The 56,316-nt window shown below is 72.4% G+C and carries 52 protein-coding genes (2 of these 52 only partly in view); 14 read left to right on the plus strand and 38 right to left on the minus strand.

The features are described from left to right. A protein-coding gene (locus AB0E88_RS04890) for a helix-turn-helix domain-containing protein (RefSeq protein WP_361623843.1) crosses the window boundary here: on the plus strand, nucleotides 1-194 show its 3' end. Its footprint begins 1,246 nt before the window's first position; 194 of the gene's 1,440 nt are visible here — the last part of the coding sequence; its start codon lies beyond the left edge, outside the window; it ends in the stop codon at nucleotides 192-194. 74 nt (nucleotides 195-268) lie between these two features. Here the strand turns inward: AB0E88_RS04890 and AB0E88_RS04895 are convergent, their stop codons facing one another. Beyond that, nucleotides 269-472 (minus strand): cold-shock protein, encoded by a 204-nt coding sequence (locus tag AB0E88_RS04895; RefSeq protein WP_361623846.1) that lies wholly within the window; start codon nucleotides 470-472, stop codon nucleotides 269-271. Between the two features lie 317 nt (nucleotides 473-789). Then, complete coding sequence (locus tag AB0E88_RS04900) at nucleotides 790-1,347, minus strand: GNAT family N-acetyltransferase (protein WP_361623848.1); 558 nt, start codon at nucleotides 1,345-1,347, stop codon at nucleotides 790-792. 74 nt (nucleotides 1,348-1,421) lie between these two features. Here AB0E88_RS04900 and AB0E88_RS04905 point away from each other — a divergent pair, with 74 nt between their 5' ends. Further along, on the plus strand, nucleotides 1,422-2,000 hold the full coding sequence (locus AB0E88_RS04905) for a TetR family transcriptional regulator (protein ID WP_361623850.1): 579 nt from the start codon (nucleotides 1,422-1,424) through the stop codon (nucleotides 1,998-2,000). A 115-nt stretch (nucleotides 2,001-2,115) separates the two neighbouring features. Next, a complete protein-coding gene (locus AB0E88_RS04910) occupies nucleotides 2,116-2,826 on the plus strand; it encodes a hypothetical protein (protein WP_361623853.1) in 711 nt (236 codons plus the stop codon). A gap of 13 nt (nucleotides 2,827-2,839) precedes the next feature. On the opposite strand, the gene AB0E88_RS04915 is transcribed toward AB0E88_RS04910, so the two are convergent. Further along, nucleotides 2,840-3,322 carry an Lrp/AsnC family transcriptional regulator gene (locus AB0E88_RS04915; protein WP_361623856.1) on the minus strand — a complete coding sequence of 161 codons (483 nt, stop codon included), beginning with the start codon at nucleotides 3,320-3,322 and terminating at the stop codon, nucleotides 2,840-2,842. Between the two features lie 116 nt (nucleotides 3,323-3,438). On the opposite strand from AB0E88_RS04915, the gene AB0E88_RS04920 reads away from it, so the two are divergent. After that, nucleotides 3,439-4,641, plus strand: a complete 1,203-nt coding sequence (locus AB0E88_RS04920) for a DMT family transporter (protein ID WP_361623859.1) — start codon at nucleotides 3,439-3,441, stop codon at nucleotides 4,639-4,641. Between the two features lie 185 nt (nucleotides 4,642-4,826). Here the strand turns inward: AB0E88_RS04920 and katG are convergent, their stop codons facing one another. Next, nucleotides 4,827-7,019: a catalase/peroxidase HPI gene (gene katG / locus AB0E88_RS04925; protein WP_361623862.1), complete on the minus strand. Its 2,193-nt coding sequence runs from the start codon at nucleotides 7,017-7,019 to the stop codon at nucleotides 4,827-4,829. A gap of 414 nt (nucleotides 7,020-7,433) precedes the next feature. On the opposite strand from katG, the gene AB0E88_RS04930 reads away from it, so the two are divergent. Further along, on the plus strand, nucleotides 7,434-8,255 hold the full coding sequence (locus AB0E88_RS04930) for an SDR family oxidoreductase (protein WP_361624361.1): 822 nt from the start codon (nucleotides 7,434-7,436) through the stop codon (nucleotides 8,253-8,255). 189 nt (nucleotides 8,256-8,444) lie between these two features. Here the strand turns inward: AB0E88_RS04930 and AB0E88_RS04935 are convergent, their stop codons facing one another. Then, a complete protein-coding gene (locus AB0E88_RS04935; RefSeq protein WP_361623865.1) occupies nucleotides 8,445-9,275 on the minus strand; it encodes a dienelactone hydrolase family protein in 831 nt (276 codons plus the stop codon). A 118-nt stretch (nucleotides 9,276-9,393) separates the two neighbouring features. On the opposite strand from AB0E88_RS04935, the gene AB0E88_RS04940 reads away from it, so the two are divergent. Further along, on the plus strand, nucleotides 9,394-10,461 hold the full coding sequence (locus tag AB0E88_RS04940; RefSeq protein WP_361623868.1) for a helix-turn-helix domain-containing protein: 1,068 nt from the start codon (nucleotides 9,394-9,396) through the stop codon (nucleotides 10,459-10,461). A gap of 37 nt (nucleotides 10,462-10,498) precedes the next feature. Here the strand turns inward: AB0E88_RS04940 and AB0E88_RS04945 are convergent, their stop codons facing one another. The 10 genes from AB0E88_RS04945 to AB0E88_RS04990 all read right to left on the minus strand — a co-directional run bounded on the left by AB0E88_RS04945 (nucleotide 10,499) and on the right by AB0E88_RS04990 (nucleotide 19,712). Beyond that, nucleotides 10,499-11,014 carry a TauD/TfdA family dioxygenase gene (locus tag AB0E88_RS04945; protein ID WP_361623871.1) on the minus strand — a complete coding sequence of 172 codons (516 nt, stop codon included), beginning with the start codon at nucleotides 11,012-11,014 and terminating at the stop codon, nucleotides 10,499-10,501. Continuing rightward, on the minus strand, nucleotides 10,915-11,385 hold the full coding sequence (locus AB0E88_RS04950) for a TauD/TfdA family dioxygenase (RefSeq protein ID WP_361623874.1): 471 nt from the start codon (nucleotides 11,383-11,385) through the stop codon (nucleotides 10,915-10,917). Before AB0E88_RS04950 ends, AB0E88_RS04945 begins: the two co-directional genes overlap by 100 nt. Nucleotides 11,386-11,432: 47 nt before the next feature. Then, nucleotides 11,433-12,269 (minus strand): ABC transporter ATP-binding protein, encoded by an 837-nt coding sequence (locus AB0E88_RS04955; protein ID WP_361623877.1) that lies wholly within the window; start codon nucleotides 12,267-12,269, stop codon nucleotides 11,433-11,435. Beyond that, nucleotides 12,256-13,305, minus strand: a complete 1,050-nt coding sequence (locus AB0E88_RS04960) for an ABC transporter substrate-binding protein (RefSeq protein WP_361623880.1) — start codon at nucleotides 13,303-13,305, stop codon at nucleotides 12,256-12,258. The genes AB0E88_RS04955 and AB0E88_RS04960 overlap by 14 nt, the downstream gene beginning before the upstream one ends. A 79-nt stretch (nucleotides 13,306-13,384) precedes the next feature. Further along, nucleotides 13,385-14,209: an ABC transporter permease gene (locus tag AB0E88_RS04965; protein WP_361624364.1), complete on the minus strand. Its 825-nt coding sequence runs from the start codon at nucleotides 14,207-14,209 to the stop codon at nucleotides 13,385-13,387. Between the two features lie 386 nt (nucleotides 14,210-14,595). Further along, nucleotides 14,596-15,459, minus strand: coding sequence for a DMT family transporter (locus tag AB0E88_RS04970; protein WP_361623883.1), 864 nt, complete (start codon nucleotides 15,457-15,459; stop codon nucleotides 14,596-14,598). Between the two features lie 388 nt (nucleotides 15,460-15,847). Next, the gene (locus AB0E88_RS04975; protein ID WP_361623886.1) at nucleotides 15,848-16,510 is read right to left on the minus strand and encodes a histidine phosphatase family protein; all 663 of its coding nucleotides are present in this window, start codon (nucleotides 16,508-16,510) and stop codon (nucleotides 15,848-15,850) included. 116 nt (nucleotides 16,511-16,626) lie between these two features. After that, entirely contained in the window at nucleotides 16,627-18,591 is a 1,965-nt protein-coding gene (locus AB0E88_RS04980) for an FAD-dependent oxidoreductase (RefSeq protein ID WP_361623889.1), read from the minus strand. Beyond that, entirely contained in the window at nucleotides 18,582-19,190 is a 609-nt protein-coding gene (locus AB0E88_RS04985; RefSeq protein WP_361623892.1) for a TetR/AcrR family transcriptional regulator, read from the minus strand. Before AB0E88_RS04985 ends, AB0E88_RS04980 begins: the two co-directional genes overlap by 10 nt. A gap of 132 nt (nucleotides 19,191-19,322) precedes the next feature. Beyond that, complete coding sequence (locus AB0E88_RS04990; RefSeq protein ID WP_361623895.1) at nucleotides 19,323-19,712, minus strand: VOC family protein; 390 nt, start codon at nucleotides 19,710-19,712, stop codon at nucleotides 19,323-19,325. Nucleotides 19,713-19,916: 204 nt separating this feature from the next. On the opposite strand from AB0E88_RS04990, the gene AB0E88_RS04995 reads away from it, so the two are divergent. The 5 genes from AB0E88_RS04995 to AB0E88_RS05015 all read left to right on the plus strand — a co-directional run bounded on the left by AB0E88_RS04995 (nucleotide 19,917) and on the right by AB0E88_RS05015 (nucleotide 23,607). Further along, a complete protein-coding gene (locus AB0E88_RS04995) occupies nucleotides 19,917-20,564 on the plus strand; it encodes a TetR/AcrR family transcriptional regulator (protein WP_361623898.1) in 648 nt (215 codons plus the stop codon). Between the two features lie 126 nt (nucleotides 20,565-20,690). Next, nucleotides 20,691-21,476, plus strand: a complete 786-nt coding sequence (locus AB0E88_RS05000; protein WP_361623901.1) for an alpha/beta hydrolase — start codon at nucleotides 20,691-20,693, stop codon at nucleotides 21,474-21,476. A 154-nt stretch (nucleotides 21,477-21,630) separates the two neighbouring features. Further along, nucleotides 21,631-22,299, plus strand: a complete 669-nt coding sequence (locus AB0E88_RS05005; RefSeq protein WP_361623904.1) for a HEAT repeat domain-containing protein — start codon at nucleotides 21,631-21,633, stop codon at nucleotides 22,297-22,299. A gap of 3 nt (nucleotides 22,300-22,302) precedes the next feature. Next, nucleotides 22,303-23,325 carry a MerR family transcriptional regulator gene (locus tag AB0E88_RS05010; RefSeq protein ID WP_361623907.1) on the plus strand — a complete coding sequence of 341 codons (1,023 nt, stop codon included), beginning with the start codon at nucleotides 22,303-22,305 and terminating at the stop codon, nucleotides 23,323-23,325. A gap of 57 nt (nucleotides 23,326-23,382) precedes the next feature. Then, complete coding sequence (locus tag AB0E88_RS05015) at nucleotides 23,383-23,607, plus strand: hypothetical protein (RefSeq protein ID WP_361623910.1); 225 nt, start codon at nucleotides 23,383-23,385, stop codon at nucleotides 23,605-23,607. 52 nt (nucleotides 23,608-23,659) lie between these two features. On the opposite strand, the gene AB0E88_RS05020 is transcribed toward AB0E88_RS05015, so the two are convergent. The 10 genes from AB0E88_RS05020 to AB0E88_RS05065 form a co-directional block, all read right to left on the minus strand. After that, nucleotides 23,660-23,959: a hypothetical protein gene (locus AB0E88_RS05020; protein ID WP_361623913.1), complete on the minus strand. Its 300-nt coding sequence runs from the start codon at nucleotides 23,957-23,959 to the stop codon at nucleotides 23,660-23,662. A 196-nt stretch (nucleotides 23,960-24,155) separates the two neighbouring features. Then, nucleotides 24,156-25,079: an RNA polymerase sigma-70 factor gene (locus AB0E88_RS05025; protein ID WP_361623916.1), complete on the minus strand. Its 924-nt coding sequence runs from the start codon at nucleotides 25,077-25,079 to the stop codon at nucleotides 24,156-24,158. A gap of 132 nt (nucleotides 25,080-25,211) precedes the next feature. Further along, entirely contained in the window at nucleotides 25,212-25,685 is a 474-nt protein-coding gene (locus AB0E88_RS05030; RefSeq protein ID WP_361623919.1) for a carboxymuconolactone decarboxylase family protein, read from the minus strand. A gap of 83 nt (nucleotides 25,686-25,768) precedes the next feature. Beyond that, nucleotides 25,769-26,464, minus strand: coding sequence for a hypothetical protein (locus tag AB0E88_RS05035; protein ID WP_361623922.1), 696 nt, complete (start codon nucleotides 26,462-26,464; stop codon nucleotides 25,769-25,771). Between the two features lie 137 nt (nucleotides 26,465-26,601). After that, entirely contained in the window at nucleotides 26,602-28,209 is a 1,608-nt protein-coding gene (locus tag AB0E88_RS05040; RefSeq protein WP_361623925.1) for a carboxylesterase family protein, read from the minus strand. Nucleotides 28,210-28,224: 15 nt separating this feature from the next. Next, complete coding sequence (locus AB0E88_RS05045) at nucleotides 28,225-28,863, minus strand: GPP34 family phosphoprotein (protein WP_361623928.1); 639 nt, start codon at nucleotides 28,861-28,863, stop codon at nucleotides 28,225-28,227. Nucleotides 28,864-28,976: 113 nt separating this feature from the next. After that, nucleotides 28,977-29,636 (minus strand): response regulator transcription factor, encoded by a 660-nt coding sequence (locus AB0E88_RS05050; RefSeq protein ID WP_361623931.1) that lies wholly within the window; start codon nucleotides 29,634-29,636, stop codon nucleotides 28,977-28,979. Next, on the minus strand, nucleotides 29,633-30,847 hold the full coding sequence (locus AB0E88_RS05055) for a sensor histidine kinase (RefSeq protein ID WP_361623934.1): 1,215 nt from the start codon (nucleotides 30,845-30,847) through the stop codon (nucleotides 29,633-29,635). The genes AB0E88_RS05050 and AB0E88_RS05055 overlap by 4 nt, the downstream gene beginning before the upstream one ends. 79 nt (nucleotides 30,848-30,926) lie before the next feature. Next, nucleotides 30,927-31,754 (minus strand): class I SAM-dependent methyltransferase, encoded by an 828-nt coding sequence (locus AB0E88_RS05060; protein ID WP_361623937.1) that lies wholly within the window; start codon nucleotides 31,752-31,754, stop codon nucleotides 30,927-30,929. After that, nucleotides 31,751-32,215 (minus strand): hypothetical protein, encoded by a 465-nt coding sequence (locus AB0E88_RS05065; protein ID WP_361623940.1) that lies wholly within the window; start codon nucleotides 32,213-32,215, stop codon nucleotides 31,751-31,753. Before AB0E88_RS05065 ends, AB0E88_RS05060 begins: the two co-directional genes overlap by 4 nt. Nucleotides 32,216-32,349: 134 nt before the next feature. Here AB0E88_RS05065 and AB0E88_RS05070 point away from each other — a divergent pair, with 134 nt between their 5' ends. Continuing rightward, a complete protein-coding gene (locus AB0E88_RS05070; RefSeq protein WP_361623943.1) occupies nucleotides 32,350-33,357 on the plus strand; it encodes a YihY/virulence factor BrkB family protein in 1,008 nt (335 codons plus the stop codon). A 203-nt stretch (nucleotides 33,358-33,560) separates the two neighbouring features. Next, a complete protein-coding gene (locus AB0E88_RS05075) occupies nucleotides 33,561-33,806 on the plus strand; it encodes a DUF5133 domain-containing protein (RefSeq protein ID WP_361623946.1) in 246 nt (81 codons plus the stop codon). 74 nt (nucleotides 33,807-33,880) lie between these two features. Here the strand turns inward: AB0E88_RS05075 and glgX are convergent, their stop codons facing one another. The 7 genes from glgX to AB0E88_RS05110 all read right to left on the minus strand — a co-directional run bounded on the left by glgX (nucleotide 33,881) and on the right by AB0E88_RS05110 (nucleotide 45,295). After that, complete coding sequence (gene glgX / locus AB0E88_RS05080; protein ID WP_361623949.1) at nucleotides 33,881-35,974, minus strand: glycogen debranching protein GlgX; 2,094 nt, start codon at nucleotides 35,972-35,974, stop codon at nucleotides 33,881-33,883. Nucleotides 35,975-36,153: 179 nt separating this feature from the next. Then, a complete protein-coding gene (locus tag AB0E88_RS05085) occupies nucleotides 36,154-36,729 on the minus strand; it encodes a MarR family transcriptional regulator (protein ID WP_361623952.1) in 576 nt (191 codons plus the stop codon). Nucleotides 36,730-36,773: 44 nt separating this feature from the next. Next, entirely contained in the window at nucleotides 36,774-37,778 is a 1,005-nt protein-coding gene (locus tag AB0E88_RS05090; protein WP_361623955.1) for an SDR family oxidoreductase, read from the minus strand. Between the two features lie 4 nt (nucleotides 37,779-37,782). Beyond that, complete coding sequence (locus tag AB0E88_RS05095; RefSeq protein WP_361623957.1) at nucleotides 37,783-39,549, minus strand: glycoside hydrolase family 15 protein; 1,767 nt, start codon at nucleotides 39,547-39,549, stop codon at nucleotides 37,783-37,785. Between the two features lie 130 nt (nucleotides 39,550-39,679). Further along, nucleotides 39,680-41,503 carry a thiamine pyrophosphate-requiring protein gene (locus AB0E88_RS05100; protein ID WP_361623960.1) on the minus strand — a complete coding sequence of 608 codons (1,824 nt, stop codon included), beginning with the start codon at nucleotides 41,501-41,503 and terminating at the stop codon, nucleotides 39,680-39,682. A 60-nt stretch (nucleotides 41,504-41,563) separates the two neighbouring features. Next, entirely contained in the window at nucleotides 41,564-44,641 is a 3,078-nt protein-coding gene (locus AB0E88_RS05105) for an FAD-binding and (Fe-S)-binding domain-containing protein (RefSeq protein ID WP_361623963.1), read from the minus strand. A gap of 228 nt (nucleotides 44,642-44,869) precedes the next feature. Then, a complete protein-coding gene (locus AB0E88_RS05110; protein WP_361623966.1) occupies nucleotides 44,870-45,295 on the minus strand; it encodes a DUF6003 family protein in 426 nt (141 codons plus the stop codon). A 340-nt stretch (nucleotides 45,296-45,635) separates the two neighbouring features. Between AB0E88_RS05110 and AB0E88_RS05115 the strand changes: the two genes are divergently transcribed. Next, nucleotides 45,636-46,559: an NADP-dependent oxidoreductase gene (locus tag AB0E88_RS05115; RefSeq protein WP_361623969.1), complete on the plus strand. Its 924-nt coding sequence runs from the start codon at nucleotides 45,636-45,638 to the stop codon at nucleotides 46,557-46,559. Between the two features lie 165 nt (nucleotides 46,560-46,724). Here AB0E88_RS05115 and AB0E88_RS05120 read toward each other — a convergent pair whose 3' ends face one another. The 6 genes from AB0E88_RS05120 to AB0E88_RS05145 form a co-directional block, all read right to left on the minus strand. Beyond that, entirely contained in the window at nucleotides 46,725-49,148 is a 2,424-nt protein-coding gene (locus AB0E88_RS05120; RefSeq protein WP_361623972.1) for a prolyl oligopeptidase family serine peptidase, read from the minus strand. Continuing rightward, on the minus strand, nucleotides 49,124-50,905 hold the full coding sequence (locus tag AB0E88_RS05125; RefSeq protein WP_361623975.1) for an N-acetylglutaminylglutamine amidotransferase: 1,782 nt from the start codon (nucleotides 50,903-50,905) through the stop codon (nucleotides 49,124-49,126). The genes AB0E88_RS05120 and AB0E88_RS05125 overlap by 25 nt, the downstream gene beginning before the upstream one ends. Nucleotides 50,906-51,296: 391 nt before the next feature. Further along, complete coding sequence (locus AB0E88_RS05130) at nucleotides 51,297-53,678, minus strand: glycoside hydrolase family 3 N-terminal domain-containing protein (RefSeq protein WP_361623978.1); 2,382 nt, start codon at nucleotides 53,676-53,678, stop codon at nucleotides 51,297-51,299. Continuing rightward, nucleotides 53,675-54,493: a carbohydrate ABC transporter permease gene (locus tag AB0E88_RS05135; protein ID WP_361623981.1), complete on the minus strand. Its 819-nt coding sequence runs from the start codon at nucleotides 54,491-54,493 to the stop codon at nucleotides 53,675-53,677. The genes AB0E88_RS05130 and AB0E88_RS05135 overlap by 4 nt, the downstream gene beginning before the upstream one ends. Next, the gene (locus tag AB0E88_RS05140; RefSeq protein WP_361623984.1) at nucleotides 54,490-55,449 is read right to left on the minus strand and encodes a sugar ABC transporter permease; all 960 of its coding nucleotides are present in this window, start codon (nucleotides 55,447-55,449) and stop codon (nucleotides 54,490-54,492) included. Before AB0E88_RS05140 ends, AB0E88_RS05135 begins: the two co-directional genes overlap by 4 nt. A gap of 8 nt (nucleotides 55,450-55,457) precedes the next feature. After that, nucleotides 55,458-56,316, minus strand: the 3' portion of a protein-coding gene (locus AB0E88_RS05145) for an extracellular solute-binding protein (RefSeq protein ID WP_361624367.1). It continues 428 nt past the right edge of the window; the window shows 859 of its 1,287 coding nt (coding positions 429-1,287); the start codon falls outside the window, past its right edge; the stop codon is at nucleotides 55,458-55,460.

Here is a 56,316-nt window from a genome sequence, read left to right on the forward strand (position 1 = left end):
TCGACGCGACGACACTGAGCCACGACACCCGTTGGTATCTCGAGCTCGACTGGTCGTGCCAGGGCCGCACCGGCACGATCCGTATCGACGACCACGGCCGGCCGTTCCGCACGACCGGTATCAGCCACATGCCCCGCTACTGGTACGGCACGACGGACGCGGGCGGACGTGCGTGGGTCCCCTACAGCGGCTAGGACCGCACCTTCCGCATTCAGATACGCGACTGCCCCGGAGCACATGCTCCGGGGCAGTTCTGTCCGTGCTGCGATCAGACGGCGGTGATGTTCTCCGCCTGCGGGCCCTTCTGGCCCTGCGTGATGTCGAACGTCACGGCCTGACCCTCGACGAGCTCACGGAAACCGGAAGAGTTGATGTTGGAGTAGTGCGCGAAGACGTCCGGGCCGCCGCCGTCCTGGGCGATGAAGCCGAAGCCCTTTTCGGAGTTGAACCACTTCACGGTTCCGCTGGCCATGCCAATACCTCTCAGTCGATGTCGGGCCGCACCGCGCGGCCCGGAGGTGGTCGTCCTGGTCCGGTACTGCACAGCAAAACGCCCACGCCAAAGCGCGGGCAGGAACTGCGAACCACGACAGCTGAGAGTGAAACTACACGGTGAAACTGCTCATCACCATAGAGCAACGACTTCAAGCCGCCACTCGAGCGTACAGGCCACTGCTCCGGTCAGGTGGGCGCGGCCTGTTCGAGGGAGCGACCGGAACGGATCGACGCGGTGATCCCGTCCATCCACGGAAGCCGCTCCCCTGCGGCACGGCCAGGCACACATGCGGATCACGTTCCTCGGCGTCGTTCGCCGATCGTGCCAGGCAGCACGCGTTCGGTTGCGTGCAGGTCGAGGGTCCAGTTCTGGCCGACGAGGTCGTGGCCGAAACTGTGGTGGCGTTCCTCGTCGGCGAGGGTGAAACCGAAGCTCCGGTAGATCTTTCGCGCCGCCACCAGCACGTCGTTGGTCCACAGCGTCACCTGTTCGTAGCCCGCCTCACGGGCGAACGCCAGGCACTCCCCGACCAGGCGCGCTCCGAGCCGCAGCCCCCTGCCTTGTGGCGTGACGAGCAGGATCCGCAGCCTGGCCGTCCTCGGCCGGTCGCCGGCCATGAGGAAGACGCACCCCACGCGCCGGCCGTCGACCTCGGCGATCCAGCCCGCCTCGCGGTCCGGGTCGTGCCGGGCGGCGTACTCGGCGACGATCTTGGCGACCAGGGCCTCGAAGTCGGTGTTCCAGCCGAACTGCTTGGAATAGACCTCGCCGTGGGCCATCACCACCCATCCCAGGTCGCCGGGACGGTCGGCTCGACGCACTACGACGTGTCTCTGATCCTGCTCCGACATGACCTGTTCTCCCGGCTTCCTGATCGCCGTCTCCACGGACTGAAACAGTTGTTTCAGTTGGTTAGGCTAGCCCCGTGCCCCAGGAAACGCCAACCCCCTCCGCCCGGCAGCGCGAGCTGCTGGAGGCGGCGTACCACTACGCCCTCGCCCACGGCCTGGCCGACCTGTCGCTGCGCCCACTGGCCGAGGCCATCGGCTCCAGCCCCCGGGTCCTGCTCTTCCTCTTCGGCAGCAAGGACGGCCTGGTGCGGGCGCTGCTCGCGCGGGCCCGCGACGACGAGCTGGCGCTCCTGGCCCGGGTCAGGCGGCCCGAACACCCCGCCGGCCTGGTCCCGGCCGTCGAACAGGTCTGGGCGTGGCTCGCCGCGAAGGAGCATCGGCCCCTGCTGCGGCTGTGGGCCGAGGCGTACGCGCGCTCCCTCGTCCAGCCCGACGGGGCTTGGGCCGGGTTCGCCCGTGCCACGGTGGAGGACTGGCTCGGCGTCCTGGCCGACTGCCAGCCGCCGTCCGAACGGGACGGCGAGGACGGTGCCGTGCGGCGCACCCTGGCCCTGGCCGTGCTGCGCGGCGCCCTGCTCGATCTCCTGGCGACCAACGACGAGCAGCGGCTCACCGAGGCCGTGGGGCACCAACTCGCCCTGCTGCGGGGCTGAGACGCCGCGCCTGCCGTAACGCCCCTGATCCTGGGAGGGGTTCGCGGGCTGGCTGTCCGACGGCTGAAGGAAATCGTTCGACGGGCCCGGCCGGGACAGACCATGATGCGCACTCGTGAGGACGACGAAGCAGAGTGTGATCCAGGGCGCTGCCCGCAACAACGCGGAGTGGTGCGCGTCCATGAGCCGGTCACACGGCCTGACGGGCGAGTTCGGCGCGCAGGCCTGGGCCGTCCCGGCCCGGCCGCCGCTGTACTACCCCGACGCGGTGACGCTGGTGCCGGCGGCCGACGCCGCCGCGCTGGTGGACCGCATCGACACCGCCGCTGCCGGCGCCTGCGTCAAGGACAGCTTCGCCGACCTCGACCTGACGGCGGCCGGCTTCCACGTCCTGTTCGAGGCGCAGTGGATCCACCGCCCGGCGAGCGCGCCCACCGTCTCACCGGATGCCGCCTGGGAGGTGGCCGGCGACCGGGACGCACTGCGGGCCTGGGCCCTGGCCTGGGACGCCGGGGACGGCAACGCGGACCTCTTCCGGCCCGAACTGCTCGACGACCCGGCCACGTTCGTTCTCGTCGAGCGCTCCGCCGAGGGCCTGGTGACCGCCGGGGCGGTGGCGAGCCGCAGCGAGCATGCGGTGGGAATCTCCAACGTCTTCGCGTCGGAGGGCGGCACCATCCGGGCGTGGCCCGGCGTGCTGGACGCGGTGCACCGGCTGTTCCCGGACCTGCCCGTGGTGGGCTACGAGCACGGGGCGGACCTGGAGGCCGCTGTCCGCCACGGTTTCGAGGCGGTCGGACCCCTGCGGGTCTGGCTGCACGGATAGCAGCCCCCCAGCGTCAGCCTGCGGAACCCGGACGTGAGCCGGCGGGCTGCGGGAACACCCGGGACTGCTTGATGATGCCGAAGGCGAACTCGGTGTCGATGGAGGCGATCCCGGGGATCGAGTGCAGCGGCCCGCGCACCAGGCGCTCGTACGCCTGGAGATCCTCGACGACGATGCGCAGCAGGTAGTCGGTGCTCCCGGCCATGAGGTAGCAGTCCTGGATGTGCTCGATCCGGCGCACGTGCTCCTCGAAGGCGCCGACGCTCTCGGTGGTGTGGCGTTCCAGCCGGATACGGACGAACGCCGTCACCGGGAGGCCGAACGTGTCCTGGTCCACCAGGGCCGTGTAGCCCTGGATGATCCCGGACTCCTCCAGTCGCCGTACCCGGCGCAGGCAGGGGGACGGCGACAGCCGTACCCGGTCGGCGAGTTCCTGGTTGGTCAACCGCCCGTCCTCTTGCAGCTCGCGGATGATCGTGCGGTCGATGGCGTCCATGTCGCTCCTCGCTTGGCAGATCCTGCCCTCAGACTAGGTTTCAGTAGCAGACTTGGCAATCATTCGCCCCACCGCTTGGCATAACGTGCGAGGGTGCCTGACGAGAGGGAGACGCCATGTCGACGCCGCTTTCGACCGTCCGTGACGCCGCCCCCGCGCAGGCGGTCGGTACCGCCCCCGTGCGCGGGGCCGGTCACGCCCCCGTACGTGGGGCCAGTCATGCCCTCGTGCGCGCGGCCGGTCCCGGCGTGGGTGCGCCGCGGCCCCCGCTGGATGTGCTCGGCGTGGTGGCTCTGGCCGTGACGGTCTGCCTGTGGAGCGCGTTCGCGCTCAGTGAGCGCGCGCTGGCCTCCTCCACGCTGAAGCCGGCCGACGCCGCACTGGTCCGGTTCGGCCTGCCGGTGGTCCTGCTCGCCCCGGCGCTGTGGAGGCGCCGCGGGCAGTACGCGGCCATGCGTCCCGGTCCGGCGATCAAGATCGTCGTGGGTGGCGGTGTCCCGTTCTACCTCGCGGTGACCTACGGCGGTGCGCAGACGTCCGCCGCGTTCGTCGGGGCCCTGGTTCCCGGCTTGGTGCCGCTGTTCGCCGCGCTGCTCGGAGCCCGCGGTCACCGTGCGCCGAAGGGCGTGCAGGGCGCCGGGCTCGGGCTGATCGGGATCGGAGCGACGGCGTTGGTCGCTCCCGAGATCACCGGTGTGGACGGGCACGTCTTGACCGGCGTGGGTCTGCTGCTGCTCGCGAGCGGACTGTGGGCGCTGTACACGGTGGGCCTGCGGGAGACGAACCTGGACGCGGTGGCGTCAACGGGCCTGCTGTGCGCGCCGGCCTTCGCGGGTGTCGGCGTACTCGTCCTGGCCGGAACGCTGCCCAGCACCCTCGGGCAGGCCGCCTCGCACGACGTCGTCCTCTTCCTGATCGTCCAGGGACTCGGCACCGGGGTGTGCTCCGGTGTGCTCTACACCGTCGCCGTGCAGCGACTGGGGTCACCGCTGTGTACCACCGTCGGCAGTCTCAGCCCCGTACTCACCGCGGTGGCCGCCGTTCCGCTGCTCGGCGAGGCGCTGACCCCGGCCGTGACAGCCGGCACCGTGGTGATCGCCGCGGGAGTCGTCCTCGCCAACCGTGCGTCGGCATCGGGTGAGTCGTCCGGCGCGACGCCGAGGCACCCCGGCCGGAACCGGTTTCCGCCCGGTCGTCGAGGGCAGGCGCAGGAAGAGAGCGCAGGAAGGGACCGACATGAGTGCCGGAGAACGAGCGAAGGCCAAGGCCGAGCAGGTGCTCGGGAAGGCCGTGCGGAAGGCGGCCCACGCGGCCGGTAACAGGACCACCGAGGCCAAGGGCGCTGCGCTCGAGGCCCGTGGCAAGGCCCGCTCCGCCAAGGAGAGGGGCAAGGGCGCCTTCGGGCACTGACGCCCCCGCCGGCGAGGGCCCCGTCCGTTGCGGGCGGGGCCCTCGTCGGGCCTCGGCGCCCGGTCGGCCGGTGAGGGCCGACCGGGCGTCGGGCTCAGGCGAGGTCGAAGCGGTCGAGGTTCATCACCTTGTTCCACGCGGCCACGAAGTCGCGTACGAACTTCTCCCCCGCGTCCTGCGACGCGTAGACCTCGGACACGGCCCGGAGCTGGGCGTGCGCGCCGAAGACGAGGTCGACGGCGGTGGCCGTCCACTTGACGTCGCCCGTGGCGCGGTCCCGGCCTTCGAAGACGTTCTCGTCGGTGGCCGACGCCTTCCACTCCGTGCCCATGTCGAGCAGGTTGATGAAGAAGTCGTTGGTCAAGGCCTCGGGCCGGTGGGTGAAGACGCCGTGCCGGGAGCCCTTGAAGCCGGTGTCGAGGGCCCGCATGCCGCCGATCAGCACCGTCATCTCGGGAGCGGTCAGCGTCAGCAGGTTGGCCCGGTCCAGCATGAGGGTCTCCGGCGACAGTTTCTCGCCCGCCGGAAGGTAGTTGCGGAAGGCGTCCGCCTTCGGTTCCAGCACGGCGAACGACTCCACGTCCGTCTGCTCCTGCGAGGCGTCCGTACGCCCCGGCGCGAACGGGACCGTGACGTCGTACCCGGCGTTCCTCGTGGCCTGCTCGACGGCCGCGCACCCGCCGAGGACGATGAGGTCCGCGAGGGAGACGCGTGTGCCGCCGGCCTGGGAGCCGTTGAAGTCCTGCTGGATCCGCTCGAGGCCGCGCAGTGTCTCGGTCACCTCGGGGAGGGCGTTGAGCTCCCAGTCCTTCTGCGGCGCCAGCCGGATCCGTGCCCCGTTCGCGCCGCCGCGCTTGTCGGTGCCGCGGAAGCTCGCGGCAGACGCCCAGGCGGTGGTGACGAGCTGGGAGACGGACAGGCCCGAGGCGAGGATCCTCCTCTTGAGGTCGGCGACGTCCTCGTCCCCGACCAGCTCGTGGTCGACGTCGGGCACGGGGTCCTGCCACAGCTGCGGCTCGGGAATCCACGGGCCGAGGTAGCGCGACACGGGTCCCATGTCGCGGTGCAGCAGCTTGTACCAGGCCTTCGCGAAGGCCAGCGCGAGGTCGTCAGGGTTCTCGTGGAACCGCTTCGTGATCGGTCCGTAGATCGGGTCGACCCTCAGGGCGATGTCCGTCGTCAGCATCATGGGGGCGTGCCGCTTCGACGGATCATGGGCGTCGGGCACGGTGTCCCTGGCCGCGGGGTCCTTGGGGGTCCACTGGTGGGCGCCGGCGGGGCTGCGCGTCAGCTCCCACTCGTACCCGTACAGGTTGTCCAGGTATCCGTTGTCCCACCTGGTCGGCTCGTTGGTCCACGCGCCTTCCAGGCCACTGGTGAGCGCGTCGGAACCCTTGCCGCTGCCGTAGGTATTGCGCCAGCCGAGGCCCTGCTGCTCGATCGGGGCGGCTTCGGGTTCCGGCCCGATATAACTCGGGTCGACCGCGCCATGGCACTTGCCGAAGGTGTGGCCGCCGACGATGAGGGCGACGGTCTCCTCGTCATTCATCGCCATACGCCCGAAGGTCTCGCGGATGTCGCGGGCGGCGGCCATCGGATCCGGGTTGCCGTTGGGCCCCTCGGGATTGACGTAGATCAGTCCCATCTGAACGGCGGCGAAAGGACCGGTGAGTTCCCGGTCGCCGCTGTAGCGCTCGTCGCCGAGCCAGGTGTCCTCGGGTCCCCAGAAGATTTCCTCCGGTTCCCAGATGTCCTGCCGTCCGAAACCGAACCCGAACGTCTTGAATCCCATGGATTCCATGGCGCAGTTCCCGGCGAACACCAGGAGATCGGCCCAGGAGATTTTCCGGCCGTACTTCTGCTTCACCGGCCAGAGCAGTCGGCGCGCCTTGTCCAGGCTCGCGTTGTCCGGCCAGCTGTTGAGGGGTGCGAAGCGCTGCGCTCCGCTGCCGCCCCCGCCGCGGCCGTCGGCGATGCGGTACGTTCCGGCGGCGTGCCAGCTCATCCGGATGAAGAGCGGTCCGTAGTGGCCGTAGTCGGCGGGCCACCAGTCCTGGGATGTCGTCATCACCTCGAAGACGTCACGCTTCAGCGCGTCGACGTCGAGGGTCGCGAACTCTTTCGCGTAGTCGAAGTCCTCGTCCATCGGATTGGAGCGGGGCGAGTGCTGGTGGAGAACCTGGAGATCCAGCTGATTCGGCCACCAGTCCCGATTCGTCCTGGGCCGCCGAGTCGGCGTGGGCGTCGGGGAAGGGATTGCGGGGTTCTCGCTTTCGCTGCCGGACATGCCCGTCCTTCTTCCTGTCTCGGTGTTCCTTCTGCTGGCTGCTGCTCGTGACGTCGTTCGCCTTTACCGGTGTGAGCGTGTCGGCTCAAGGCACTCGGCGCGCCATGGCGTCCACCGGTCCGAAATGGTGGTGTGCCGCGTCCGTATGGTCGCGCACCGCAGACCACACCGCTATGGAACACGCAGAGCACCCCCCATGAAAGACGTGGGAGAAAGGGGCGGCATTCACTGCTTTCGCGCGGGACTCCGAAGGCCCGGCCGAATGCAGGCGAGCTGCCCCGGGACCTGTGCCCCCCTTCCCGTCCTGCCGGTCGGCTGAGTGAGGCACTGGCCAAAACTCATTGACGGTGCGGGTCCCGGATCTAGAGTCGGACCGGATGTCTCGATGATCTCGGTGTGAGGGGTGTGGCTGCGGTGGCGGACGAGCGGGTGGTCGTGGTGACCGGCGGTGGCTCGGGCATCGGTGAGGCCACGGCCCGGTTGCTGCGCGAGCAGGGCCACCACGTGGTGGTCTCCGGGCGCCGGCCCGAACCGCTGCACCGGCTGGCGCGGGAGACGGGGGCGCTGGCGTTCCCGTCCGACGTCGGGGAGCCCGACGCGGCGGAGGGGATCGTCCAGGCGGCCGTCACCACGTACGGACGGCTCGACGGAGTCGTGCTGAACGCCGGCATCGGGCGCGGCGGAGCCGTCGGGGACCTGACTCTGCGGGACTGGGACGAGGTGATGCGCACCAACGTCACGGGGCCCCTCCTGCTGCTGCGCGCGGCCCTTCCGCGGCTGCTGGAGTCCGGCGGGGCGGTGGTCGCCGTCGCCTCGGTCTCCGCGCTGCGCAACGGCACCAGCAACGCTCCCTACGCCACCTCCAAGGCGGCGCTGCTCCAGTTGTGCCGCTCGGTCGCCGTCGACTACGGGCGCCGCGGAGTGCGTGCCAATGTCGTGTGCCCGGGCTGGGTGCGCACGGAGATGGCCGACCGGCGGATGGCGCGCTTCGCCGAGGAGGCGGGCCTGCCGGGCGGTGTCGAGGAGGGCTACCGCGAGGCAACGGGGTTCCTGCCGATGGGACGGCCGGGCGAGCCGCGCGAGGTCGCGCAGGCGATCGACTGGCTGCTCTCCCCCGCGGCTTCCTACGTCAACGGCGCGGCCCTCACCGTCGACGGCGGCACGACAGCCCTCGACCCCGGGACGATGGGTTTCGACCACCACATCGCCCCCCGCGCCACCGACCCCGCTCCTTGACCCCACGGGCCGATGCGGCGCTGGGCCGGACGGTCGCCGCGCGGGTCATCCAGCTGCCCCCCGGACCCGGCCGGCGCATGAGCTGTCCGCCCCCGGCCACGGCCGGTCCGAGAGCCCTCTCGCCGGGCTCCGGCGAACGTCTCGCCGGAGCAGCCGTCCCACGGGCTCCGCGGGCCGCGTCCGGCGGGATCACGTGGTGGGCAGTGGTCCGTTCGTGGGCGGGTGCAGGCGCTCGGTCAGGAAGGTGAGGATCTCGTCGCGGGCCCGGATCGTGGGGTGGCCGGCCTCGTCGACGAGATGCGCGGTGACGACGCTGTGCGGGGTGCCGACCAGGTCGGCGAAGAAGGGCGGTGGGGCCGGGTTCGCGGCGGTGTCCGGGAGTACGCGCCCGTCGAAGGCGTCGCCGAGCAGGGCGCGGTAGGCGGCGAAGCGCTGTCCCGTGCACCAGCGGTCGCCCGCGAAGCGGTAGGCGAGGACGGTGAGCCCGTCACGAGCGACCCGGTCGCGTATCGCACGCGCGTCCTCGTCGTCCAGTTCGAGTCCGCCGGGGTCGTCCAGCGGCAGCGACGGGTGGTTGACCACGGGGGCGATCACCGCCGGCTCCAGGGCCATGGTGAGGGCGAAGTTGCCGGTGAAGCACAGGCCGATCGCGCCCACCCCCGGCCCGCCGCACTCGGCGTGGGCCTGGCGCGCCAGGCCGCGCAGCCAGCGCGTCACCGGGCTGGTGCCGCCCCCGCCGAAGGCACGGAACTCGGCGCTGACACAGGCGCGGCGGACGACCTCCCGGCCGCCCTCGACCGTGGGAAAGGCGCCGTCCGTTCCGAACAGCGAGGGCACATACACCGTAAAGCCGGCGTCGCGCACCCAGCGTGCGAGGCGCAGCACGTCGGGACTGATGCCGGGCATCTCGGGCAGCACCACGACCGCGGGCCCGGTCCCGGCCACGTACACCGTCTTCTGCACCCCCTCCACGGCCATGCTCCGGTGGGAGAAATCGGTGATCGGATCGTCGTCGCTCATGGGGCCAGAGTGGCCGCGGGACCGGTCGCCGGGTGAGGGGCGGGATCGCCGAGGCCGGCGGTAATCTCGCCACACGCGAGACGTCCGAGCGGAACACGGGCGGGCACAGGGGGTGGCGATGACGCATGACGGCGCCGGAGCGGGTGCGCTGAGGGTCGGGGTGCTGGCGTACCCGGACTGCTTCGCGTCCGAAGTGTTCGGCGTCCCCGACCTGTTGACGATGGCCAGGCACGTCGCCGGGGCGGACGCGCCCGGCTACCGGGTGTCGGTCGTCTCGCCCCGCCGCCGGGTCACCGCTTCCGGCGGCGCGAGCCTGGACGTGCGTCCCCTGCGCGAGGTCGACGTGCTGGTGGTGCCCGGCTTCGAACTGCGCCCGGACACGGACCTCGACGCGCGCCTCGCCCGGCTCGCCCCCGAGGTCGCGGCGATCCGTGCGCAGGCCGCCGCCGGCACCGCCGTCGTCTCCCTGTGCGTCGGCGCGTTCCTGCTCGCCGAGGCGGGCCTCCTCGACCGGCGCCGGGCCACCACCTCCTGGCTGCACGCCGGTGAGCTGGCGAGGCGCTGCCCGGACGCCGACGTGCGGCCCGAGCATCTGGTCGTCACCGACGCGGGAGTGACCACCACGGCAGCGTTCAGCGCCATGTACGACTTCGCGCTCGACCTGATCCGCCGGCACCACGGCGCCCGGGTGGCCCGCACCACCGCGCGGCTGGCGCTCGTCGACGACGCGCGGACCTCCCAGACCCCGTACGTCGATCCGCGGCTCCTCCCGCAGCCGGGCCGGGAGTTCTCCCAGCGGGTCATGCGGCGCCTCGACCAGAACCTCGCCGAGCGGTACGACCTCGCCGCGCTCGCGCAGGCCTTCCAGGTGAGCACCCGCACGCTGCTGCGCCGCTTCGCCGAGGAGACCGGGCGGAGTCCGCTGGCCCATCTGCAGGCTTCCCGGGTCCGCCGCGCCCGCCATCTTCTGGAGACCACGGACCGCACCGTCGCCGCCGTGGCCGCGGCCGTCGGTTACCAGGACCCCGGCACCTTCGCCGCGCTCTTCGCCCGCCACACCGGCCACCGTCCGAGCGCCTACCGGGCCGCCTTCGGCCGCGCGGGCGGTGAGCCGGGCCGGGACGGCGGCGCGCAGGGCGCGCTTCCCGGTCGTCCGAGCGTCGTCCCGCTTGAGCGCATGCCCTGAGGTGGTCGGGCCGCGGCCGGGCCTTCGTCGCGGGCCGTCAGCGGTGAGCGGCCGGCGGTCCGAGGGGTGTGTCCCCGCGCAGGGTGATGCGGTGCATGACCCGGTGCCGGTCTCCGTAGTCCCGGTTGGCGTAGTGGGCCGTGCTGCGGTTGTCCCACAGGGCGACGTCACCCGGCTGCCAGCGGTGCCGTACGACGTGTTCGGGCTTGGTGAGGTGGGCGTAGAGGATGTCGAGGAGGCCCCGGCTCTCGTGCTCCGAGACGCCCACGATGTGGGAGGTGAAGCCGGGGTTCACGAACAGGCCCTTGCGGCCGCTCTCCGGGTGGACGCGCACCACGGGATGTTCCACCGGGGTCAGCTGGGTGAACGCCTCGCCCTCCCACAGGTTGCCGCGGCCGCCTCGGCGCTGGGCCAGGTAGTACCCGAACTCGCGGGTGCCGTCGTGGACGGCGGTCAGCGTGTCGACGAAGTCGCGCAGGCCCGGGGACAGCGACTCGTACGCCAGCTGGCTGTCGGCCCAGTTGGTGTCGCCGCCGTTGGGCGGCAGCACCACCGCTCGCAGGACGGAGATCGCGGGGGGGGACGCCGTACGAACGTCACGTCCGTGTGCCAGACGTCGGCGAACCCGTTGTCCTGGCTGTCCAGCGCGTACACCTCGGGGGCCACGTCACCGGAGTCGTGGATCGGATGCCCGACGGTGACCTCGCCCAGCCTTCTGCCGAACTCGATCTGCGCGGCGTCGTGAAGGTCGTGCTGGCCGCGCACGAAGAGCACCTTGTACGCCACCAGGGCTTCGCGCAGTGCGAGGACTTCGTCGTCGTCGAGGCGGGCGAGGTCGATGCCGTGGATCTCGGCGCCGAAGTGCGGGCCGAGTGCGGTGATCGGCAGCCGGGTCGTGGCGGGCCGTTGGCTGAGGATGCTCATCCGGGTGTCCTTCCTGGGCACGGGCAGGGGTTTTCGCGTACGGAGGGTCAGGCCGCGGCGGCGGTCTTGACGGCGTGGGACACGTGGGCGCGCAGCTCGGCGAACTCGGCGGAGTTCCGCAGCGCTTCGGCGTCGACGTCACCGCGCGGCAGGGGGACCGGGAGGTCCATGGCCACGGTGCCGGGGCCGCGGGTCAGCACGATGATGCGGGAGCCCAGGAACACCGCCTCGTCGGCGGAGTGCGTCACGAACACCGTGGTCCGGCCGGTCCGTTCACTCATCCGGCGGACGTCCTCCTGGAGCCGTTCCCGGGTCAGCGCGTCGAGCGCCGCGAAGGGTTCGTCGAGCAGCAGGAGCGGGTTCTCGGCGGCGAGGGCCCGGGCTATGGCGACGCGTTGCTGCTGGCCGCCGGAGATCTCCCAGACGCGGCGCCTCTCGGTGCCCTCCAGGCCGACGCGGGCCAGCAACTCCGCGCGCCTTGAGGCTCGTCGGGCTCGCTCCACGCCCGCGTACCGCAGCGCCAGGTCGATGTTGCCCCGTACGGTCCGCCAGGGGAACAGCCGGGGCGTCTGGAAGACGACACCGGCCGCCGCGCCCGGCCGGGGTTCGGCACCGCCGACTCGGACCGAGCCGCCCGTGGGCCGCTCGAATCCGGCGATGAGACGCAGCAGGGTGCTCTTGCCGCAGCCGGAGGCGCCCACCAGCACCAGGAACTCCCCGGCGGGGACGGTCAGATCGACGGGCCCCACGGCGGTGACCGCCTCGCCGCCCCGGCCGTAGCCGTGGACGACCCGGTCCAGGCGGATGCTTCCGGCCTGCCTGGCGTCCGTCCCGGGCCGGGGTGCGGGCGTGGGGGCCGTGCGGGTGGCTTCACTTGAGGACATCGGGCAGCCCCTTGAGATAGAACGCCTTGCGGACGACGTCCGCGGCCGGTGCGGTGTCGATCTGCTTCTGGTCGGCGAGGAAACGCGCGGTGTCGGTGACGTAGGTGAGCAGCTTGCCGGGGTGGCCGTCGGTGCCCAGCCAGTCGGCGGAGGCCACCTGCTCGGGGGTGAGGAAGACCCCCTGCCTGAGCTGGGCCCGGGCGTCCGCCGCACTGATGCCGAGTTCGGTGGCGACGGCCGCGACCGAGCCGTCGGGGTCGGACCTGAGCAGGCGCAGTGCCTGGGCCTGCGCCGTGCGCCAGGCGTCGATCGCCCGCGCGTCCCGGGCGATGAGGTCGTCCGACACGACGGCCAGGTCCAGCGTGGGCTTGCTCGCTCCGATCTCCTTGCTGCTGGTGAGCTGGGTGCCGGTGCGGCGCAGTTCGTCCAGGGTGGGCAGCCACACGTAGGCGGCGTCGATGTCGCCCCGCTGCCAGGCGGCGAGGATCGCCTGCGGCTGGAGGTCGACGAGCTTCACGTCGGACGTCTTCAGTCCGACCGCGTCCAGCGCCGCCAGCAGGCTGTAGTGGGAGGTGGAGGCGAAGGGCGTGGCGACGGTTTTTCCCTTGAGGCCGGCGACGTCGCGGATGCCGGTGCTCGTGCGGGCGACGAGGGCCTCGTTCTCCCCCGCGACGTCCAGGATCCACGCGACCTTGTACGAGATCGGTGAGCTGCCGGACACCCCGCGGGCGAACGGGCTGGAGCCCAGCGCGGCGATGTCGAGGGACCGGCCGAGGAAGGCCTGGTTGACGGCAGCCCCCGAGTCGAACTTGATCCAGGTGATGTCGTGGTCGGGGAGCGCCTTCTCCAGCAGCTTTCTGTTCTTGACGAGCAAGTCGCCGCTGGGGAAGGCGAAGTAGCCGATGCGCAGCCGCTTGGAGCCGCCGGACGTCGCCGCCTCGCCGGCGGCTGAGCAGCCGGTGATCGCGGCGGATACGGCGGCGAGGGCGCCTGCCAACAGCAGGCGGCGGGAGGGGTGTTCGGGCACACGGGACATGGCGAGGCCGTTCTGTGCGGGGGTTCGTGTGTAGGGACGGGGTGCGTGGGGGCTGCCCCGGGCGCTCCACAGCCGGGGTCTATGCGCGGCCGCGCCACGGCACGACGGTGCGCTCCAGTCGCAGGAGCAGGCCGTCGATGATCAGGCCGGAGAGGCCGATGGCGATGATGCCGACCAGCACGACCGGCGTGTTGTTGTAGTTGGCGGCGTCCTTGACCATGCCGCCGATGCCGGGCAGCCCGTTGACCAACTCGGCTGCCACGAGGGAGGAGTAGGCCACGCCCACGGCGAGCCGGACGCCGGTCAGCGTCTCCGGCAGGGCGGAGGGGACGACGACGTCCTTGACCACGTCCCACCGCGAGGCACCGAGGGCACGGGCGGCCTCGATCAGACTCCTCGGCACGGCCGCGACGGCCGTGGTCGTCGACACCGCCACGGGCGGGAAGGCGGCCACCGCCAGCAGCGTGATCTTCGGCTCCTCGTCGATGCCCAGCCAGATGACGAGCAGGGAGAAGTACGCCAGCGGCGGCAGCGTCCGCAGAAAGGTGATCCAGGGCTCGAACAGTGCGCGCAGCCAGCCGACGGTGCCCATGAGCAGCCCGGCCGCTACTCCGACGGCGATACCCAGGCCGGCACCGACCGCGATGCGACGCAGGCTGATGCCCAGGTGCTCGATCAGGAGGGTGCCGTTGTAGCCGCGTACACCGTCGTGCGTCGTGGACACGCTGACGAACGCGTCCCACACCTTGGCCGGCGGCGGCACCAGCGTGTCGCTCCATGAGCCGCTCGCCGCCAGCAGCTGCCACAGCCCGAGGAAGACGAGCAGGGAACCGGCCGGCAGCAGGACGGGGCGCACACGCGCCCCTGTGTGCCGCAGCGGAAGGGGGCGCCGGCCGGACGGCATGTCGCGCCGCGGCTCGGCGTGTTCGGGGGTGGACGGGCGGGAAGGCGTGGACATGGGCGTCTCCAGGACGCGCCGGGTGGGGTACGGCCTCCCGTCCACCGACGGAAGCGGCCGTCCCCGGCGCAGGTGATGCTGAACGATGCGGACTCGGCGCCCCGGGCAGGGCGCGGCGACGACCCTCGTCCGGGTGATGTCACCGGACGGCGAAGGGTGCGGGAACAGATCGGTGCGGGTCGGTTCAGCAACAACACGAGCCCGCGCGTCGGCACAGGTCGATGACCAGGCGTCGCACCAAGGGCTCGGAGATCATGAGGCCCATTTGTACAACAGGCGCGGCCGCCCGACCAAGAGCCGTCCACTCCTCGGAACAGGGCCCGGCGGTCTCGTCACGCGCTGTCGTCGCCGGGGTGGCCGGGCATCACCGGGTGGCGGGCCAGGACGAAGACGCCCGCGACGACCGCCGCCAGTCCCGACGCCTGCCAGGTGAGGGCGGCGACGTCCGTGCGCAGGCGGTCGCCGAGGAAACCGACGCCGCAGAGAATGCCCGCGAGGGGTTCGGCAGCCGTCAGCGCCGGCAGCGACATGCGCAGCGGCCCCTCCTCGAAGGCGCTCTGCACCAGCATCAGACCTGTCACGGCCAGGGCGACCACCCCGTACGGCTCCCAGCGGACCAGCAGTGCGCCGACCCCGCCGTCGCCGATGATCCCGGTGGACACCCGGGTCAGGGCGTCCTGGAGGCCGTAGAGCATCCCGGCGGCGGTGGCCAGCAGCGGAGGCTCCTCGAACAACGGCAGATGGCGCGCGAAGGCGATCAGGACCAGCGACAGTCCGACGATCAGGCCGATGACCACCCACTGGCGGACGGCGCCCGTGTCGGCCGTACCGGCACGGGGGCGGCCCGCGAGGGTGAACGCCGCGACACCGCCCCCCAGCAGCAGCACGCCCGCCCAGCCGGACACCCCGATGCGCTGGCCGCTCAGGCGGCGGGCCAGCGCGAAGGCGAAGAGCAGGTTGGTCGCCAGCAGCGGCTCGACCTGGGACAGATCGCCCACGGCCAGTGCGAGGGCGCCGAGCACCTGGCCCACCACCATGCAGCCGATCCCGCCGAGCCACAGACCGTTGCGTGCGAGGTCCCACAGGATCCGGAACCGCAGGACGTCAGCGGCGGGCGCTCTCTCCGCTGCGTGCTGCTGCAACACGAAGCCGATACCGAGCAGGCAGGCCGCGGTCAGGCCGAACACGTACACCATGACATCGATGGTTGCCCATTCCCGGCCCGGCGATCGCGTGCGCGCGCTGACCGCGACGCCGGGATCGTCCCGGCGCCGCCGCCGCCGGGTCCCGCCCGCGGACGGTGATCTCCGGTCGTGGTGCCACGTCGTCGGGGACTTCGGAGCATGTCGCGGGCCCGGTCACCCTGTGCGGCCTCCCGCGGGTCACTCCATCGGTCGCGATCCGCTTGGCGGACCGACTCGCCGCAGCCGGGTCCGCCGGACCGGCAGCCCGGCGTCGGGAGGCCGCCGGGCTCAGCGGCGAGTCACGGGGGGCGAGTGGTGGGGCGGGAGTGGCGGGGGGCGAGTGGTGAGCATGGTCGCGACCGTGTCGGGGTCCCGGCCCATGCCGTCGGGGCAGGTGCCCTCAGATGTGCAGCTCGAGCGGAAAGCCGGTCCAGCGCAGTTCGTCCGGCAGATGGCGCATGTCGTTGGAGAGGAGGACCGAGGCGGGACGGCCGGGTGCGTAGCGGATCACGGTGAGGGCGGCGTTGCCGTGGTTGAGGCCGAGCCAGCGCCACTTCGGCGCATGCATGGCGTCACGGACGAGCCAGGCGACGAGGAAGTTGTGGGTGACGACCAGCTCGTGCCGGTCCTCTTCCCCGGCCACCGGTCCGGTGAACAGCTCCAGTGCCCGGCGGGCCAGGACGGGGCCGTGCGTGCGTTCCTCGGCGGTGGCACCTGCGAGGAACGCGAGGAAGAAGTCTGCTGAACCGTCCGGGAGTTCGTCCGCCTCCGGCACGTGGGGAACGTAGTCACCGGCCACGTCGGTGCGGTTCAGGGGGACGTTCTCGAGCTGCCCGACGATGAGGCGCGCCGTCTGTTCCGCGCGCGGGAGGGGACCGTGGTGCACAGCTGTGAGGGGGATGTCCCGGAGGCGCCGGCCGAGGAGTGCCGCCTGCCGTCGGCCGGCCTCGGTCAGCGCGGTCTCGTCGGCTGTTGCCTCGCCGTGCCGGGCGAGATAGAGGTAACGCGTGGCCGTGGGCCCGCTCGAGGTGGTGTCGGAAGACGTTGTGGCCGTGCCGGTCATCTCGGACTCCTCTGCGCCCCTTGGTGATCTTGTGCACCCATGGACGCCTCCTCCCCGCCTGCCAGTTCCCTCCCCGCGCCATCACCCACCGTGGTCCCTGGTCCCTCGGCAGGACGTCACAGCTCGGCGGCCACGGTCAGGCCCTCCAGGACCGCTTCCTCCACCGTGCGGGGAGCGACGCAGTCGCCGATGGCGAAGACACGGTCGGCCCGGAAGCCGAGGGCGACGGGGTCGAGGTCGTCGACCGGGTCGTGGCCCTGCGCGAGGACGGTGCCGGCGATGGCTTCGAGCAGCACCGGCTCCTCGGTGAGGGTGTGCTGGAGGTACACGGTGTCGGGGTCGGCGCCGTAGAGCCGCACGTTGGGCACGATCTCGACGCGTGCCCGTGCCGCCTGGGCCAGCATGGCGGTGCGCACGTACTGCTGCAGGTGCTCGCCGGCCGCGAAACCCGTGACGCACAGCGTCACCTTCCGCCCCAGTCCCGCCAGCTGGAGGGCGACACCCAGGCCGATCCAGTCCCCTCGCCAGTCCGCCACCGCGATCCGTCCGCGTGGCACCTCGCCGCCGCGGATCACCGTCCACGCGTCGAGCACCACGGGGTCGTCGACCAGCTCGAGCCGGGGGCGGCGGGGAGGTGCGCCGGTCGCGAGCACCACGGCGTCCGGAGAGGCGGCGGCGAGGGCCGCGCCGTCCACCCGGGAGCCTACGAGGATGCGGGCCCCGGCGCGTCGGGCCTCACCCTCCAGATTGGTCACCGCCCCACCGAACTCGGCGCGCCCGGGAAGTAGTTGAGCCAGGAGCACCTGACCGCCGACGCGTCGTCCGGCCTCGTGCAGTTCCACGTCGTGACCGCGCGCAGCGGCCACGGCCGCCGCTTTCAGGCCGGCCGGTCCGCCGCCGACGACCAGCACCTTCTTGCGCCGAGTGACGGTCGGCAGGACTCCGAAGCGGCGCTCGCGGCCGGTCTCCGGGTGCTGGATGCAGGAGATCGGGTAGCCGAGCTGGAAGTGGCCGATGCAGGCCTGGTTGCAGCCGATGCAGGCGCGGATCTCCTCGGCGCGGCCGTCGGCGGCCTTGGCCGGCAGGTCCGGATCGCAGATGAGGGCCCTGGTCATCGCGCAGGCGTCGGCCTGGCCGCTCGCGACGATCTGCTCCGCTTCCTGGGGCTGGTTGATCCGCCCGGCCACCATCACCGGGACGCCGACGACCGCGCGCACCTTGGCGGCGAGCGGGGCGGTGCAGCCGGCGGGCTGGAACATGGGCGGGGCGATGTGCTGGGCCCCGGACAGGCTGGACGAGCTGCCCGCACACACCGAGACGTAGTCGACGAGTCCCTCGGCGTCGAGCGCGGAGACGGATTTCAGGACCAGTTCGCCGCTGAGGCCGTCGTGGTTCAGTTCGTCGCCGGAGATGCGCAGGCCCACCACGAAGCCGTCTCCCGCCGCTGTCCGGGCGCTGAGCAGCGCCTCGCGCAGGAAGCGCAGCCGGCCCTCCTGGTCGCCGCCCCAACGGTCGGTGCGGACGTTGACCTCGGGGTTGAGGAACTGCGCCGGCAGGTAGCCGTGGCTGGCGACGATCTCCACTCCGTCGAGCCCGGCCCGGCGCAGCCGGCGTGCTGCCCGGCCGTAGCCGTCGAGGACTTCGCGGATCTCCGCCTCGGTCATGGCGCGCGGCATGACGTGGAAGCGTTCGCTCGGTGTGGCCGAGGGCGCCCAGGCGACCGGAGCGCTGCCGTCGGCCGACTCCAGGATCTCCCGGCCCGGGTGGAAGAGCTGACCGAAGACTTTCGCTCCGTGCCGCTGTACCGCCTGTGCCAGCCTGGCGTAGCCGGGGACGCAGGCGTCGTCCGTGGCCATCAGCACATGGGTGGTGTAGCGCGCCGACTCGTGGACGCCGGAGACCTGGAGCACGATCAGGCCGGCGCCGCCCTTCGCGCGGGCCTCGTGGTAGGCGATCAGCTCATCGGTGACCTCTCCGTCCCTGACCAGGACCGTGTCGTGGCCCGAGGACAGGATCCGGTTGCGCACGCTCACCCCGCCTATTCGCAAGGGGCTGAACAGGTGCGGGAACCTCACTCCCATGGCGGGTCCTCCTTGTGGGACCGGGCGCGCACGCCGAGCAGGACGCGCGCGGTGCCGAGCAACACGTCGGCGTACCGTCCGGCGGTGAGCCCGGACCCCGACGCCACCGCCATCTCGCAGCCGTCGACCAGGGCCATCAGCGATTCGATGGCCAGGTCGGCCTGGACGGCGGGTTGGAACTCCCCGCTGTCCAGGCCCTGTCGGACGATCTCCCGGATCAGCGCCTGCCACTCGGCGTGGACCCGGTGCACCCCGTCGCGCAGTTCCTCGCGGCGGGAAGCGCTGGCGCAGAACTCGGTCCAGGTGGCGCAGCGCCGGGTCAGGGCGGGATCGCCGGTGAGCGCGGTGACGAGCAGGTCGAAGCGGCGCCATGCGCTGGTCGCGTCCGCGGCCGCCGTCCGCCAGCGCCCGGTCAGATCGTCGATCGACCAGGCGAAGGCTTCGCGGAAGAGGGCGTCACGGGTTTCGAAGTGGTGCTGCAGCGCCCCGATGGACACTCCGGACGCCGTCGCGACGTCCCGCAACCGGCCCGCGTCGAAGCCGCGTTCGGCCAGCACCTCGGCCGCGGCCCGCAGGATGCGGTCCCTCTGCTCGTCCACGGCCGCTCCCCCTCCCCCCACTCGCCGCCGCGCGGTGCGGCCACCCTCTTGGCGTCCAACAATAACGCATTATTGTGATGCGCAGCACAGTGTGTACACCGGCTCGAGGGGGCCGGGAAGGGCAGGGTGACGTCACTCGTGGTCGGCGGCGGCCCACTCCACGAACTGGACGATCACTCCGTTGGGGTCGGTGATCTGGAACAGCCGCTCCCCCCATGGCTCCTGACGCAGCGGCATGGTGATCGGGACACCGGCCTCGCGCAGCTCCTTCTCGTGCTCCTCCAGGCCCGAGGCGACGGTAAAGGCCAGGACCAGACCGGCGGCACGCTGGTCGCGCTGGTCGGGCGGCAGCACTTCGATGCCCCGGGCGAGCAGGACGACGTCGACCGCGTCATCGCGCGTGAGGGACGCGAAGCCGTCGGCGGCCTGACGGAGGGTGTAGCCCAGATGGGCGGTGAAGAACTCCTGGGAGGCGGCGACGTCGTCGACGGTCAGCGAGACGGTGGAAGTGGTGAACTGCACGGAATGCTCCCGGAGTTGGAGTCGCGGACCGGAGCGCCGCGACGCATGCGGCCGCCGCCGCGTGACGGGCGGCGCGCCGGACGGCTGCGGTGGCGAGGCGAGGGGACGAATGTTTCTACGGGAGCAAACTTACTACGGACGTAAAGTTACGGGGCGGCATATGGCCAGCAACGTAAAATTACGACGAGAGTAAGATCGCCCCTCATGGTGACGCAGACGACCAGCCCGTCCGGCGGGCTGCGCGCGGAGAAGAAGCAGGAGACCCGGCAGCTCATCTCCGACCACGCGACCCGGCTCTTCATCGACCGGGGCTTCGAGCAGACGACGATCGCCGAGATCGCCGCCGCCGCACGCGTTGCCAAGAAGACCGTCACGAACTACTTCGCCCGCAAGGAAGACCTCGCCCTGGACCACCAGGAGGAGTTCGCCGCCTCGCTGGCGCGGACCGTCGCCGCCCGGCCGCCCGGGCAGTCCGCTCTGGCCGCACTGCGCCGCGCGTTCGCGGACGCGGTCGCGGCCCAGGATCCGGTCGCCGGGTTCTCCGGTCAGGACTTCGCGCGCATGGTCGCCGACAGCCCCACCCTGAGCACCTGTCTGCGCGGCCTCCACGACCGGCGTGAGCACCTCCTCGCGCGGGCTCTCGCCGACGCCACCGGTGCCGAGCCCGACGACATCACCGTCCGGGCCGCGGCCGGGCTGCTGGGTGCCGTGCACCGCGTGCTGTTCCACCGCATCCAGGAACTCACGCTCGCCGGGCAGCCCAAGGACCGGATCGCCGAGACCATCCGTGGTGAAGCCGCCCGGGCCTTCGCCCTGCTGGAGCCCGCCCTGTCCGACTACGCCACCGCCTGACGGGCGGCAGTCCTACGACACCCAGGGGCCGGTGGTGCCGTCTCACCACCCCGGGGGCCGGCCACCCCGTCCGCGCGGCGGCCGGCTCTGCATGCGCGGTCGGCGCACCTCTGGCAGCCTGGGAAGGTGAGCGTCACCTGGGACATACGCCGGGCGGGGCCTGCGGAATCCGCCCACAGCGTCCTGCTGGTTCCCGGCGGCATGTGCACCAACGAGGCCTACGCGGACCTCATGGCCGACAAGGCCCTGGCGGACGTTCGCCTGGTGGCCGTGACCCAGCCCGGTTTCGGGTCCACGCGACCGCCCGACGACGTCAGCATGGAGAACTACGCCCGCCTCCTCGCCGACGTCGTCGCCCGTGAACGCTGCGACATCGTCGCGGGCCACAGCCTGGGCGCGAACGTGGCGCTGGAAATGGCGGCCGCCGGCCTGTTCACGGGCCCCCTGGTACTGCTCTCCCCCACCTTCTCGCGCGGCGACGAGGCGAAGGCGCTGACCGTGCTGAACACGCTCGGCCGGGTGCCGGTACTGGGTCGCCTCGCGTGGAGCGGCATGCTCAAGACGGCGCCCCGGGCTTTGCGCAGCAGCCTGCCGCCCCACCAGGCAGCGATTCTGGAGCGGGCGATGGCCCACAACGACGCGGCCGTCTGCCGGCGGATGGTGCGCGAGTACTACAGGTATCTGGACCGCCATCCCTCCTTGGTGCCCCGGCTGTGCGAGGCCGGCGTCGCGACCTGGGTGGTGCGCGGTGAGCACGACGAGATCGGGCTCACCGAAGGCGAGCGGCGGGGCCTGGACGCCTGCCCGCACGTGCGGACCGTGACCGTGCCCGGAGCCGGTCACCTCTTCCCTATCGAGCAGCCCGCACGGGTCGCCGACATCCTGCTGGAGGCGATCGCGGCCGGCCGCTGAACCGCCCGGAGCCGGAGGGACCGACCGATCGCACTCCGGGTGAGCCTTCTCCCCCGGCGCCGCCACCCTCGCCACCGCGTCCCGACCGTCGACGGCCTGCCGCTTGACCTTGACACAGTGACAAGCTCTTCACTGTCGCCGAGGAGGTGGTCCCATGACCATGGCGAAACAGGACGCCGCGCGGCGGGTCCTCCAGGGGCTCGGCAGCGACAGCTCGTCCATCCGGCTGCAGTCGGCGCTGGCGATCGGCACGGCGCCCGATCCGGCGTTCATCGGCACACTCGTCGAACGGTGCGCGACCGAGCCCGAGTTCTTCGTCCGCGAGATGCTGACGTGGGCCCTGACCCGCCATCCGGCACCGCTGACGGTCCCGGTGCTGGTCGACGCCGTCCGCTCGGGGCGCGGGCAGGCACGGAGTCAGGCGTTGCACACACTCTCCAAGATCGGGGACCGGCAGGCGTGGCCGGTGCTCACACCGGCGCTGCTGTCCGACCCCGACGACGAGGTGGCCCGGAGCGCCTGGCGGGCGGCGGTCGTCCTCGTGCCCGACGGGGAGGAGCACGGGCTGGCCGTACTGTTGGCGAGACAACTCGGGCGCGGCGAAGGCGAGACGCAGCTGAGCCTCAGCCGGGCGCTGATCGCGCTCGGGGAGGTGATGCTGCCGGTGCTGGGGGCCGCGACGACGGATCCCGACCCGCGCGTGCGCGCCCACGCGATGGCCACGGAACGGCTGTGGCACGACCCGGACGCCGGGTTCGGGTTCGCGATCGAGGAGGCGAAGCGCGTCGTGGCGCTCGGCGGGAGAGGACACGGAGGGCGGTAGGCGGTGCTGATCGGCGATGTCGCGCGGCGATCCGGGGTCAGCGCCCGCATGCTCAGGCATTACGAATCGCTCGGCCTGGTGCGGCCGACGGGGCGTACCGGCTCCGGCTACCGGGAGTACTCCGACGACGACATCCGCCGCATCTTCCACATCGAGAGCCTGCGGTCGCTGGGGCTGTCGCTGCGCGACGTCGGGCGGGCGCTCGACGACCCGGGCTTCGCGCCCGGGGACCTCGTCGACGACCTCATCCGGCAGACTCAGGAGCGCATCGCGGCGGAGAGGGAACTGCTCACGCGACTGCGCCGGATCGGCGCCGCGGAGCCCGGAGACTGGGAGGACGTCCTGCAAAGCGTCGCGCTCCTGAAGGCGTTGGGGTCGAAGAGCGCGGGGGCGCGGCAGCGGGCGGCGCTGGCCGCGGCCGCGGAGGTTCCCGTACCGGTGGAAGCACTGGTCGAGGCGGTGCTGCGCGAGTCGGACCCGAACGTCGCCGGAGCCCTGCGCTGGGCGCTGGCGCAAGCGGGCGAGGACGGGCTGGAACTGCTGGCGCGTGGCCTCGGCTCATCCCGTGCCGAGGTGCGCGAACGTGCCGTCCGGGCCATCGCCGAGATCGAGGACGGCGAGGCGACGGCACTGCTGCGGCACGCCCTCGGCAGCCCCGACCTCGTGGTGCGCGGAAAGGCGGCCCTGGCGCTCGGGGCCCGCGGAGTCGCCGACGCGGTGCCGGCACTCATCGGCATGATCGTCGACGGGAGCAACGACACCGACGCAGCCGACGTGTTGAGTGCGCTGGCGGGTGACGGCGCGTCGGCGGATCACATCGCCGCCGGGCTCCTCGACCGGCTCGCCGACGACACCACGGCAGCCTCCGCTCGCGGACGGCTGACGCAAGCGCTGGCGGACATCCCGGGGGGCGCGGCATCCCGTGCCCTGGCGGAACTGTCCCATGACCAGGATCGCGCGGTCGCGCTCACCGCGGCCTACCTCCTCCGGCGACGCGGCGCGCGACAGCCGGACGAGACCGGGTGAGGACGGTCCGCGACCGCCGCCGCGAACGTCGCTTTCCCGTTTCCCTACACTCGCCGGATGAACAACCACACATGCACCCAGTGCGGAACGGTCGGCCTGATGGACGGTTTCATCGAGGACGCCGGCGAGCATTCACGCGGGTACGCGCGTTGGATCGAGGGCGCGCTGGAACGGGGCATCCTCGGCGGTGCCAAGCGGATGGGGCGGCCCCGGCGGCAGATAGAGGCGTATCGCTGCCCCAAGTGCGGGCACCTTGAGCTGTTCGCCACCGGACAGGTGTAGCCGGCGACGCTCGCCGCCTGTCAGGCGGCTGGGCGGGCAGGCGTCGCCCCGGTCACCGGCTGCCCTTCTCGAACAGTGCGAGCTGGCCCTTGACCCACGGGTCGAACACGGCGAGCCGCTGGGCGGACGACGGGTAGAAGGCCGCCAGCTGGTCCTCGATCCACGGGTCCGTGGGCTGGCGGCCGGCATGGTGGCGGCCGGCGGAGTGCGCTGTGCCCCCCGGTGCGGGGGCCGCCTGGGGGGCGGGCGTCCGTGGCGCGGCCGCTGTCGCGGGACCGCTGCCGATCGCCATGGTGGCCGCGGCGAGCGCCGTGAGAGCGCCGACGATCGCTGTCCGTCCGGTCATCTGCATGATCTTCTCCTCCTTGCCCTGTCCGCGTCGCCCTGTCCGTCCCGGCGGGACACCGGACGACGCGGGACCCGGTGGTGGTCCGGGCGCGGTCAGACGGCGCGCGTACCCGCTCCCACGCCCCACCACACCCACCGGAACATTCCGGACATAGCCGCCTATTTATTCGTAAAAACCGGGTCAGGCACCGGTTCGGGACTCACTTCGTCCGGCGGCGGGTCCGTCTGACCTCGCGGTCGACGGCCCAGGCGTCGGCGACCGGCCCGAGGTGGCCGAGCTTGTCGGGGTTGATCACCGAGCGGATGGTCTGGATCTGCCCGTCGAGCACCTCCAGGGCCAGGACGTGGAGCACCTTGCCGTCCCGGTCGCGGAAGACAGCTCCCGGCTGGCCGTTGACCTCGTGCAGCTCGAAACTCACGTCGACCCGGGCCAGCAGGGGGAAGACGGCGGCGAGCAGCCGGGCCACGTTCTCGGCGCCGACGACGGCACGGGCCAGCTGGGGCGCCTTGCCCCCGCCGTCCCCGACCATCGACACATCGGCGGCGAGGAGATCCCGCAGGCCGGCGACGTCACCTTCACGGAGGGCGTGGAAGAACCGCGACGCCAGCTCCTGCCGCTCCTGACGGTCCGCTTCGAACCGGGGCCGACCGGCCTGCATGTGCCGCCGCGCCCGCACCAGCAGCTGCCGGCAGGCCGGCTCCGACCGCCCGACCGCCGCGGCGACCTCGTCGAAGCCGAAGCCGAACACCTCCCGCAGCACGAACACCGACCGCTCGAGCGGGCTGAGCCGCTCCAGGAGCAGCAGCGCCGCCATCGACACCGAGTCGGCCAGCTCGGCCGAGCGTGCCGGATCCTGATAGGGGTCGGCGAGCAGCGGCTCGGGGAACCACGGCCCGACGTACTCCTCCCGCCTCATCCGCGCGGACCGCAGGACGTCGATCGAGATCCGCGTCACCGTGGCGGAGAGGAAGGCCTTGGCCGACGTGGGCCGGGTCGCCGAGCCGTCGAAGCGCAGCCACGCCTCCTGTACGGCGTCCTCGGCCTCACCGACGCTGCCCAGAATCCGGTAGGCGATCGAGAACAGCAGCGGCCGCAGCTCCTCGAACTCCTCGACTTTGCTCACACAGGCCCCCTGCTCCTCCGCCCGGCCCGCTCGGCGCGGGCATCCCCTCGTCATGATCATCCGGTCGCCCGGCGGTGTGCGGCAAGGCCCGGGGCCCGGGGACGAGCCCCGGGCCGCACACCGGGTCGCCGGTCAGTGGAACTGCCCGACCTCGTAGTCGCCCGCCGGCTGCTGGGCGATGATGTTCAGCCGGTTCACCGAGTTCATGAAGGACACCAGGAACGCCAGCGAGGTGAGCTGCTCCTCGTCGTAGTGCTCGGCGGCGCGCGCCCACAGCTCGTCGCTGACACCGGTGGCCGCGTCCGCGACGCGGGTCCCCTGCTCCGCCAGCTCCAGCGCGACGCGTTCGGCCTCGGTGAAGACCGTGGCCTCCCGCCACGCCGCCACCAGGTGCAGCCGTACGGGGGTCTCCCCCGCGGCGGCGGCCTCCTTGGTGTGCATGTCGATGCAGACCGCGCAGCCGTTGATCTGGCTCACGCGCAGCGCCACCAGCTCCTGGGTCGCGGCGGGCAGCGGCGAGTCCTTCAGAGCCTTGCCCGCCGACATGAAGTGCTTGAGGGCCTTGCCGGCGGTCGGGCTGGCGAAGTAGTTCAGTCGCGCGTCCATCGGGTTCCTCCGTGGTCGTCAGTGGCTACACCCCTGAGACGAGGTGGCCCCGCGCCCTGTGACACGGACGGATGTGACGCCGGTCACCTGGCCGGGTCCGAGTCCCGCACGCTCCGGCGGTGCGGGGCGGGTGTGCCGAGGGGCGCGCGCCGGGTGGCGCTGCGGTACAGGGAGAGGCCGAGGGCGAGCATCCAGTAGCTGAACACCGCGCCCATGAGGGCGGTCGTACCCCAGCCGTTCGCCGCGTAGAAGTGCGCGGGCGTGTTGCCGAAGAACAGGGACGGCACGAAGGCCAGGTTGATCCCGGCCAGGACGAAGGCGGAGCGGGCGGTCCAGCGGGGCAGCAGGTGCGTACGGGAGATTCCGTAGCCCACGGTGGTCAGGAGGAGCGCGAGCAGGAGGCGGCCGATCGTCCCGTAGAGGATGTAGGTGCCGCTGACCGTGATGGTCGGGTCGATCGGGTGGTCGGCGGCGATGACCGCGCCGGCTTCGAGCCCACTGGAGACCAGGGTGACCGTCGCGTAGACCAGGCCGGTGGCGAAGGCCAGGGTGCCGGCCCATTCGCGGGTGGGATCCGCGATCCTGACCAGTTCGCGGAAGGCCGTCACGAACACGATCAGGAAGGCCAGCGCGAAGATGCCGATCAGGAGCCGGGACAGGACGTTGGAGTCCGGCGGCGGGCCGGAGTAGAGGAAGTACAAAGGCACTTCGACGATGAAGGCGGCGGCGGTGGCGATGCAGGCCAGACCGGTCAGACGCCTGGCGGTGGTTTCGTTCATGACTGTCCCCCTGGGGTTCGTGTGGTGGCTTCCTCGTTGGTTCGCTGCTCACGCCGCGCGGTTGCCGGCTAGAGCCTGCCTGCGCGCTCGGCAGTGGTGTCCGTGGGACGGGTGCGGTCGGCCGCCCGCGACCGGGATCACCCGAGGGTGTTCCAGAACGCGCAGTGGTGGCGCGTCGCCACCGTCCGCGTCGGGACGATGTGGTCCGGCGCCAGGGACAGCACCGTCCGCCGGGACCAGTGCGGTGACGCCGGGCTGTTCGGGTCGGCGGTGCGGGCGAAGCGGGTCCAGTAGTCGATCATGGCGTCGGCCAGCCGGTGCTGTGCGGCCGTCAGGTCCCGGGGCCGGCCGCCCAGGTCGAAGAGGTACGGCAGTTCGCTCGCGTGCGGCGCGCCGAGCGGGAACGGCGGCGTGCCCGGGGTGAGCGGCGGGGCGTGCTCGTCGGCGAACTCGTAGCGCCAGACGGGCACATGGGCCGCGAGCAGGCCGCCGGTGTCCGCCGTCGGGCAGGCGAAGTCCGCGTCGCCGATGACCGCGCCGAACACCGGGCCGCCGTCGGTGCGGTGCACCGGGTACTCGCGGACGATCGCCCTCGCCTGTCCCGGCGAGGGGAAGAAGCCGGCCACGACGCCGGGCCAGCTGTCCGGAGTGACGGGATGACCGGCCTGGACGATCCCGGCGGCCCAGCCGTTGCCCTCATCGTGGTCATGCCCGATCAGCACCGGGACGCGGTGGAAGTGGCCGGTGGCGATGGCCGCGGCGGGATCGTTCGGCAGCAACGGGGTGAAGTAGGCGGGCTGTTGGTCCGCGTCCTGCGCCTCGAGCAGCCGGGAGACGTCCACGCCCCGCAGGCAGGCCAGGACGTCACGCGCCGCACCGCAGCCGACCCTGGCCGCGAAGTCCGCGCCCGCCGTACGCGCCGCGGGCAGCGGGACGGACGACGGGGCGAAGGGCCGTTCGGGGCGGCCCGTGCACGGGCCGCTCTGGATGATCGCCCGGTCGAAGAGCCCCGCGGCGGTGGGCGAGACGAGCTGGGCGCAGACGCTGTAGCCGCCCGCCGACTCGCCGGCCAGCGTCACGTTGTGCGCATCGCCGCCGAAGGCGCCGATCTCCGCGCGCACCCAGCGCAGTGCCTCCTGCTGGTCGGCCAGGCCGAAGGTGCCCGAGCCGGGCAGCCCGCCGTGCGCGAGATAACCGAGTGCCCCGAGGCGGTAGTTGACCGTGACGACCACGACGTCACCGCGGGTGCTCATGCGATGGGCGTCGTACGAGCTGCCCGCTCCGGTGGTGAAGCCGCCGCCGTGCAGCCACACGAGGACCGGCCGCGGGTGCGCCGGTGTGGCGCCGTCGGGTGCCGTGACGTTCAGATGGAGGCAGTCCTCGTCGGTGCTGCCGCCGGGCACCTCGCCGGACGGCTGCGGGCAGGCGCTCGAGGGCCGGGTCGCTTGCCGTACGCCGGACCACCGAGCCGGCGGCCGGGGCGGCGCCCAGCGCAGCGGGCCGACGGGGGGCGCCGCGTACGGGATGCCCTCGAAGGTGCGGTAGCCGTCGTGGCCGGCACCCCGCAGCAGGCCGCCGTGGGTGAGGACCGTCGTGGCGGCGCCCCGTGCCGGGCCGGCGTGAGCGCGTACCGTCGTCTCCGCGGTGGGCCGGGCGGGGTGTGGCGGTGGCGCTGCGGACCAGGCCGTCGCGAGTACGGCGGTCAGAGCGCAGCCCAGGGTGGTCAGGGCGCGGTGCATGGTCATGGTCTCCCCGTTCGGTCAGCTTCCGCCCATGCCGCCCTGTGCGGCGATCATGGTCGTGGGCAGGGCGCGTACTGCCCGCTCCAGGCCGGGCGCGAGGGCGGCGAGCGAGCCCGTGCAGGCGTCGAGCCGGCTCCGGAAGGCCTTCTGGTCCTGCCGGGAGACGACGGTGCGGATGCCACCCGCCGCGGCGAGCGCCAGCAGTGCGGCGTCGGCAGCGGGGATGTCCCGCACGGCGCCGTGCCCGTGCAGCGCCGCGGACAGGCGGGCGCGGAGTGCGGCGGTCGCGTCGGGGTCCGTCACGCTGAGCCGGCGCGCGCCCAGGCGGGTGCGGGGCTCCTTCACGGTGAGGACTCCGGCCGCGGCGAGCCGGTCCTCCGCGTCCGTCAGGGTCTGCTTGCGGTGGCGGCGCACGAGGTGTTTCCAGCCGTGCCCGCCGGCGGCGTCACCCAGGACGCGGTCCAGGACGGGGTTGCCGGTCGGTGCGGTGTCCGCCACGGTGACCGTGCCGCGGTCCTCCTCGAGCCGGCCACGCAGCGCGAGGTCGGTGAGGGCGGCGGCACGGACCAGCAGGGCCGTCCGGGAACGGTCGTAGGGGCCCTCGGCTGATGCGTCGTGGGCGAGCAGGTACATGGTGCAGGCCAGGTCGTCGATCACACGTCGACGCTAGGGCCGGGCGGCCCGGGTGGACATCGGCCCGGGGAGGGGGCCGGCACTGGGAGCGCAGGAGGAGCGCCGCCCGGCCTCCTCCTTGAGGAGGAGGCGGCTCGTCAGGGGCGGCGAGGCCGTACGAGGCCGTGGTCGTAGGCGGCGACGACGGCCTGCACGCGGTCGCGCAGGTTCAGTTTGCGCAGCACCGCGGTGACGTGGTTCTTGACGGTGGCCTCCGACAGGCGCAGCCGCTCGGCGATCTCCGCGTTCGACAGCGCCTGCCCGATCAGGGTGAGCACCTCTCGTTCGCGCGCGGACAGGTCGCCCAGGGAGGGTGGCGGCGCCAGGTCGGGCGTGGTGCGCAGGAACCGGTCGAGGATGCGGCTCAGGACGGCCGGCGCCAGCAGCGCGTCGCCGCGGGCGGTGAGGCGGATCGCGTCGACGAGTTCACCGGGGCGGATGTCCTTCAGCAGGAAGCCGCTCGCCCCGGCCCGCAGGGCGGCGACCACGTGCGCGTCGACGTCCCACGTGGTCAGGACCAGGACCCGGGCCGAGCTGCCGCTCGCCACGATCTGCCGGGTCGCCTCGATGCCGTCCACGACCGGCATGCGTACGTCCATGAGCACCACGTCGGGCGCCAGTTCCCGGGTCAGCCGCACCGCCTCGCCTCCGTCGGGCGCCTCGCCGACCACCTCCAGGTCGTCGCGGGCGTCGATGATCATGCGGAATCCGGTACGGACGAGAGCCTGGTCGTCGGCGACCACCACGCGCAGGGTCATGACGCGGACTCCACCGGCAGCCGCGCCGCCACCTCGAACCCGCCCGCGGGGAGCGGGCCGGCGTGCACGCTGCCGCCCACGAGACGTGCGCGTTCCTTCATCCCCACCAGGCCACGCCCCGCCCCGGCCGCGGATTCAAGGGCCTTCGCCGTACGCCCGTTGTCGACCACGGTGATCCTCACGCACTCCCTTTCGGCCACCACCCGCACGCTCACCTCGTCGGCGCCGGCAGCGTGGCGCAGCGTGTTGGTGAGCGCCTCCTGGACGATCCGGTACGCCGCCAGGTCCACCGACGGCGGCAGGGTGTCGATGGCGCCTTCCCGGTGCACGTGGACGGTCATCCCGGTCGCCCGCACGGTGTCGGCGAGTTCGTCCAGGCGCGTGAGCGAGGGCGCAGGGGCCCGCTGCCCTCCCGCGAGGTCCTCCCGCGAGACGTCCGTCTCCGCGGCGTCCGTCCCCACGGCGTCCTCCTCCGCGTCCGGCCGGAACGCCCGCAGCATGAGGCGCAGCTCGCCCAGCGCGGACCGGGCGCCCGTCTCGATGGCCCGCAGCGCCTCGCGTGCCTGATCGGGCCGTCGGGTGAACACGTCGTCGGCGGCGCTCGCCTGAATGACCATCACCGACAGGGTGTGCGCCACCACGTCGTGCACCTCGCGGGCGATGCGCGCACGCTCCTCCACCACGGCTCGGCGCATCTCCGCCCTCGTCCGCTCCTGCTGCGTCCTGCGCCACTGCCCCGCGGTCCACGCCAGGACCACCGTCAGCAGATAGACCGCCAGGCCCGCGGGGCCGCCTGCCTCGAACGCCACCGGCGCGGGCAGGCACATCGCCGCGAGCGCCCGCGCCGACACCTGCCGCGGGCTGGTGGCCGACAGCACGCACAGCGTGATCTGCGCCGCGAGCAGCGCCCCCGTCAAGGTCACCGCGGGCAGCAGCGCCCACACCGCGATCCCCGTCACCGTCTCGGCGGCCAGCACGGTCAGCGGGGCACGCGTCTGCCACCTCAGGGCGCAGACCTGTACGAGGACCAGGGCCATGGCCAGGTGCAGTCGACTGCCGTCCTCCGCACCGGCGACGAGCACCGGGGTGCCGAGGACGGCGAGCACCAGACCGGCCGACCCCCACCACAGCCTGCGGGCCGTCCGGGGCGACAGCTCACCCCGCGCGTCCGCGCCGAACGCGCCGTCCTGCTGTCCCCTGCTGCGGTCCACGCCCCGACCTTATCCAGCGGCGCACGGATGCGGGGGCGAAGCCGGGCTCAGCACTTCGCCGTGGGTCGGGGCCGGTGGGTCAGGCCTGGACCTCGCCGGGTTTCCAGCCCCACGCCGTGAGCATTCCGGCCGACAGCGCGGCGCACGCGTCGGAGTCCAGATAGCGGATCGCCTCGTCGACGGCCGCCGCGTCGACCAGTCCGGTGGCGAGCATCGCCGCTCGGCTGCGCTCCCATGTGTCCGCCCAGAACCGGCTGATGGGACTGCCGGGCAGCAGCGGAGGCACATGCATCTCGGCGGCGACGGGCCTGAGCCCGGCCTCCTGCAGCAGGTGCGGGTAGGACGGCACCCAGGAGACGTCCGTGCCGATGGTGGCCCGCAGCCCCTGCCACATGGCCCGCATCACCGCGGTGTACGGCGTGCTCGGCGTCCGGTCGCTTGTCAGGTCGACCGCGTCGCTGAGGACCAGGACGCCGCCCGGTTCGACGAGGTCGGCCAGGGCCGTGACGAGGCGGCGGTGCTCGGGCAGGTGCATCAGCACGAAGCGGGCGTGGACGAGACGGAACCGCTCGGAGACAAAACCGGCAGCGGTGACGTCGGCCTCGCGCACATCGAGGCCGGGCACGGATCGCTCGGTGAGAAAGCGTGCGTCACGGTCCACGGCGACCACGCCCGCCACCTCGCACTCCTCCAGCAGCCGGCGCGAGACGGTGCCGGTGCCCGCACCCACGTCCAGGCAACGCCATCCCGGGCCGACCCCCAGGGCCCTCAGCCGGGCCAGGGTGATGTCGTCGTAGGTGAGCGCACCGTAGTCGATGCGCTCGCCCTCACCCGCCTGATCAGGGCGGAAGACGGCCTCGCCGTACCGTCCGTCGCCCGGCGCGTCCGCGCCCCCTGCGCCGCTCACAGCGCCGCCCCCACCGCACCGAGGGGACCGTCGAGCCGGTCGCCCGCGCGGCGCCGGCCGGACACGAGCGGCGTCGGACCGTTCAGCCCGGCGGACAGGGGCCGAGCCGGATCAGCGAGCGGGTCGCCGCCGTACGAGTGCAGCACCGGACCTCCATGCGCGGTGGGGCGGGAGCGGGCGGCTCCTGCCGAGAGCGCCCGCCACCGATCCTCCACCAGCAGCCGCCCACACGATCGAGGCGCGCCGCGCCGCTCCAGGCGTTTGTGCAGCAGGCGGTCGCCGTGGCGGGCGGCGGCACGCACCAGGAGCTCGGCGAGCAGGCGGTCACCACCCGCTGCCTGCTGCGGCTCGAACCGGTCGGTTCGATGAGCCGCGACGACGTGATCCGCCTGTTCGCGCCGCAGCTGCGTCCGGCGCTGGAGATGCCGCCGCGCCGCCTGCCGCGCCGGCGCCGGCGGCATGGAGCGGGCGGGAGACCACCGGTGATCCGAAAGGCTCCCGTGCGGGCCGTGTGGGATCGGTCCGGTAGGGCACCGGAATGCTGCGGGCGTCCGCCGAGGGGCGGAACTCGCCCCCGAGGGTTGTGGGAGCGCACATGGACGTGCTGACCCGGCTGGACAGATATCAGCGACGGCACCGGTGGGCGGGCGTGCCGCTGGCCGTGGTGTACAAGTTCTTCGACGACCAGGCCACCTACCTCGCCGCGCTGCTGGCGTACTACGGCTTCGTCTCGCTCTTTCCGCTTCTGCTGTTCCTGGTGGCCGTCCTCAGCGCCGCCCTGCACGGCAACCCGGACCTGCAGCACTCGGTGCTCCATTCGGCGCTCGGCGAGTTCCCGGTGATCGGCGACCAGCTGGGCCAGAACATCCACTCCTTCCACGGCAGTGGCGCTGCCGTCGTGGTGGGTGTCACCGGCAGCATCTACGGTGCTCTCGGGGTGGCCCAGGCCGTGCAGCACGCCCTGGACAAGATCTTCGCCGTACCGCGGCATGCCCGGCCCGATCCGCTGCGCTCACGGATGAACAGCCTCTCCTTCCTGCTTCTGCTCGCTCTGGGCCTCGTGCTGACCACGGCGCTGTCCACCGCGGAGTCCGCCACCGGCATCTTCGGCACGCGCCTGGCGCTGGGCCTGCGGATCGCCATCGGCGCGGCGGGAGTCGTCGTCAACGCGGCTCTCCTGCTGCTCAGTTACCGGCTCATGACCCATCGCCATCTGCCGCGGCGGACGATGTACGGACCGGCTCTGGGCGCCGCGTGCGCCTGGCAGGCGTTGCAGTGGGGCGGCTCGTACTACGTCGGGCACGTGCTGCGGGGTACCACGGCGACGTACGGCATGTTCGGCATCGTGCTCGGCCTGCTCGCCTGGATCTACCTCGCCGCCGTCGTGTACCTCACCGCGGCCGAGGTCATCGCCGTGCGCTGCCTCCGGCTGTGGCCGCGCAGCCTGCTCACACCGTTCACCGACCGGGTCCATCTCGCCACGGGCGACCTGCGCGCCTACCGCTCCTACGCGACGACGGAGTCCTTCAAGGGGTTCGAGAAGATCTCGGTCCGCTTCGACGCTCCCCCGCCGCCGACCATCGGTGACAAGGGACCTCCTTGACATCGGAGCGACGACGGCTGAGCGACCACGGCGGCGCGGTGGCATCCGAGCGGTGACATCCGAGCGGTGACGTCCGAGTGGTCGCCTCGGAGCGGGGCGGGGGCCTTCGAGGCCGGCCGAGCACGCGAAGCGCTGTGCATACCGTGGGGCCGGCGGGGCACACGACTCACCGGATCAAGCGTGTGTGCAGAGAGGGTGTCGCTGTGTTGCTGCCTGCGGAGAAGGAACTGCGTGCGGTGCTGGCCCGTTTCGCCGAGGCCCGGTTCCGTCATGACCTTCGGCCCACCGGTCACTCCAGCCGGGAACTCGAGGACACCGGCTACACCCTGTGCGTCATGACCGGTACGCGGTCGGTGGACGAGGCGCTGGAAGCCGCCGACGCGCTCCTGGACCAGCTGGTGGCCGCCCGTAGCACGGCCGCCGGCACGACACAGGTGCTGGCCGCCTGAGTCTCGCCGCTGAACCGCTGTCCGGCCCGTCGCCCTCCGTGGGCGGCGGGCCGGACCCGGTCGCGGCCGGGTGATCAGCCGTGCTCGTGGCCGCGCAGGACGAACATCGCGCGGGCCTCGACCTCGACGTCGCTGCCGCCCTTGATCAGCGGCCGGTACTCGACGTAGGGGATGGCCGTGTCCACCTCCACCGCCCACCAGGGGCCGAGGTCCTCCGGCAGGGTGAAGGTGAGGGCCTGGCTGTGGGCGTTGAACAGCAGCAGGAACGAGTCGTCCTCCACCCGCAGGCCCCGCAGATCGGGTTCCGTGATGGCCTTGCCGTTGAGGTGGACCATCAGGGACCTGGCGAACCCGGTCTCCCAGTCCCCGTCCGTCATCTCCTGCCCGGCCGGGGTGAACCAGGCGATGTCCTTCGCCTCGGTGAGCGTTCCCCTGGGAGCCCGTCCCTTGAAGAACCGCCGGCGGCGGAAGACGGGGTGCTCGCGGCGCAGGGTGATCAGCCTGCGGGTGAAGTCCAGCAGCTCGCTTCCCTCGATGGCGTCCGACCAGTCGATCCAGGTCAGTTCGTTGTCCTGGCAGTAGGCGTTGTTGTTGCCGTGCTGGGTGCGGCCGAGTTCGTCACCGTGCAGCAGCATGGGCACGCCCTGGGAGAGCAGCAGGGTGGCGAGGAGGTTGCGCTGCTGGCGGGCGCGCAGGGCGAGGACGTCCCGGTCGCGGGTGGGGCCTTCCACGCCGCAGTTCCAGGAGCGGTTGTGGCTCTCCCCGTCGCGGTTGCCCTCACCGTTGGCCTCGTTGTGTTTGCCGTTGTACGACACCAGGTCGCGCAGCGTGAAGCCGTCGTGGGCGGTGACGAAGTTGACCGAGGCGTAGGGGCGGCGACCGTCGCTCTGGTACAGGTCGGAGGAGCCCGTCAGACGGGAGGCGAACTCGCCGAGTGTGCCGCCCTCGCCCCGCCAGAAGTCGCGGACGGTGTCGCGGTACTTGCCGTTCCACTCGGTCCACAGCGGCGGGAAGTTGCCGACCTGGTAGCCGCCGTCGCCCACGTCCCACGGCTCGGCGATCAGCTTCACCTGTGAGATGACCGGGTCCTGCTGGACCAGGTCGAAGAACGACGACAGGCGGTCCACCTCATGGAACTGCCGGGCGAGGGTGGCGGCGAGGTCGAAGCGGAAGCCGTCGACGTGCATCTCGGTGACCCAGTACCGCAGCGAGTCCATGATCAGTTGGAGGGTGTGCGGGTGGTTCATCCGCAGGCTGTTGCCCGTGCCGGTGGTGTCCCAGTAGTAGCGCGGGTCCTGCTCGGACAGGCGGTAGTACGCCGCGTTGTCCAGGCCCCGCAGCGACAGCACAGGACCGAGGTGGTTCCCCTCGGCGGTGTGGTTGTAGACGACGTCGAGGATGACCTCGATACCGGCCTCGTGCAGCGTCTTGACCATCGCGCGGAACTCCTGCACCTGCTCGCCCCGCTGCCCGGAGGAGCAGTAGGCGTTGTGCGGGGCGAAGAAGCCGAGGGTGTTGTACCCCCAGTAGTTCGACAGGCCCTTCTCGACCAGCGCGTGGTCCTGGACGAACTGGTGGACCGGCATCAGTTCCACCGCGGTGACGCCCAGCTTGACGAAGTAGTCGACCATCGCCGGGTGCGCCAGCGCGGCGTACGTGCCGCGCATCGCCTCCGGTATCGCCGGGTGCGTCCTGGTCATGCCCTTCACATGGGCCTCGTAGACGACGGTCTCGTGGTACGGGGTCCGCGGCGGGTGGTCGCTGCCCCAGTCGAAGTACGGGTTCACCACCACCGACTTCGGGACGTACGGCGCGGAGTCCAGGTCGTTGCGCCGGCCGGTGTCACCGAAGTGGTAGGGGAACAGCGCCTCGTTCCACTCCACTTCGCCCTCGATCGCCTTGGCGTACGGGTCGAGCAGCAGCTTGCCCGGGTTGCAGCGCTCCCCCCGCTCCGGCCGGTACGGCCCGTGCACGCGGAATCCGTAACGCCGGCCCGGGCCGATGTCCGGCAGGTAGATGTGGTGGACGAACCCGTCCACCTCCCTGAGCGGGATGCGCTCCTCGGTGCCGTCCTCGTCGAAGAGGCACAGCTCGACCCGGTCCGCCACTTCCGAGAACACCGCGAAGTTCGTCCCCGCGCCGTCGAAGGTGGCGCCCAGCGGTGACATGTGGCCCGGTCGCGGGCCTACTTCCGTACTCTCCTGCCATATACGCACGGCCACGCCCCTCCCCGACGCGGCCGGTCGGCAGCCGCGCACCCGTTGGTTGCGTGTGCCCCTGCCGCCGGTGAACATTCCTCCGCCGTGCGCTCACAGGCCGCTCGGCGGGTCCCCCGAGCAGGTCCGTGTCACCGGCCGTCCGGAGCGGTGTCCCCGGCGGGCGAGGCGGCGTCCTGGGGCGGCGGGCCGGAAACCGGGGTGGGGGCGAGTTCGTCGGCGGCGGCGGTGAGGGCGGTGAGCGCCGGGACGAGGACGGCGCGTTCCCTCCGCGGGAGCCGCTCGACCAGGGCGCGGATCGCCGTGCGCCGGTGATCGAGGACCCGGTCGACCAGCTCTCGCGCCTTCGGGGTCAGCTCGAGCAGGGTCTCCCGGCGATTGCCGGGGTTGGCGCGCCGGTCGATGAGTTCCTGGGCCTCGAGACGCTCGACCATCCGCAGGGCCGTGGAGGGGTTGACCTCCAGGTCGGCGGCGAGGGTCGTCAGGGTGATCGCGCCACGGGTGCGCAGCGTCACCAGCGAGCGCAGCTGCGGCAGCGTGAGCGGCACGTCGACCGAGGCGAGGGCTCGCGCCGACAGCGCGACGACGAGTCGCGACGCGGCCATCAAGGCCAGGGTGACGTCCTCCGCCTCCCGGTCCAGGCCCCCGTCGCCCGCCCCGGACGCCGAGGGAATGTCCGTCTGCGTCGCGTGCCGGTCCTCGGACATCGCCTCTCACTCCTCCTTCGCGGTGCGGTGACGGGATAGGGCGTTCACCTGCCGCGTCGGCTGAGTGCGGCCTTCGCGGTGACCGCGGCGCCGACGGCGAGCACGGAGGCCACCGCGGCCGGATGGCGGGTCAGCGCGGCTTCGAAGGAGCGGCCGTGCGACTGGTCGTCGAACATGCCGTGCGCGCCGTGGTCGGTGCCGGGCTCGGCGTCCGCCGGTTCGAAGAGGTTGCTGACACCCGTCGGCGGGCGCGCGTCCGTCTGCTGGGAGTCGAAGCCGGTGCGGGCCAGGTAGCGGTCCAGCAGAGCCGGGAAGAAGCGGTTGGCCCAGACGGTGGCCAGGGTGGTGGCTCCGACGTAGTACTGCTTGCGGCGCGGGTGGTCGGCGGCGTGGACGACACCGCGCGCGGCGACCTCCGGCTGGTAGATCGGCGGGACCGGCTGGGGGTGCTTGGACAGCTTGCTGGTCACCCACGAGAACTGCGGGGTGTTGACGGCCGGCATCTGCGCGATCGTGATGTGCACGTTGCTGCCGCGGTGCAGCAGTTCGGTGCGCAGCGAGGAGGTGAAGCCGTTGATGGCGTGCTTGGCTCCGCAGTACACCGACTGCAGGGGCACGGACCGCTCCCCCAGCGCGGATCCGACCTGCACGATCGTGCCGCGGTCGCGGGGCAGCATCCGCTTCAGCGCGGTCCGGGTTCCGTTGACGAAGCCGAGGTAGGTCACTTCGGTGGCGCGTCGGTACTCCTCGGCGGTGATCTCGTCGAAGGGGGCGAAGACGGTGCTGAACGCGCAGTTGATCCAGACGTCGATGGGGCCGAACCGTTCCTCGGCGGCCGCGGCGGCGGCCTCCACCTGGTCCGGGTCGGCCACGTCGGTCTCCTGCACCAGCGCCCGTCCGCCGAGGGACTCCACTTCCTCGGCGGCCGCTTCCAGTCCGGCCCGGCCGCGGGCCACCAGGACGATGTCGGCACCGCGGCCGGCGTACAGGCGTGCGGTGGCCCGTCCGATGCCGGCGCTGGCGCCGGTGATGACGACGGTCTCGGTCATGGGTTCAGCTCCCTCCTTGGCGGGGTGCGGGGTCGTGGGTGAGGCGGGCGGCGGTCTCCAGCAGCAGGGCGTGGACGAACGCCTGGGGCACGTTGCCGCGCAGCTGGCGCTGGGCGATGTCGAACTCCTCCGCGTAGAGCCCGGAGGCTCCGCAGGCACCCCGGTTGCGTTCGAACCAGCGGTGCGCCGCCACGGCGTTGCCCTGCTGCTGTTCGGCCAGCGCCATGAGGAAGCCGCACAGCAGGAAGGCTCCCTCGGCCTCCTCCAGCGGCCGGTCGTCGTGGCGGAACCGGTAGATGAAGTGGTCCTGGGTCAGGTGCTCGCGGCAGGCGGCCAGGGTGGCGCGGGTGCGCGGGTCGTCGGCGGGCAGAGCACCGCGCAGGGCGGGCAGCAGCAGGGCCGCGTCGACGGCGGGGTCGTCGGGGGTGCGCTGCCAGTGTCCGTCGGGATGCACGCTGCTTCGCGCGGTGTCGGCGAACAGTGTGTCGGCGAGGTCGGTGCAGGTACGGGCGAGGGGTCGGCGGGGTGCGGCGTCGGCCAGGGCGCGCAGCCCGGCGACGCAGGTGAGGCGGCTGTGCGTCCAGGGCCGGTCGTCCAGTTCCCAGATGCCGGCGTCGGGTTCGCGCCACCTCTCGGCGATGGCCCGGACCGCGGTCTCGGCGGCTTTCCAGCCGTCGCCGTCGAGCCGGCCGCTGCGTTCGGCGGCGGCGAACAGCAGGAGCGCCTCGCCGAAGCAGTCGAGCTGGAACTGCTTCTCGACGCGGTTGCCGATCCGGCTGGAACCGCCCGGGTAGCCCGGCAGGTCGAGTTCGCGCTGGTCGGGGACGGGGGCGCCGTGCACGGTGTAGGCGGGCGTCAGGCGCGGGCCGTCCGCGAGCAGGCGGGCACCCACGAACCGGACGGCGGGGTCCAGGAGGTCGGGTACGCCGACGGCGGCCGCCGCCTGCCCGGCATAGCTCTGGTCGCGGATCCACACGTACCGGTAGTCGTAGTTGCGGCCGGCCTCGGCCCGTTCGGGCAGGCTGGTGGTGGCGGCGGCGACCATGCCGCCGCCGTGGGCGGTCAGGCCGCGCAGGACGGCGTAGGAGCGGCGCGCGTCGCCGGGGGCGGCGGTGTGCTCGAGCCCGGGCACGGTCCGCCGCCAGGCCCGCTCGGTGTCGGCCCAGGCCCGCTCGGCCACGGGCGGGTCGTGCGGCAGCGGCGCGGCGGAGCACTCCAGCACCAGGTCGTGGGTCTCCCCGGGCTCGAGCTCCAGGTCGGCGCGCAGGCCGTCGGCGCCGGCGACCGCCGACGGGGCGCCCTGCCAGCGCAGCCGGTGGCGGCCGGTGGTGAGGTGCCAGACGCCGTCGTCGGAGCGGTGCGCGGAGTCGACGGGGGCGCGGCCGTAGTCGGCGCGCGGATCGAGTACGACGTCGACGCGGGCGGTGCCGTGAACGGCGCGCAGCCGTCGCAGCAGGATCAGCCGGTCGGCGTCGCCGGGGAAGGCGAGGGCCTCGCGGCACTCGACGACGCCGTCGGTGGTGACCCAGCGGCTGCGCCAGATCAGGGTGCCTTCCTCGTAGTAGCCGCCGGGCACCCACCGGCTGCGCGGGGTCACGGCGTAGACCCCCGCGCCGCCGATGAGGGAGGCGAAGACCGCGTCGTCGTGCCAGGTGGGCGCGCACAGCCAGTTCACGGCCCCGTCGGGCCCGATCAGTGCGCCGCGCTCCCCGTCGGCCAGCAGCGCGTAGTCGTGCAGCGCGTGCGGTGGGAAGGGCGTGGTGGTGCTCATCGGTCGCTGTCTCCTGCTGTCACGCGGGCCGGTGCGCGGGGGGTGCCGGGGCCGCGTACGCCGCCGGACACGAGGCCGGCGCGCGGCGCGCCGGACACGAGGCCGACGCGCGTCGCGGCCGGGGCACCGCTCACTTGCCCCCCTGTGTGCCCGGCCGGTCCTCGCGGTGCCGGCCGCCGGGCAGGAACTCCTGGACCTTGGCCTTGAAGCCCTGGCGGACCATGCCCGCCCGGTCGCTGTCGCCCTTGAGGATCGAGGTCGCCGCCGCCTCGATCTGGTCGAGGGTGGCGTGCGGCGGGATCGGCGGGACGGCCGGGTCGGTGACGAAGTCCAGGACGCAGGGCCTGTCGGCGGCCAGCGCGGTCTCCCAGGCGCCGCGGACGTCCTCGGGCTTGTCGACGCGGATGCCGTGCAGGCCGATCATGCGGGCGAAGTCGGCGTAGGGGATGTCGGGGATCGACTGGGAGGGCAGGAACTGCGGCGCGCCGGCCATGGCCCGCATCTCCCAGGTGACCTGGTTGAGGTCCTGGTTGTTGAGGACGGCGACGACCAGGCGCGGGTCGTCCCATTCGCGGAAGTACTTGGCGATGGTGATGAGTTCGGCCATGCCGTTCATCTGCATCGCGCCGTCACCCACGAGCGCGATCGCCGGGCGGTCGCCGTGCGCGAACTTGGCGCCGATGACGTACGGCACGCCGGGGCCCATCGTGGCGAGGGTGCCGGAGAGCGAGCCGCGCATGGCTCCGCGCAGCCTGAGGTGGCGGGCGTACCAGTTGGCGGCCGAGCCGGAGTCGGAGGCGAGCATGACATTGTCGGGCAGCAGGTCGTTGAGGGCGTGCGCCACGTACTCGGGGTTGACCGGGTCGGCGTCGACCTCGGCCCGCCGCTGCATGACCTCCCACCAGCGCGAGGTGTCCTTCTCGATCTTCTTGCGCCAGCTCTTGTTCTTGCCCGCCTTGAGCAGGGGCAGCAGCCTGGTGAGCGCTGCTCGGGCGTCACCGACGACGTTGACCTCGAAGGGGTAGCGCATGCCGACCATGTGCGGGTCGATGTCGATCTGCACGGCCCGCGCCTGTCCGAACTCCGGCAGGAACTGGGTGTAGGGGAAGGAGGAGCCGATGACGAGGAGGGTGTCGCACTCCGTCATCAGCTCGTACGACGGCCGGGTGCCGAGCAGTCCGATGGAGCCGGTGACGTAGGGCAGGTCGTCGTCCAGGGCGTCCTTGCCGAGCAGTGCCTTGGCGACGCCCGCGCCGAGGCGTTCGGCGACCGCCATGACCTCCTCACGGGCGCCGCGGGCGCCCTGGCCCACCAGGATGGCGACCTTCTCGCCCGCGTTGAGGACCTCGGCGGCGCGCGTGATGTCCTCGTCGCTGGGGACCGGCGCGTAGTGGGGCATGCCGAGGCTGGAGGGGACCATCTTGAAGGCGTGCCCGGGCGGCGAGTAGTCCAGCTCCTGCACGTCGGCGGGGATGATGACCGCCGTCACGGACCGTCGCGCCATGGCGGTGCGCATCGCGCGGTCGAGCACGTTGGGCAGCTGCTCGGGGACGGTGACCATCTCGCAGAAGTCGGAGGCGACGTCCTTGTACAGGCTCAGCAGGTCGACCTCCTGCTGGTAGGAGCCGCCCATGGCGCTGCGGTTGGTCTGACCGACGATCGCGACGACCGGGACGTGGTCGAGCTTGGCGTCGTACAGGCCGTTGAGCAGGTGGATCGCGCCGGGCCCGGACGTGGCCGCGCAGACGCCGACCTTGCCGGAGAACTTGGCGTAGCCGACGGCCTCGAAGGCGGCCATCTCCTCGTGGCGGGCCTGGACGAAACGGGGCTTGTCGTCGGCGCGGCCCCAGGCCGCGAGCAGGCCGTTGATGCCGTCGCCCGGGTAGGCGAAGACATGCTCCACCCCCCAGTCGCGCAGACGTTCGAGGACGTGGTCGGAGACCTTCATCGACATGTTCGAGGACCTTTCCGAAGAGTGTTCACGCGAGCGCACGGGTTCCCGGCCGGGGACCGGTCAGCGGCCGCGCAGTTGCTTGTGGGCGGTGCGTACGGTGGCGGCGGCGGCCGACGCGGCGAGGACGAAGACGCCCGCGGTGACCGCCCACCGGGCGGTGCGGGAGGGTGGCGCGGGCCGGGTCGCCAGCCGTTCGGGCTGCCGGCTCGGCAGGTTCCCGTCGAGGCCGAGAGCGAGCGCCTCGGCCAGGTGCAGGGCCCGGCGGCCGGTGTCGCCCTGCTCGATCTGGGTGCGGCAGCTGAAGCCGTCGGCGAGTACCAGACTGCCGGGGGCCGCCGCCCGCACCCCGGGCAGGACCCCCTGCTCGGCGATGGCCATGGACACCTCGTGATGGCCGCGTTCGAAGCCGAAGTTGCCGGCCAGACCGCAGCAGCCCTCGTCCAGGACGTCGGCGTCGAGGCCGGCGCGGCGCATCAGTTCCCGGTCGGCGTCGAACTTCATCACGGCGTGCTGGTGGCAGTGGGTCTGCACGGTCGCCTGCCGGGCGAGCTGCGGCGGCCGCCAGCCGTCCGGTGCGTGGTGCACGAGCTGTTCGGCGAAGGTGCGGAACTGCACGGCGAGCCGTTTGACGTCCTGGTCGGCCGGCATCAGCTCGAGCGCGTCGGCCCGGAACACCGCGGTGCACGAGGGCTCCAGGCCGATCACCGGGGTGCCCGCCTCGATGTAGGGCCGCAGCACGGCGAGGGTGCGCCGCAGCACCTTCTCGGCGACGCCGAGCTGCCCGGTCGAGATCCAGGTCAGGCCGCAGCAGACGGGCTCGGTGGGCACGGCGACCCGGAATCCGGCGTCCTCAAGGACCCGCACCGCCGAGATGGCGATGGAGGGGTGGAAGTAGGTGCTGAAGGTGTCGGGCCACAGCACCACCGTGCGCGGGTCGGCCGGGTCGGGCTCCGGCTCCCCTCGCTCCTGCCACCACTGCAGGAAGGACTGCCGGGCGAACATCGGTGCCTGCCGCTCCTCGGCCACGCCGGCCAGCCGCTTGCCCAGGGTGGAGAGCACCGGCGCCTGCAGCAGGGTGTTGACCAGGCCGGGCGCCAGGCGCGACAGGCGGGCCCACAGCGGCAGCCAGCCCAGGGAGTAGTGGGCGACGGGCCGCAGACGCCCCTCGTAGTGGTGGGAGAGGAACTCCGCCTTGTAGGTGGCCATGTCGACGTTCACCGGGCAGTCGGACTTGCAGCCCTTGCAGGCCAGGCACAGGTCGAGGGCGTCCTTCACCTCGGTCGAGCGCCAGCCCTCGGTGATCAGCGAGTCGTCGTGACCGCCGAGCATCTCGAACAGCAGCCGGGCCCTCCCCCGGGTGGAGTGCTCCTCCTCCCTCGTGGCCCGGTACGAGGGGCACATCACGCCACCGGCCTGGCTGCGGCAGTTGCCGATGCCGACGCAGCGCATCACCGCGCGGGTGAAGGAGTGCTCGTCCTCCGGGTACTGGAAGTGCGTCGCGGGGTTGTCGGGCCGCCAGGTCGGGCCGAGGCGCAACTGGCCGTCGACCGGGTTCGGGTCGACGACCTTGCCGGGGTTCATCCGGTTGCCCGGGTCGAACACCCTCTTGACCTCCCCGAAGGCGGTCACCAGCCGTTCCCCGAACATGCGGGTCAGCAGTTCCCCGCGGGACTGGCCGTCACCGTGCTCGCCCGACAGCGACCCGCCGTAGGAGGAGACGAGGTCGGCGGCCCGCTCGACGAAACGGCGGAAGCGGGCGACGCCTTCGGCGGTCTTCAGCCCGAACGGGATACGCGTGTGCACGCACCCCTGCCCGAAGTGCCCGTACAGCGACGGGGCGCCGTAGTCGAACTCGTCGAACAGCGCCTTCAGATCCCGCAGATAGTCGCCCAGCCGCTCCGGCGGTACGGCGGAATCCTCCCAGCCCTCCCAGGTCTCCCGTCCGTCCGGCGGCCGCGCGGTGACGCCGAGGCCGGCCTCACGGGCCTTGAGCATCTTCTCCTCGCGCGCCGGGTCGTCGGAGAACGCCACCCGCGGGTCCTTCTCGTCGCGGCCGACGGCACGCAGCAGCGCGTGTGCCTGTTCGTCGACGTCCTCCTGGCTGTCACCGCTGAACTGCACCATCAGCCAGCTGTCGCCCTCGGGGAGGACCTTGAGGGAGTCGAGGTAGGCGCCCTCCTCCTGCATCAGCTGCGCCATCCGGCCGTCCAGCGCCTCCAGCTGGCTGGGCGAGCAGTGCTCCAGCAGGTGGGACACGTCGTCGGCGGCGGCGCAGATGTCGTCGTAGCCGAGGACCAGCAGCGACTGGTGCGGCGGCACGGGCACGAGGTCGAGTTCCGCGCGCAGCACGGTGACCAGGGTGCCCTCGCTGCCGACGAGGGCCTTGGCCACGTCGAAGCCGTTCTCGGGCAGCAGGGAGTCGAGGTTGTAGCCGGAGACGCGGCGCGGGATCTTCGGGAAGCCGCGCCGGATGTCGGCCAGGTACTCGGTGACGACCCGGTCGAGGCCGGCGTAGATCTCGGCCCTGCGCCCGCCCTCGGCGGCGATCCTCGCCCGCTCGGCCTCCGAGGTCGGCCCCACCCACATGCGTAGTCCGTCGTAGGTCAGGATCTCCAGGCGGCGGACGTTGTCCACCGTCTTGCCGTAGGCCTGCGCGGACGCCCCGCACGAGTTGTTGCCGATCATGCCGCCGAGCGCGCAGTGGCTGTGCGTGGAGGGCTTGGGGCCGAACTGCAGCCGGTGGTCGGACAGGAGCCGGTTGAGTTCGTCCAGGACGATGCCGGGTTCGACCACGCAGGTGCGGGCGTCGGGGTCCACCGAGATCAGACGGTGGCAGTACTTCGTCCAGTCGATGACCACCGCCGTGTTGGTGGTCTGCCCGGCCAGGCTGGTGCCGCCGCCGCGGGAGAGCACCGGTGCGCCGAAGCGCGCGCACACCTCGACCGCCTGCGCACCCGCCTCGACGGTACGGGGGACGACCACGCCGATCGGTACCTGGCGGTAGTTGGAACCGTCCGTGACGTAGGCGCCCCGGCTCCCGGCGTCGAACCGCACCTCGCCGTCCACGGTCTCCCGCAGCGCCGCCTCGAGTCCGGTGACGTCCAGGGCTGAGGCATCGAGGGGGGTTGTCTCGGTCATCAGGGGTGTCCGCCTTTCTGCACCGTGGGCCGCGCGGAGGCGGGCGCTGCCGGGGGCCGCCCTCCGCCGTCGCAGAGCGCGGGTACCCGCTCTTGCAGTATGCAAAGGTCCCTGCCGCCGCGCGCGTCGAGGACGGCGGCGTGACGACGGGGCCGGCTCCTCGGCCATGGCCGTGACCTGCGGCAGCTCGGGGCCGCGGCGTGGTCCGGCGGGCGGATCCCCGCGCGGTCACCTTCGCGCGGCCGCGTTCACCACGGACGTGTCCTCTCCGGTCAGCTCGGCGACACGGTGCGGGGGCACACCCGCGGCCAGGGCCCGGGTGAGCAGGCTGTCGCGGCCGTCGGTGCAGTCGCGGTAGGCGAGCAGCTCGTTCTCCAGCGCCGCCACGGCTTCGGGCGCCGAACGGTGGCGCAGCCGGCTCAGCTCGTCGTCGGTGAGCGGCACGGGCAGCCGTTCCGCGTCCTGCGGGATCGCCCCCGTCTCCTCCGGCGGCAGCAACCGCAGCCGCGGCGACGTCGCGGTCACGTCATGGGCCGCGAGCCAGGCGCCGACCGCCGAGGTGTCCATGCACGGCAGGTCACCGAGCGCGGTCGGCGGCACGCCCAGGTGCGCGGTCGTCTCGTCCACGAGAAACAGGTAGGCGTCATCGGTCATGTTCAGCTCCTCCTGAGGGCTCCTCGGCCGCTCGCCGTGCCCTCTACCCCGTCTCGGCCCGCGTAGCGCAGCCCTCCTCGTCTCGTCCCCCTTCGGGTGCGATCAGCGGGCCGTTCGAGGAGCCACGCCGGCACCCGCCGCGGACACCGGCAGCCCGGCTCCGTGGTGAACGAGGTCGCCATCCGATGCGCGCGGGTGCTCACGGGCTCATCCTGAGGTGACCGGATGCGCGTGGCTCAGGGCCCGGCCGAGGAGGCGCCCAGGCCGCGAGTTCGGCACCGTGGACTAGGGGCGCAGGGCCCACGCGTGTGGGCCTGGAAAGGCCTGGAAAGGAATACCCGTGCAAGCCATCACCGTCCGGGATCGCGAGGCAGGTGTCACCGGCCTGGCCCTCGAGGACCTCCCCCATCCCCACGCCGCCGAGAACGACGTCGTCGTGCGCGTGCACGCCGCCGGCTTCACCCGGGGAGAACTCGACTGGCCCGCCACCTGGACCGACCGCGCGGGACGCGACCGCACCCCGAGCGTGCCCGGACACGAGGTCTCGGGGGTGGTGGCGGAACTCGGCTTCGGTACGACCGGCCTCACCGTCGGACAGCGTGTCTTCGGGCTGACCGACTGGGCCCGCAACGGGTCGCTCGCCGAGTACGTCGCGGTGGAAGCCCGCAATCTGGCCCCGCTGCCCGCCGACGTCGACCACACGGTGGCAGCCGCACTGCCGATCTCCGGACTGACCGCCTGGCAGGGCCTGTTCGACCATGCCCGGCTCGCCACCGGCCAGTCCGTCCTGATCCACGGCGCGGCCGGCGCGGTCGGCTCGATCGCCGTCCAGCTCGCTGTCGAAGCGGGCGCCCGGGTGATCGGCGCGGGCCGCTCCGCCGATCGGGAGACGGTGCTCGTCCTGGGGGCCCATGCGTTCCTCGACCTGGAGGCCGACCGGTTCGATGAGGCGGCCGGACAGGTCGACGTCGTGTTCGACGTGATCGGCGGCGAGATCCTCGACCGCTCGGCGGCCCTCGTGCGGCCCGGCGGCACGCTGGTCACCATCGCCGAGCCGCCCACCGTGCGCCCCGACGGCGGGCGGGCCGTCTTCTTCGTCGTGGAGCCCGACCGGGCTCGCCTCGCCGACCTCGCCCAGCGAGTGCGGGACGGCAGGCTACGGGTCCGCGTCGGAGCGGTCCGGCCGCTGGCCGAGGCGGTCGCCGCGTTCACCAAGCGCGAGCGTGTCCACGGCCGCACGATCATCTGCGTCACGGAGGACTGAGCCTGAGAGGAGGACCGAGCGTGCAGGAGCGGGCACGACGAGCGGTGTCGTTCGGGCTCGTGCCGTGCCGGGCATCCGGCGCACCACCGGTGTTCGTGGTCGGCGGATGCACGCGCCATGTCCGTAGGGTCAGGTACCCCACAGATCCGGACATGGGCGGGACGGTCAGCCGCTCGCCGGCCGGTCGACGAGGTGGCGCTGCAGCCAGTCCGCCGCGGCGCGGCGGAACAGGCGGCGGTTGTCGGCGCGCAGGAAGTCGTGGCCCTCGTTGCGCAGGGTGAGCAGCTCGGCCGTCCGGCCGCGTTCCCGCGCCGCCCGCACGAACTGCTCCGACTCGCGCGGCGGGACATTGGTGTCGTACTCCCCGTGGACGGCGAGCACGGGAACGCGCAGGGCGTCGATCCGGGTCATGGGCGACAGCGCCCGCAGCAGTTCGCTGTCGCGCTCCGGATGCCCGTACTTGTGGGCCGCGGACTGCGCGATCCAGGGTTCGGTGCCCTCGAAGAACGTCGCGAAGTCGGACATGCCGCAGACCGCCACCCCGGTCCGGAACAGCTCGGGATGCCGGACGAGGGAGGCGAACGTGAGGTAGCCGCCGTAGGAGCGGCCCATCACGGCCAGCCGCGCGGGATCGGCGGGGCCCGCCAGTACGGCGTGGGCGGCGCAGTCGGCCACGTCGTCGAGTGCGGCGAACCGGCCCCGGCCGAGGTCGGCGTCCACGAACGAGCGTCCGTGCCCGGAGGAGCCGCGCACGTCGGGCGCGAAGATGTCGAGCCCCCGCCCGAGGATCTCGTGGTACAGCGGGTTGAAGACGGGACGTTCCTGTTCCTCGGGGCCGCCGTGCAGATGGATCACGCAGGGAGCGGGTTCGCCGGGGCCACGTCCCGGCGCGCGGTAGTACCAGCCGTGCAGCGTCAGCCCGTCCCGTGCGGTCACGTCCACCGGCACCGGCCGCACGGGCGGACGGCCCGGCAGCACGGCGTCCTCGTCCCTCGACGACCACGGCGTGCGGAGGAGTTCGACACCGGAGGACAGCCACCACACGCCGGGGCGGCGCTGCGATCCGGACAGGGCCAGCAGCAGCCGCCCCCGGCCCGCACCGACGATGCGGGTGACGACTTCGTGCGGCAGCGGCACGGGATGGGGCGCGCCGACACCGCCCACGAGCGTGCCGGAGGGAGCCAGGTCGACGATCTCCGTCTCGCTCGCCCCCCGGACGTTCCAGGCCAGTGCCGCGGTGTGACCGTCGTCGGCGAAGGCCAGCAGCTCGAGTTCCGCTCCCTCTCGCTCGACCGCGGCGGACCAGGCGTGGGGACGGCCCTCGTCGTCGAGGCGTGCGGTGATCAGGGCCGCGAACTCGCGCTGGGCGTCGCTGCGCAGCCACAGCGTGTCTGCCCGGGGCGAGAACCGGCCGATCCACGGGTCGCCGTCGGCCACGGGCACGACGCACGTCGTGGCGAGATCCGTCGTGCGGACGACCACCGCCTCACGCCGACCGCGCGGTCCGCGGCGCAACAGGGCCAGCCTGCCGTCCGGGCTGAGGTCGCACACGCGCAGCGTCGCCGCGTCCCGCTCGGTGGCCAGCAGGACGGGGGCGGCCGCGCCGTCGGGGTCGATCAGATACGCCGACAGCCCGTCACCGAACCCGGCCGTCGGCGCGAGCAGGGGTGCGATGGACGGATGCCGGGTCTCGGCGGGCGCCGCGCCTTCGGCGGGCGGGCTCGTCCTCGGCTCCGTCGTGGTGAGCGGGGCCGGGCCGAGGAGTACGGCGTCGCCGCCACGGCCCGACCAGCCGGGCGGCAGTCCGCTGCCGGGGCCGCCGGCTGCGGCCGGCGCCTGGACGGCCGCGTCCGGCGGCGGACCGGCGGGGACGGCCACCGTCACCGCTACGGCCGATCCGTCGTGCGCCCAGCAGCCCAGGTAGGCCGTGGTGCCGGGTTCGGCTCCGGCCAGGATGCGGCGGTCGGTGCCGTCGGGTCGTACGCACAGCACCCGTGAGTGCTCGCCGCCGCCGGGGGCGGTGGTGTAGGCGATCCAGCGGCCGTCGGGCGACCAGGACACCTCGCGGACGGGGTCGGGTCCGGCGTCGAGGAGCCGTACCTCGCCGCCGTCGACGGGCCCCGCCCACAACTGCGGCACTCCTCCCCGGTCGCAGATGAAGGCCACCTGCTTGCCGGCGGGATCGGCCGACGGGTACCAGCAACCGTGCGCGGTGAGCCGCGTCGTGCCCTCGCGCGGGCCCGAGGCGTCGGTGAGGGGCACATGGGCGGGGGCGGCGTACGGCACGCCGCTCTCCCCGTCCGGGTCCGGGGCGGCGAACGACAGGCCGGGCCGCTTCGGATCTCCGAAGGTCCGCGGGGCCGTGAACGCCTGCGCGCCCGTGAAGGCCTGCGGGCTCGCGGAGGACTGCGGGCTCTCAGAGGACTGCGGGGCCGCGAAGGCCTGCGGCTCCGCGAAGTGCTGCGGGTCCGTGAAAGCCTGCGGGCCCGTGAAGGTCCGCGGGGGGACCCGCCCGTGCGGATCGGGGGCCGGCCTCGGGGCGCCGTCGGTGATGCGTTCGCCGGTCATATTCCGTGCGTCTGAAGCCATGTCTCCAGCAGAGCCACCTGCCACAGGGCGTTCGCCCCGCGCCTGGTCCGGTGTTCTTCGGGGGCCGCCAGCAGTTCGGCGACGTACGCGTCCTGGAAGAGTCCGCGCCGCCGAGCCTCCGGGGCCCGGAGGGTGTCGCGGACCCGCTCCAGGACGGGCCCGGCCATATGGGTGATCGCCGGGACGGGGAAGTAGCCCTTGGGCCGGTCGATCACCTCGTGGGGCAGCAGCTTGCGGCCCGCTTCCTTCAGCACGCCCTTGCCGCCGTCGGCCAGTTTCAGCTCCGGCGGGCAGGCGGCCGCCAGTTCCACGAGTTCATGGTCCAGGAAGGGCACGCGGGCCTCCAGGCCCCAGTCCATGGTCATGTTGTCGACCCGTTTCACCGGATCGTCGACGAGCATGACGTGGGTGTCCAGTCGCAGGGCGGCGTCCAGCGCCGTGTCCGCCCCGGGCGCCGCCATGTGCTCCCGGACGAAGCGGCCGGAGACGTCGTCCGGCGGGAGCATGTCCGGTTGCAGGATGCGGGCGAGGTCCGCGTGGGGGCGGTCGAAATACGTCTCCGCGTACCGGTCGGCCGCGCCGGCCCGGTCCACGGCGGCCAGCTGCGGATACCAGTGGTAACCCGCGAAGACCTCGTCCGCTCCCTGCCCGCTCTGGACGACCTTCACCTCCTTGGCCACCTGTTCGGACAGCAGGTGGAACGCGACGACGTCATGGCTGATCATCGGCTCGCTCATCGCCGCGATCGCCCCGTCGAGGGCCGTCGAGACACGTGCGGAGGGCACCCGCAGCCGGTGGTGGTCGGTGGCGAACTCCCGGGCGACGAGATCGGAGTACGGGAACTCGTCCCCGTCCGTGCCGCCCTCCGAGTCGAAGCCCACGCTGAACGTCGCCAGGTCCCGCTGGCCCTCGTCGGCCAGCAGCGCGACGATCAGACTCGAGTCCAGGCCACCGGAGAGCAGGACCCCGACCGGCACGTCGGCGACCATCCGCCGGCGCACGGCGGTGCGCAGGGCGTCGAGCACCGCGTCGCGCCACTCGTCCGGCCCCATGTCCGCGTACTCGGGACGGCGGGTGTACGACGGCTGCCAGTAGCGGTGGTCCCGGTGGCTGCCGTCCGGCTCGACCACGCGTACGGTGGCCGGCGGCAGCTTGCGCACACCCTTCAGCACGGTGTGGGGCGCGGCCACCGTCGCGTGCCAGCTGAGGTACTGGTGGACGGCCACCGGATCCAGCGAGGTGTCGACGTCGCCGGCCGCGAGCAGGGCGGGGAGCGACGAGGCGAACCGCAGGCGCCCGGGAGTCCGGGCCAGATAGAGCGGCTTGATGCCCAGCCGGTCGCGCCCCATGATCAGCCGGCCGGTCCGGTGCTCGGCGAGCACGAAGGCGAACATCCCGTGGAAGTGGTCGACGCAGTCGGTCCCCCACTGCCGGTACGCCTTGAGGACGACCTCCGTGTCGGAGGTCGACTCGAATCGGTGTCCGAGATCGAGCAGTTCCTCGCGCAGCGCCCGGTAGTTGTAGATGCATCCGTTGAACACGCCGGTGACCTGCTGTTCTGCGTCGGTCATCGGCTGCGCGCCGAGCTCGGACAGGTCGATGATCTTCAGTCGCCGGTGGGCCAGCGCCACGGGGCCGTGGGACCATACTCCCTGGCCGTCGGGGCCGCGGGCGGCGAGCTGGTCACTCATACGCCGGACGGCCGCGAGATCGGGCCGTTCACCGTCGAAACGTATCTCTCCGCTCAGGCCGCACATCACGCACCACCTCCCCGGCGTGCGATCAGTACCTGGGCCTGGGTGGTCGACATGTACTGCTTCACCTCACGAAAACGCACCGCTACGAACCACCCAACACAGGGTTCCCAGGTGCCCGGCGAATACGCATGGGCCGCGTCGGTGCCCCCGACGAGCCGCAGGTGAGCGGCGCGCTTGGGAGTGGCACACCGGTGGAGTCGCAGAACACCCGACCGTGGCATGCCGGCGCCGTCGGCACCTGGCCGCGGGCGACCGCGAAGCAGCACACACGCGGCCGGGCACGGGCCCTTCAGGGTCCGCGACCGGCCGTGCTCGGCCCGGCCGGGGAGCGGGCCGAGCACGGCCGGGGAGCGGGCCACGGCACCGGTCCCCCGCCGGTCGTGCGGGCGGGTCATGCGCCGGTGGGTGCCTCCTCGCCGAAGCGGGCGTGCATCCGCCGCGTGTGGTCCACGTGCCGTGCCGGGCCGGTCAACCGCACCGTCGCCGTCAGGCGTGTGTCGGTGCTGGAGGCCGACAGCCGCAGCTCCAGCGCGCCCGGTTCCACGACGCGCCGTCCGTCACGGCCGGTGAAGGAGGCGAGGTCGGCCGGGACGGTGACGCGCAGCCGACGGGACTCGCCCGGGGCCAGCGGGACGCGGGTGTAGCCGATGAGCCGCTGCACCGGCTGGACCACGGAGGCGACCGGGTCGTGCAGATACAGCTGGACGACCTCGGTGCCGGGCCGCTCCCCCGTGTTGCGCACGGTGAACGCGAGGGAGAACTCCCCGCCGGTGTCCGCCTCGGGCGAGTCCACCGTCAGACCGTCCCAGCGGAAGGACGTGTACGACAGGCCGTGTCCGAAGGCGAACGCCGCGGTGGGATCGACGTTGGACACGTCGCTGGCCTGGGCGAGCCGGGCACCGAGATAGGTGGCGGGCTGCGCGCCGGTGCCGCGGGGCACGCTGACGGGCAGCCGTCCGCAGGGTCCGGTACGGCCGCTCAGCACACCGGCGAGGGCGGTGGTCCCCTCGACGCCGGGGAAGAAGGACTGCACGATCGCCGCGGCCTCGTCCACCGCACGGCCCAGGGCGTAGGGGCGGCCGGCGAGCAGGACCGTCACCACCGGGGTGCCGGTGTCGAGCAGCGCGTCGAGCAGCTGCTGCTGGGCCCCGGGCAGGGCCAGTGACTCGGTGTCGCAGCCCTCGCCGCTGGTGCCCCGGCCGAAGAGGCCGGCCCGGTCACCGAGCGCGGCGACGACGACGTCGGCGTCGCCCGCGGCGCGTACCGCCTCGGCGATGCCGGAGACGTCGCCGTCGTCCACGCCGGTGCCCCGCACGAGGGTGATCCAGGCCTCGGGGAACTCGCGGCGTACGGCGTCGTACAGCGTGGGCAGGTCGATGCCGGGCGGCGTGTCCGGGTGGTGGACGCCGACGTGCTGGGGGAAGGAGTAGCAGCCCAGGACGGCCGAGGGCGCGTCGGCGTTGGGGCCGACGAGGGCGATGCGGCGCGGTGCGGTCAGCGGCAGGGTGCCGTCGTTGGCGAGGAGCACGACCGCTTCCTCGGCCACCGTGCGGGCCAGCTCGCGGTTGACGGGCGTGTCCAGGTCGACGGTGCCGCGCAGGGCGTCCGGGTCGTCCAGCTCGGCGCCGTCGAGCGCGGCCGGGACCGGGCTCCAGCCGGCGTCCAGCAGACCCAGCCGCGCCTTCTGGGTGAGCACCCGGCGCAGTGCGCGGTCGATGAGTGACTCCGGCACCCGGCCCGCCGAGACGGCCTCGAGCAGCGGCTCGCCGAAGGTCTTCACGGTGGGCAGTTCGACGTCGACGCCGGCGCGCAGGGCGGTGCCGGCCGCCTCGGACCAGTCGTCCGCGACCCCGTGCAGGATCTTGAGGAAGCCGATGCCGAAGTAGTCGGCGACGACCGTGCCGTCGAAGCCCCAGGTGTCGCGCAGCAGCCCGGTGAGGAGGTCCTCGTCGGCGGCCGACGGCATGCCGTCGGTGTCGGTGTAGGCGTGCATGACGGAGCCGGCCGCGCCCTCGGTCACAGCCATCTCGAAGGGGGGCAGGACGATGTCGGCCCGTTCCCTCGGGCCCATGCCCACGGGTGCGAGGTTGCGGCCGGCGCGCGAGGCGGAGTACCCGGCGAAGTGCTTGAGGGTGGCGACGACACCGGCGGACTGCAGGCCCTGGACATAGGCGGTGCCGATGCTGCCGACGAGGTAGGGGTCCTCGCCGATGGTCTCCTCCACGCGTCCCCAGCGGGCGTCCCGCACCACGTCGAGCACGGGTGCGAGGCCCTGGTGGACACCGACGGACCGCATGTCGCGGCCGATGGCGGCGGCCATACGGCGGATCAGGCCGGGATCGAAGGTGGCACCCCAGGACAGGGGGACGGGATAGGCGGTCGCGCCCCAGGTGGCGAATCCGGCCAGGCACTCCTCGTGTGCCAGGGCGGGGATCCGGAAGCGGTTCCCGGCCGTGATCCGGGCCTGGGTGCGCAGCAGGGACAGCGCGCCGAGGGCGGGGTCGACGGGGGCGGTGCCGAAGGGCCGGGTGAGCTGTCCCAGGCCGGCCGGGAGGAGCGCGTCGAGGTCGACGGCCTCCTCCATGTCGTGCTGGTGCGGGGCGACTTCGCCGCCCTCGTCGGAGGCGCCGACCCAGACGCCGAACAGCTGGGCGATCTTCTCCTTCAGGGTCATGGCCTCGATCAGCGCGGACACCCGGGTGCCGGTGTCCTGGGCCGGGTCGTTCCAGAGGGGGACTTCGGGGGTGGTCTCTACGGCCACGTTGGCGGTCACTTTCCTCCCACGCCCATCAGGCCCTGTACGAGGGCCCGGCGGGCGAACAGGTAGACGAGCAGGACGGGCACCATGGACAGCGTCACCGCGCCGAGCAGGCCGGGGATGTCGACGCCGTGCTCGGTCTGGAAGTTGTACAGACCGAGGGTGATCACCTTGGTGTTGTCGGACTGGGTCAGCACGAGCGGGAACAGGAAGCCGTTCCACGCCTGGAGCGCGGAGAACACCACGATGGTGGACAGGCCGCCGCGGCAGAGCGGGACGACGAGCTGGAAGAACATCCGGCGCGGAGTCGCGCCGTCCACGGTCATGGCCTCGAACAGCTCCGGGGAGATGTCGCGCATGGCGCCGCTGAGGATGAGCGCCGACATCGGCAGGCAGAACGCCGCGGTGGGCAGGATGACCCCCAGCAGGTTGTCGTACAGGCCCGCCTCGCTGATCAGGTAGAACATCGGGACGATCACGGCCTGGGCGGGGATGGCGAGGCCCAGCAGGAAGAGCCGGAAGACGTGCGAGGTGACGCGGCTGCGGCTGCGCACGATCGCATAGGCCAGCGGCGGGACGAGCAGCAGGACGACGGCCACCACGCAGACGGTCACGAGGATGGTGTTGAGGAAGTACCGGCCGAAGCCCGAGTCGAACGCCCCGGTGTAGTTGTCCAGGGTGAAGTCGCCGGGGAAGGACACCGGTCCGTTCTTCGCGTAGTCCTGCCGGGTGCGCAGCGTCGCCGACAGCATCACGTACAGCGGCAGGCCCACGAGGACCAGCCAGACGATCGAGCCCGCTCCGGCGAGGTGGTTGGGGCGGCGCCTCATGACACGCCCTCCATGGTGCTGCGCATCTTGTCGTAGCCGGAGACGCGCACGACGACCAGCGAGACGACGGTGGCCGCGACCACCAGGCACAGGGCGATGGCCGAGCCGGCGCCGAAGTCGAAGCCCTTGAAGGCCTTTTGGTACATGTAGTAGGCGCTGATCGTGGTGTCGCTGCCGGGTCCGCCCTGGGTGAGGATGAGGACCGTCTCGAAGGTGGTGAGGCCGCCGACGATCATCAGGATCATCGAGGTGATGACCGAGGTGCGCAGCTGCGGCAGGGTGATGTGGAAGAACTGGCGGTAGCGGCCGGCGCCGTCGATCGCGGCCGCCTGGTACAGCACCTGCGGGACGGCACGGGCGGCGCCCTGGTAGATCAGGGTGTGGAACGGGGTGAACTGCCAGGTGCTGACGAACGCCAGCACCCCGATGGCCGTGGTCTGCTTGCCGAACAGGTTCCCGTCGCCGAACAGCCAGGTCATCCGGGCGGGGATGCCGAAGTTGGGGTCGAGGAGCGCCCGCCAGAGCACGGAGACGGCGGTCGAGGACAGCAGCAGCGGGACGAAGTAGATCGCCGACAGCACGGCCCGGTTGCGCTGGTGCCCGGCGGCCCACACGCCGAGCAGGATGCTCAGCGGTGTCTGGAGGGCCACGCCGAGGGCGGTGAGCAGCAGGGTGAGCCAGATGCTCTTGATCATCACGGGGTCGTCGAGGATGCGGGACCAGTTGTCGGTGCCGACGAACGTCGGTGAGCCGAGACCGTTCCAGCTCATGAAGGACAGTACGGCGACCATGATCAGCGGGACGACGGCGAACAGGGCGAAGAACACCGTGGCGGGCAGCGCCCACAGGAAGCCCGGGCGGGTGCCGTGTGCGGCGTGGGCGGCCTCGGGCTGCCGCCGCCGGGGCGCGCGCCGGCCCTCGGCGGCGGGCGGAGCGCTCGTGGTCTGGGTGGTCATGAGCGCGGTCACTCGGTGGGGAGGGCCTGCATGGCCTTGATGAATCCGTCGGTGTCGAGCTGCCCGTTGAAGAACTGCTGGACGGCCTGGTGGATCGGCGTCATCGCGGACGGCGGGTACGCCTGGTCCCAGGACAGCTGGAACGACGTGGCCTTGGCGACCAGGTCGTACTGGAAGCGGGAGTACGCGGGGCTGGCCGAGGTGCCGAGGAACTGCGGGGTGTTGGTGGTGGTCGGCAGGTTGCCGATGGCGAGCTGGGCCTTGACGAACTCGTCGGAGTACATGAGCTTCAGGAAGGCCGCGACGGCCTCGGGGTGCTTGGTCTTCTTCAGCACCGAGTAGAAGTTGTTGGTGTTGCCGACGACGTTGCCCGCGTCGCCCTTGCCGCCGGGGATCGTCGGGAAGGTGGTGTAGCCCAGGCCCTTGGCGGCGAAGTCCGCGGCGTCCTGCTGCTGTTGGGCGTAGTACCAGGAGCCCATCAGCTCGAAGCCGGCCTTCCCGGACGCCACGAGCGCCGGGGAGGCGCCGTTGGTGTACTTCACCGAGTCGTAGTTGGTGCCGAAGGCCCCGGCGTCGACCAGTTGCTTGAGCATGCCGAGGGCCTTCTTGCTGTCCGGGCTCGCCCAGGCGTCCTTGTCCCCGCCGAGGGCCTTCTCGAACAGGCCGGGTCCGGCGACGCGGTCGTAGACGTACTCGAACCACATCAGCGTCGGCCACTGGTCGCCGCCGCCGAGGGCGATCGGTGTGACGCCCTCGCTCTTCAGTTTCCGTACCGCGTCCAGGAGTTCGTCCCAGGTCCTGGGCGGCTGGACGCCCGCCTTGTCGAGCACCTGCTTGTTGTGGAACAGCAGCACGGGCTGGGTGCCG

The organism is Streptomyces sp. NPDC028635, assembly GCF_040637635.1.
Classification (GTDB): Bacteria; Actinomycetota; Actinomycetes; order Streptomycetales; family Streptomycetaceae; genus Streptomyces.

Coding starts and splice junctions, on each gene's coding strand:
- AB0E88_RS04895 (WP_361623846.1), bottom strand. CDS start 472: ATGGCCAGCGGAACCGTGAAGTGGTTCAACTCCGAAAAGGGCTTCGGC.
- AB0E88_RS04900 (WP_361623848.1), bottom strand. CDS start 1,347: ATGTCGGAGCAGGATCAGAGACACGTCGTAGTGCGTCGAGCCGACCGT.
- AB0E88_RS04915 (WP_361623856.1), bottom strand. CDS start 3,322: ATGGACGCCATCGACCGCACGATCATCCGCGAGCTGCAAGAGGACGGG.
- AB0E88_RS04920 (WP_361623859.1), top strand. CDS start 3,439: ATGTCGACGCCGCTTTCGACCGTCCGTGACGCCGCCCCCGCGCAGGCG.
- katG (WP_361623862.1), bottom strand. CDS start 7,019: ATGTCCGGCAGCGAAAGCGAGAACCCCGCAATCCCTTCCCCGACGCCC.
- AB0E88_RS04935 (WP_361623865.1), bottom strand. CDS start 9,275: ATGAGCGACGACGATCCGATCACCGATTTCTCCCACCGGAGCATGGCC.
- AB0E88_RS04940 (WP_361623868.1), top strand. CDS start 9,394: ATGACGCATGACGGCGCCGGAGCGGGTGCGCTGAGGGTCGGGGTGCTG.
- AB0E88_RS04950 (WP_361623874.1), bottom strand. CDS start 11,385: ATGAGCATCCTCAGCCAACGGCCCGCCACGACCCGGCTGCCGATCACC.
- AB0E88_RS04955 (WP_361623877.1), bottom strand. CDS start 12,269: ATGTCCTCAAGTGAAGCCACCCGCACGGCCCCCACGCCCGCACCCCGG.
- AB0E88_RS04960 (WP_361623880.1), bottom strand. CDS start 13,305: ATGTCCCGTGTGCCCGAACACCCCTCCCGCCGCCTGCTGTTGGCAGGC.
- AB0E88_RS04965 (WP_361624364.1), bottom strand. CDS start 14,209: ATGCCGTCCGGCCGGCGCCCCCTTCCGCTGCGGCACACAGGGGCGCGT.
- AB0E88_RS04970 (WP_361623883.1), bottom strand. CDS start 15,459: ATGGTGTACGTGTTCGGCCTGACCGCGGCCTGCCTGCTCGGTATCGGC.
- AB0E88_RS04975 (WP_361623886.1), bottom strand. CDS start 16,510: ATGACCGGCACGGCCACAACGTCTTCCGACACCACCTCGAGCGGGCCC.
- AB0E88_RS04980 (WP_361623889.1), bottom strand. CDS start 18,591: ATGGGAGTGAGGTTCCCGCACCTGTTCAGCCCCTTGCGAATAGGCGGG.
- AB0E88_RS04995 (WP_361623898.1), top strand. CDS start 19,917: ATGGTGACGCAGACGACCAGCCCGTCCGGCGGGCTGCGCGCGGAGAAG.
- AB0E88_RS05005 (WP_361623904.1), top strand. CDS start 21,631: ATGACCATGGCGAAACAGGACGCCGCGCGGCGGGTCCTCCAGGGGCTC.
- AB0E88_RS05015 (WP_361623910.1), top strand. CDS start 23,383: ATGAACAACCACACATGCACCCAGTGCGGAACGGTCGGCCTGATGGAC.
- AB0E88_RS05020 (WP_361623913.1), bottom strand. CDS start 23,959: ATGCAGATGACCGGACGGACAGCGATCGTCGGCGCTCTCACGGCGCTC.
- AB0E88_RS05030 (WP_361623919.1), bottom strand. CDS start 25,685: ATGGACGCGCGACTGAACTACTTCGCCAGCCCGACCGCCGGCAAGGCC.
- AB0E88_RS05035 (WP_361623922.1), bottom strand. CDS start 26,464: ATGAACGAAACCACCGCCAGGCGTCTGACCGGTCTGGCCTGCATCGCC.
- AB0E88_RS05040 (WP_361623925.1), bottom strand. CDS start 28,209: ATGACCATGCACCGCGCCCTGACCACCCTGGGCTGCGCTCTGACCGCC.
- AB0E88_RS05050 (WP_361623931.1), bottom strand. CDS start 29,636: ATGACCCTGCGCGTGGTGGTCGCCGACGACCAGGCTCTCGTCCGTACC.
- AB0E88_RS05065 (WP_361623940.1), bottom strand. CDS start 32,215: ATGCCGCCGGCGCCGGCGCGGCAGGCGGCGCGGCGGCATCTCCAGCGC.
- AB0E88_RS05070 (WP_361623943.1), top strand. CDS start 32,350: ATGGACGTGCTGACCCGGCTGGACAGATATCAGCGACGGCACCGGTGG.
- glgX (WP_361623949.1), bottom strand. CDS start 35,974: ATGTCACCGCTGGGCGCCACCTTCGACGGCGCGGGGACGAACTTCGCG.
- AB0E88_RS05085 (WP_361623952.1), bottom strand. CDS start 36,729: ATGTCCGAGGACCGGCACGCGACGCAGACGGACATTCCCTCGGCGTCC.
- AB0E88_RS05090 (WP_361623955.1), bottom strand. CDS start 37,778: ATGACCGAGACCGTCGTCATCACCGGCGCCAGCGCCGGCATCGGACGG.
- AB0E88_RS05095 (WP_361623957.1), bottom strand. CDS start 39,549: ATGAGCACCACCACGCCCTTCCCACCGCACGCGCTGCACGACTACGCG.
- AB0E88_RS05100 (WP_361623960.1), bottom strand. CDS start 41,503: ATGTCGATGAAGGTCTCCGACCACGTCCTCGAACGTCTGCGCGACTGG.
- AB0E88_RS05105 (WP_361623963.1), bottom strand. CDS start 44,641: ATGACCGAGACAACCCCCCTCGATGCCTCAGCCCTGGACGTCACCGGA.
- AB0E88_RS05110 (WP_361623966.1), bottom strand. CDS start 45,295: ATGACCGATGACGCCTACCTGTTTCTCGTGGACGAGACGACCGCGCAC.
- AB0E88_RS05120 (WP_361623972.1), bottom strand. CDS start 49,148: ATGGCTTCAGACGCACGGAATATGACCGGCGAACGCATCACCGACGGC.
- AB0E88_RS05125 (WP_361623975.1), bottom strand. CDS start 50,905: ATGTGCGGCCTGAGCGGAGAGATACGTTTCGACGGTGAACGGCCCGAT.
- AB0E88_RS05135 (WP_361623981.1), bottom strand. CDS start 54,493: ATGAGGCGCCGCCCCAACCACCTCGCCGGAGCGGGCTCGATCGTCTGG.
- AB0E88_RS05140 (WP_361623984.1), bottom strand. CDS start 55,449: ATGACCACCCAGACCACGAGCGCTCCGCCCGCCGCCGAGGGCCGGCGC.